Raw genomic sequence first — 57,532 nt, forward strand, 5'->3', positions numbered from 1 at the left:
ATTACCATGAAATACCATATCCTGCGGACGGTTCGGCGCGAAGTCCGACTGCTCATCACAGCACCATACCACAATATCTGAGGCCACCTCAATATCTTCTATCTTATACCTATCGGTAGCTTTTTTATAACCAGCGAAATACAATACCTCACAACCATTGTCACGCATCGCTTTTCCAATTGAGAATAACACAGCGTTACCAAGCCCGCCACCAAGCAGCATCACCTTTTTATTCTTAGGAATCTCGGTTGGTGTGCCAGTTGGTCCCATTAATATAACCTGCTCACCAGCTTTAAGTTTAGAACATAAATCAGAAGAACCACCCATCTCTAGCACTATGGTCGCAAGCAACCCTTCTTCCTTATCCACCCAAGCGCCGGTAAGAGCTAATCCTTCCATTGCTAGGGTAGTGGACAGTGTATGGTGGTCAGTGGGTGGTAGCTCCTTACCCTCTTTGCCATTCACCACACACCGCTCACTATTCACTCTAAGCGCGTTTTTCTCATAATTTTGCAGCCTATAAAATTGCCCTGGTTGGAATTGACGAGCAGCGAGCGGAGCACGCACCACTACCTCAACAATATTAGATGTCAAACGGTTAACCGCATGTACAGTGGCACGCAGTTCATTGTTCATCTTTTCTATAAATTCTTTTTCTAACAACTGACCACTGACAACTGATCGCTTCTGTAAAACCTTCGTAATCACCGGATAGCCCTGTTTGGCACTGCCCATAGCCTTTACCACATTACCGGCGAATGATGGGTGCAAGTCCCCAAAAAAGCTTACCGCCCGCCCTTTTTTATCCACCGAAAGTAACACCCGCACCTCATTCGGCTTGGATATTCTCTCTGGCGTGACTTGCTTGCCATTTTCATCTACCGCCCGAAAATATTTTCCGTCCAGTTCAAAATGCTTAGCGTCCTCACGGTTAAGAACTGTGTTTGGGCTAGTACCAGCCGCGACCAAAACCATACGTGCCGGTATTTTTACAATAACACCCTTATTATCACCCGCCGTTTGCTTAAGCGAGATATTTTGAACAGCTCCGAATTCATCAATATCCATACCCGCCGGTTCATATTGTTCAGCAAAGAAAATGCCCTCTTCAAAAGCTTTTTCTACCTCTTCATGGTTAAGGCGATAGCTTGGCGCGTCAATCATCCGCTTACGGTAAACCAGCTTCACTCCACCCCAACTATCAAGCAATCCCCAAATGTCTGGGTTTTCCTTTTCTCTCTCCTTACGGATAGCCCGAGCGTGCGCTAGGAATTCCTCCGCTACTATAGTATCCTCCTTACTCCAGCGGCTACGCACAGCCTCCTTACCGTATTTACTTGTGAGTATCTCATAGCGAGCGAGGAATTTCTCCACCTGTATTGGGTAATAAGCCAGCGACTCCGTAGCGGTATCAATAGCGGTAAGCCCACCGCCAATCACCACTATTGGCAAGCGTATTTGCAAATTAGCGATAGAATCTTTCTTACCAGCACCCGTAAGCTGCAACGCCATTAGAAAATCAGAAGCGGTACGTACACCACGTGCTAGGGCGTTCGGTATATCAAGGACCGTGGGTTTACCAGCCCCCATACACAAGGCAATGTGATCAAAACCCATCTCAAAAGCGTTATCATAGGTAAGAGATGAACCAAAACGCACCCCACCAAACATGGCGAATTGCTGTCTGCGCTCAAGTAACAGACGGATAATTTTTAGATAATTCTTATCCCAGCGCACAGTTATTCCATATTCAGCGACTCCGCCAAAACCAGCAAGTGTACGCTCATCCAACTTCTCATAAATAGTTTTTACGTATTTTATTGGAGTAAATTCACAGCGACTACCATCAGCTCTCACACCAGAAATTTTCTCATCAACCGGCTCTATCTTCAGCCCATCAATACCAACTACCGTATGCCCATCATTCATAAGATGGTGAGCAAGGGTATAACCAGCAGGTCCAAGACCAGCGACCAAAACTTTATACCCACTTTCCGGCTTTGGCACAGGACGCTCTAAATTAAGCGGATTCCAGCGGGTAAGCAGTGAATATATCTCAAACCCATATGGCAAGCTCAAAACATCTCTTAAAGTAAAGGTTTCCACATGCGGAATGTTTACTGGCTCCTGTTTTTGATAGATACATGACTTCATACAGTCATTACAAATACGATAACCAGTTCCCGCGCACATTGGATTATCAATCGTTATCGCCGCAAGCGCGCCAATCGGCACAGCTTGCGATTTTAACATATTCATTTCAGATATTTTTTCCTCCAGCGGACATCCAGCTTGAGTAATCCCGAGTGGGTTTACTTTTACCTCACCACTTTTTTCTTTAAGCCCTTTAGAACAGCTATCTTTGCCCTGATTATGACAGAATATACAATAATTGGCACTGTCAAGAGCGGCAACACGTGTTCCTCCATCATCAGTAAGGGCGAATCCCTCACGTTCACGTAAATGCTCCTCGCTGAACCTAAGCACCTGCACACCATCACGCCGCTCAGTCTCTGCCGCCACCAGATTCTCATAGTCAGTTTTAACTGGTTGTTTGAACAATACTCCTGATTTGTGTTTTTTCTTTCCAGCCTCACTAAATAAAGCCCACGCCGCGTAACGGGCGGCTATCTCTAAGAGTGATTTATTTTCCGACTCATTTTCTAGCCAACCATTTACCGTCTTCGCGAAAGCAAGCTCAAAAGCCTCTCCTGAGACATCAGGTAAGGGGAGCATACCAAGTAAAGCCCTACCATCCACCCTTTGCGCCTCATCAAAAGATAAGGATTTTGCCGCTTTTCTCTGCACGAACAATCTCTTACAGGAATATATCGGCGCAAGAGCGTGATGGGCTTCAGCGAGTTGTTCTATCTCCTTTTTAATACCAAATAATTCACCAATAAAATCCTCAACATAAGGAGCGACATCAACTATGAGCTGAGAATATTCTTTTTCCGAGATAGCTCCCTCTCCCACCTGTGATGGAATGTTGGAGAGGGAGGAGGCACGTGCCGCCATCAACCTATTAAACAGCTCTAAATTGACTGTCTTTAAGAAACCAACAAAAGCGTCATCAACCTTTACCAACCCATCACGCTGATAAAGCTCCGCGAATTTTATATTATATCCAAATTGTGTCATTTTTTACTTCTTTTCAATGCGTATAATCAATATCCTATAGGAAAATTAGACAGTTCCAAACTCATATTTTTATGCAAAACCCTAACAACAACAATGCCATACTCCTGCCGCTCATAGCAAATTACGTGACTTATATAAGGAAAAATCAAAATATTTTTTCTGATACCGTCCCGTTTAATTCCAATATCCGGATTAACAGCTAATCGCTGAACTATTTTCTCCAGACCATCAATATACTCAAGAGCCTTACCGCTGCCCCACCTGTTGCGAGTATAATCAACGATCTGACTCAAATCATGTTCTGCTATCTCTGTGAATTTATACAGTTTCATGTAATAGCACGATGCCTCAATCTCGCCAGAACATCTTCACTATTTTCCAGCTTACCAAGTCGTAAATCTTGTAATCCCTTATCTATTTCCTTATTCAGCCAATCTGTTTTTAATAATTCTATAGCTTCATATTCCTGCATTGACATAACCACCGCGACAGCTTTCCCGTTCTTATTAATTTTTATAGGCTCATACTGAACTTTAAGCAGCATTTCACCAAATTCCCTCTTAGCGTCACTTGCGTTTAATATTTCCATAATTAACTCCAATATTAATTGATTTAATCATTTTGATTAATTATATAAAACTATAACCCGTAAGTAAATATATATATTTCTTAAACATTACAGCCAAATTACTTAATTATATTCTTATACCTTTGTTATTTTTACTTATCTTTTTCAGTTTCTCTTTTTCCGTCGCCATAAAGTTATCAATGGTGAATTCTTTAATATCTAAATCCAGCAATGCTCCCTCATTAACACTGTTAATAAAAAATTCTGGATGTCCCTGCCTTAGACTATAAAACAAGTTCTCCGCTTTATCTCTATGAAACTCTATTTCCTCATCACTGATAAAATCATTTATATTTATATCCGCTTTGAATTTTCTAACGTTAGAAGATGAATTTACTTTTCCACGATACTCATTATATGATTCATATAACTTATTAACAAATTTATTATCATGGTAATCTATTTTATATGACTGCTTGTAATTAAGTTCAGAATCTTTCATTTGTAAATCAATAGACGATTTTGCTATATCAAATTGCTCCTTGATAAAGTCGCTGTTTTTTAATCGCTGAAATGATCTATTTTGATCTACCATAATATCTTCAAACACCTTCAAATAAATCGCGGACAATATCTCAGCTTTGACTCCCATTGCCCTATCTACAAGATCAGAGTTTTCTAATTTTCTAATACCACTAACCACCTCATGATTATCTGAAATTTTTAACGCTCCAGAAGCTATCAGATGATACATGTCATGTATCTGATAATCCTCAACTTTTATGCCACTATTGCTGGCTATTTCCCCTCCCTTTCCATCATAGTAGCGCTTCTCATAAGCGGCAACAGCCTCCCGCATCGTAACCATTCTATATCCCTCCCGCATAGTCGCCCTCACCAGCAATAGTCATATTGCGAGCTGGTTCAACCAATTGTGCATCGACATATTTAAGCAGCTGTTCCACGCAGGCCTCAACACTTAAATTTTCTGTATCCAGAACAAGATCGGGGCTGCTTGGTTCTTCATACGGTGCGGAAATGCCTGTAAATTCTGCTATTTCACCCGCGCGCGCTTTAGCATATAGCCCTTTCACATCCCGTTTTTCGCAGGTTTCCAGCGATGCTTTGATGTGGATATTATGAAAATAATTCGGCGCGATAGAGCGAGCGGCAGTTCTGCTTTCACGTGTTGGTGAAATAAATGCACTGATTACTATAACTCCAGATTTAGCGAATAATGCTGCCACTTCTGCGACACGACGTAAATTCTCTGCCCTGTCCTGCACCGAGAATCCAAGATCACGATTTAGGCCCTTACGTATATTATCGCCATCCAGCACAAAAACTTGATACCCCTTATCAAACAGGCGCTTTTGCAACATTTTTGCTATAGTAGACTTACCAGAACCAGAAAGACCAGAAAACCATAATATTCCGCCCATATGACCATTGGTTAGCGAACGCTGCTCAGCTGTTATGCCAAAATCCACATCAAAAATATTCTCTGATTTTACCGACTTCGGCACGCCAGAACGTTGATCAAAGAAACCATCCATATTGATAATACCACCGCCCGCCGCGTCATAACCATCAAATACCACGAATCTTCCCATACGCTGGTTATGGTTGAAATCATCAAGGCCGACCAATCCTTTAATCCGCCAAATAACCTCCGCCACATTGCCACGTTCAACATTTTCCGCAGGTTTTTGCTCCAGAGTATTGGAGTCTATCACGTGCTCTATGGTTTTAAGTTCCGCCATTATCTCTGACGTACCAAGCTTTATTTTATAACGTTTTCCAGTCGTAAGAGCTTCTCTTCCCAGCCAAAACATCCGCGCGCGGAATAAATTGGTAAGCATCGGCGCGTTTTCCCTATGACTCGCTATATGCCCACGCTCAATAAATATTTGATCGCTAAGGGTTATCCCCACACTTTGTCCTGCCATCACTTTTTCCAGTTTTTTATCAGTTTCTGGCCAAACCTCAATACTCGCCACTTTTGCCAGCGTGTTTGATGGTGAAAACAGCAGCTCATCACCGACCTTAAGTGTTCCGCTCTCTATCCGCCCCGCTATAATCCTACGTTCGTCAAATTTATAAATATCCTGAATTGGAAAACGCAACGGCATATTTTCATCAGAACTCGCCACCTCAAATTTCTCTAAAATCTCAGTGACACTCTCTCCTTCATACCAAGACATATTTTTCCATGTACCACTCTGTTTAGAGCTACTCCGCTTTGATTCTATACTAGGAAGGTTAGGCGAAGTGTACGAACCTGTACATGAGCCGACACCTGACGAAGTATGGGAGCAAATGGGGGTAGCTATGCCGTCACCATCTCTTGCGGAGATTGGAATAAAACAAGTAGGCTCAACACCAAGACCACTTAAATAAGCACGATAATCTTTTTCTATCTGCCGGAATATTTCCTGACTATAGCCCACCATATCCATTTTATTAACCAGCACCGCTATTTGACGTACACCAAGTAAATGTAACAAATAACCGTGACGCCTACTTTGTTCACGAATTCCCTCTTTAGCGTCAATAAGGACTAACGCCGCGTCCGCCTGCGCTGCGCCGCTTATCATATTTTTTAAGAATTCCTTATGCCCAGGCGCGTCAATAATCACTATGTCACGGCTAGGGGTTTTAAGCCATATCTGGGTGGTATCAACGGTAATTCCCTGATCCCGCTCAATTTGCAGAGCGTCCATTAAGAACGACCACTCAAACGGCATTCCGCGCTTTTTGCAACTTGCGGTAATCGCCTCAAACTTACCATCCGGCAGAGAATTTGTGTCATAAAGCAACCGCCCGACTAGCGTGGACTTACCATGATCCACATGCCCGACAATTACGATCTTCAGTTGTTGTTTTGTCTGAGTATTTAGTGCCATATTTTTCTCTTCTATTTTTCATCTACCAGATCCCGCAGCAAGTGCGGGATGACGGGAATCTAAGTGGCTTTGCTGCTAAGACTTACCGTCACATATACCCATCTGCCCGTAACCTCTCAAAACTGCTTTCATCCTCATCCGCTCCCATTGGTCTACCTGAACGCTCGGAAGTTTTCGTTACCCTAAGCTCAGCGATAATTTTTTCTATCGTGTCAGCTTTGCTTTCCACCGGCCAAGTTATACCTTTTTCGCCAAGACTTCTAAAACGCATCATCTTTCCGCCAAAATCACGTCCTTCAAATTCATTATATTTCTTAGCGTAATAAAGCGGTACAATCGGAATATTTTCCCGCTGAATGTACAGCCAGATGTCAAGCTCCGTCCAATGCAATAACGGGTGAATACGAATACTCGTACCTGGCGCGAAATCAGTTTTATATTGATCCCAGAACTCCGGAGGCTGTTCTTTTACGTCCCATCCACCCTCAACACCACGCGGCGAGAATACCCGCTCCTTCGCCCGTGTCGCCTCCTCATCACGGCGAATTCCAGCGATTATCCCAACAAACCCATGCTCATCAATTACTTGTTTTAACCCTAAAGTCTTACGAGAAGCGACCCGCGCGGCGTGTGGCAAAGTAATATCAGTAGCCTCAATCGGTGGACATACCGGCGATAGCAAATTAACTCCCCATTCTTTAGCATATTTATCACGGAAAGCATATACCTCACCCATCTCAATCTCAGTATCACAATGGATAAGCGGAAACGGAACTTGTCCAAAAAAAGCCTTACGAGCCAGATGAATCATAACGTTGGAATCTTTCCCGAACGACCACAGCATGGCAAGCTTATCAATGGCGTGAAAAGCCTCACGGAAAATATAGATGCTTTGTGCTTCAAGCCTATCTAGATGGTTCATCATTATTGTACCTTGTAATTTGTAAATAGTAATTTGTATCAATTTTTTAATGAACGTAGCAAACCAAACAACATTTTATTGATCTCTTCAATTATAATCACTACTTCATCATGGCAAGATTTCATTACATATTTTCTATCATGTGAAATTATCATCTGAGTCTCAAGTTCAGCAAGTGAACCGCGAGCAATATTTATAAACCGTGAAAATTCAGGCTTTGACCCACGAATACTTCCTTCCGCTATATTAGATGGAATTGAAACAACAGCTCTACGCATTTGACACGAAAGACCAAACTGCTCTTCCTTTGGAAACTGTTGCGTACAGTCATAAACTAAATTTGTTAACAACATTGATTTCTTCCAGACATCCAAATCTTTATAACTTTTCACTGACATATAAAACCTTCTTACAATCTACTAACTACTAACTACAATTTACTATCCATCGAGACATGTAACCCACACTCCGTTTTCTGCTCACCATCTTTCGCCGTATGTCGCCAGCGTCCCGCCCGCTCATCTTCCCCCGCCTTTACGACAGAGGTGCAGGGTGCACAACCAATAGAAGGGTAGCCCCTAGAAACCAGCGGATGCTCTGGCAAATTACGGGCGGCGAATTCTTGTTTTTGTCTTTCCTTGTTCCAATTCGCCAGTGGGTTGATACGGAAGATATTTTTATCATCAAGTTCAATAGTTTGCAGAGTGGAGCGATTACTATTTTGATATTGCTTACGTCCAGTAATAAGAGCTTTAATACCCATTTCCTCTACCGCTCGTTCAAGTGGCTCAACCTTGCGTAACCAACAGCAGCGATCAGGGTTTACGTTCCATAACTCACCTTTAGGATCTATACGATTCAACATTTCAGGAGCAGGAGTCAAAAAGCGCAAATTTTGTAAGCCTAGCTTACTTTTTAATGTTTCTACATATTCCAGCGTTTCCGGAAAATGCTTTCCGGTCTCTAAAAATAAAACCGGAATTTTACTATCAATTTCCGCGACCATAGCAAGCAGCAAAGCCGCGTCCGCGCCAAAAGAGGAAATTAGGGCGACACTGCCCACAAACTCTTCTTTTATCATCACTTTCAGCAATTCTTCCGCTTCCAAACCGCCATATTTTTGTTGAAGCTCTGATAGTTTTTGTTCACTCATTTTTCTAACTCCATACTGTCATCCCGAACATATGTGAGGGATCTTTGAGAAGATTCTTCGCTACGCTCAGAATGACAAGCAGAATCATTTAAGCCAGCCCTTCCGCTCAAGAAACTCATCACTAGCTTCTAATATTTCAGAAATCGTTTTATTCTGTAATTTAAGACCGCCTCTAAACTCCGCCATCTCCTTAGTACGTTCTTGCCAATTCGTACCAAATAATGATGATATATAATCACGCACCCGCCGCGCGAGGGTAGGGGAGGCACCACTGGTAGAAACCGAGATAACAAGGTCCCCACGCTTTACGTTAGCGGTAAAATAAAAATCACAAAGCTCGTTTACATCCTCAACATTAACCAGCTTACCAGCTTCCCTAGCCGCGTCCGCTATTTGTTTTGATATTTCATCCGAAAGTCCAGCAATCATAACAATAGTCGTAGAGTCAAAAATTCCCTCTCCCTCTGGGAGAGGGCCAGGGTGAGGGGAAGAGACAAACTCCGTTCGCGCAAAATAGCACCCCCCACCCCAACCCTCCCCCGCAAGGAGGGAGGGAGAAGAGAGCGCAGCGCCGTAGTCAAGCAATTGCTTATGACGACGTTCAAAAGCCTCACCGGTTCCGATTAAAACTACCGGCAATTTCCTCAAATCAAGCATAATAGGAAACATTGTTAGCTTTCTCCTGATTTTCTATAAAATTACGATTGTTGCCCTTTTTATCAAAACAATAAATCTCACTTCCATCAAAAACCCATATTTTTTGGAAAAACCCTGTGCCGCTGTTAGATATAAAGTGTTCTATTTGAGAGATTATTACATCTGTTGGTAAAATTTCCATTCCGCCAATATAGCATAACAACTCTATGGGATATTCAGAGACATACTGCTTAGACAATTTACTAAAAACTTGTTTATGCGGTTCGTGCCCAGAACGAATAAAACAAACATCGTCATTTGACTTTAATAACTTTGATACTTCACTTTTAACTTCCTCAGCACAGATTTCAACCAGCTCAAAAGCTATACTTCCCAATTCTGGATGTTCATAAAAAATATCTGGATCAGGTGGTTGTCTGCTTTCAAATTTTCCGTCTAATCCGCGGGTTGCCAGAAAACTTTGAAAAACCTTTTTTTCCCTAGCCTCTTTTATTGTGTTTTTATTACTCATGCCTGCCCTACCTCATACGTCATTCCCGCATAGGCGGGAATCTTATCTAACAACGGATCAGGAAATAAAGATTTATACAAATCTTCCCACAATGGATTTTGCCGTTCAATTAAGTCTATCTTCATTGAACGATTCCATTTTTTAATGCGTTTCTCACGCAATATAGCCGATTCCGTACTTTCATGTGTTTCATAATATATAAGGTTTTTAATCTGGTATTTTTTGGTAAAACCATCAACCGCCCCTTCTTTATGTTGCCACACACGCTTTATTAAATCTGACGTTATACCAACATATAAAACGCCATAAGGTTTACTTGCCATTATATATACAAAAAAATTCTTCATAATTATTTACACATAAGATTCCCGCCTGCGCGGGAATGACGTTATTTTATTATGTCTTCGAACGCATCTACTACCACCTGCTTCACTTTCTCAATACCATAACGATTACAAAAATCGCCAAAATACTCTTTATCCTCCCTATTTTCCTTCCACAAAGCGAACATTGGCGAGAGAGTCTTAACAATGGAGTCATAATGAACTTTATCAAATATCTTTTCATTAAGACGAGTTCCGGCGAAATCACCACCTATATACAAAGAATAATGATCCGGCATTCTGCCGATTATGCCAATATCACCAATAGTAGCTCGTGAACAACCGTTAGGACAACCGGCGATTCGGATAGAAATCTTCTCATTTTCCATCCCATATTTTGCCAGCTCTTTTTCAATATCAGCAACTAACGGTAATTTAATCCGCTCCGCCTCAGCAAGCGACTTGCCACAAGTTGGAAGCGCTACACAAGCCAGCGTATTACGGTATGCTGGAGTAATATCACCACCAAGCTTTACCCCATATTCACGGAGTATTTCCTCTATTCTTGGCTTTTCACCCGCTTCTATATCACACAATAAAATATTCTGATCCGCTGTTAAAGCTATATTCATTTTATATTCGGATATAACCGCCCTAAGTCCAGAGCGTATTTTCTCCTCTTCTCTATCTATTATTCGCCCGCTAGAAACTGGAACACCTAAAAACCACTTACCATCAAGTTGATCATGCCAACCAATATGATCTTCCACAGCGAATTTTGGCATATCTCTTGGCATATCCATTTTCTTACCAATATATTTTTCTAACTCCGCCTTTGCCCAAGCGATACCATTTTCCGCTATCAGATATTTAAGACGGGCATGCTGTCTATCACCTCTATCACCATGATCACGCTGGAGCTTTATTACCGCCTCAGTCGCCACTACCAACATATCAGAAGGCACATACATAATCGGTTTAGCGAGGTAAGGATATGTTTTCGCGTTGTTATGCTTCATACCCAAACCACCACCAAGAGCGAAGTTATAACCAGCGTGTTCCTTACCGTTAAATAAGGAGAGTATAGCCAAATCATTTGCTAGTGCGTCCATGCAGTTATCTTCTGGTGTCGCTATCGCCACTTTGAACTTACGCGGCATATAAGTATCACCGTAAAGAGGTTCCGCCAAATCACTATTGTTTGGGGTTGGATTAAAAGGATAATCAGCCACTCGTTTACCATCCAGCCACACCTCATAATAACTGTTACTTTTAGGGGCTAAATGTGAGGCAAGTAAAAAACAATCCGCCTCAAGGCTAGCATGTATATTATCCCTAATAGGAGCAGGGCAGGTTATAATATTACGGACAATATCACCACACCCGCCAAGAGTAGATAGTAACATACGATTAATATCACCAATTAGCGGCTTCATACCGGCCTTTTTTATACAATGAAATTGGAATGTCTCACGGGTGGTAATGCGCAAAGTTCCATTCGCGTATTTCTCCGCCAAACTATCCAGAGCAAGATATTGCTCCGCCGTCATCTTCCCGCCCGGACATTTCACCCGCACCATAAATTCATATTCTTTATCAAGTCCAGCTTTCTTACGCTCGGTTGCGCTATCCCTGTCATAACCAAAATAGCTGCCATGAAATTTAAGCAGCTCGTAAGACTCATTACTCACTTGTTCGCTAGAAGAGTCATCCAGCTCAGCGGATATATTTCCTTTTAAGTGATCGCTGGCAAGTTTAATCCCCTCAACACCAGAAAGCTTTTTTATCGGTTCACTCATATATCACTTTTCCTAAAAAATTCTCAGACACTTATACTCATTTTGGATAATTTTTATTTATAATAAATCTAGTCTATACTAGAGACACACTTATTTTCAATATTTATTTGTATAATATATAATTATACATTTTATTTATGTGTAAACAGCAAATTATCTCATAAAATACATAATATTAAAAATATTTGGATATACTATACACATAAACAAAGCAACAGCAAGTGCTGGCCCAAAAGGAAAAATCTCACCTTTTTTTAGCAACCGCCATAACAAGCCAAGCATAACACCAAATATACCCACTAAAAATAAAAACACGGGAAGGGCTGCAACACTAAGCCAAAGACCAGCTACCATAAAAAATTTCACATCACCAAAACCAAGCATAATCCGACCACGTAAATAGCTATACCCATAATGTAAAGCAAGGGCGAGGGCGGTCATAGTCCCGAAACTCCATAAAATATCAATGGACAAACTATCATTCACATAATGGTAAGCTAAGGCGAGGGGCGTTAGTATCAAGTGAACACTATCAGGAATAATAAAATGCTCAAGATCAACGATAATCATTATCGTAAGCATAACCGCCATCAGAGCAAGAAGCGTAAATTCCACACTCAGACCATAACGTGAATATAAAAACACAAAAATTAAAGCGGTGCTAAGCTCAATTAATGGATAACGTATTGAGATTTTAGTAGCGCAGTACTGACATTTTCCACCACTAAGCAGCCACGAGAATAGTGGGAACAAATCCTTAAATCCCAATTTGTTATTACAGTTCGGACAATAAGATGGCTTCCTCACCACCCCAACTCCAAGCGGCAGGCGATAGCTGGCGCAACTTATGAAACTGCCAAACACCAACCCTAAAAAAACAACTATGATAAATTCATATAACAATGAGTTAACCCTTTAGATAAATTATTAGTTATAATATAAACTTATATATAGACTATAAAGATATTTAGATATGGTTACTACTTGCCATTTGTGATAAATCAGTTATAACCGTACCTATTATTAATTTTTATAAAATGTATTGGGAACTCATAATATGCCAATGCCAGCGAGTGAGATAGAATCACTGATAAAATCAGCTTTCCCTGACGCCGATATTACCCTTGTTGACACAGCGGGAGATAATGATCATTACAGCCTGACTATAGCGTCAGAAAAATTCACTGGCAAAAGCAGAGTGGCTCAACATAAAATGGTTATGGCGGCAATGGGCGATAATATGGGAACGAAATTACACGCCATGTCAATAACCACTAAAGTAAAAAATAGTTAAATCAGATAGAACAGACAAATAAATAGAGGAAAATATGACTAACCCAGTATTTGATGAAATCAAAAAAGACATAAGCGAAAATGACATAGTGCTGTATATGAAAGGCAGCAAAATGATTCCACAATGTGGCTTTTCAGCTACCGTAGTACAAGTATTGGAAAGACTCGGAGTTGAGAATTATAAAGATATAAATGTACTGGAAAATCCAGAAATCCGTGAGGGAATTAAAGAGTTCAGCGACTGGCCAACCATTCCACAGCTTTATGTAAAAGGTGAGTTCATCGGCGGATGCGACATCGTCCGTGAGATGTATCAAAGTGGTGAATTACAGGATGTTCTAAAAGAAAAAGGTATTAACGCTGCGGCTTAGGATGACCTAGTTTGTAATTCTAACACTACCAGATTTACCTGTATGCGAAATAACACTGCCAACTTTAGTACCAACAGCTGCGGTAGCGTTTTTAATCATTCTAGCCGTTCCTCCATCGGCTTTAGTCAAAGCTCTTTGTAGCTCTTCGTCATTCGCAAGTAATTTTTTACCATTATCCGTCTCAACTAAAGAATAAGCTAAAGTATTAGCGGTTCTAGGGTTATTAGCAATAAACGATTTTACAAGTTCAGAATTCCTCGCCAATAAATCTTTACCCCCACTATTGGCTCTTAAATTCATCGCAAGAATAATAGCGGCATCTCCTGTTAACTGTTCTATAAATTCAGGAGTAAGTTGCCCACGATTTTGTTTATTGTTGGCAATCTCTCTTGCCACTTCAGCAGCTGTGTTTGGGTTATTCAATCCTTCAAGAAAATTCTCCAATGACATAAAACTTCTCCACACTTCATATATTATAATTAAAATATATTAACTTAAAACAGAGTAACGCTTAGCAATATTAAATTCAAGTAAAATAAAATACTAAGGATAATACGGATAAAACTAAGAAAAAGAAACTCAGTAAGTCAGACCGAGTCAGCTTTGAGCATCATCTTTTCCATATATCTCATATGCCGCCAGTAGGCGGCACGAGCCATCAGCCAGCGAAGCTGTATCCCATGCAAAAGACAGTAGGCTTTCACGGAGATGAATAAAAATTCTACTCATCACCCATTTTAAGAGCTGATAAAAAGGCACTTTGTGGGATAGTTACATTTCCGATTTCCCGCATCCGTTTTTTACCCTTTTTCTGTTTTTCCAGCAACTTACGCTTACGCGATACATCACCACCATAACATTTAGCGAGCACGTCCTTACGCATCGCGGAAATTGTCTCACGGGCGATTATCTTACCACCAATCGCCGCTTGAATCGGCACCGCGAACATATGTTTAGGAATAAGCTCCTTAAGTCTTTTACAAAGCTGACGGCCACGAAAATCCGCCTGAGTTTTATGGACAATACACGCCATAGCGTCAACCGGCTCGGAATTCACTAAAATACTCATCTTAACCAGATCGCTTTCCTCATAACCATCTATCTCATAGTCAAAGCTGGCATAACCCTTAGAGCATGATTTAAGCCGATCATAAAAATCAAACACCACCTCATTGAGTGGCAGACGATACACCACCATCGCCCGATTACCAACATAGGTCAGAGTTTCCTGTCTTCCTCGCTTTTCGGTACATAATGCCAGAATATTACCCAAATAATCATCCGGCGTCATGATGGTAGCTTTAATCCACGGCTCCTCAATATAATCTATCTTGGTTACTTCCGGCATATCAGACGGGTTGTGCAGTTCCATGCTCCCACCACTCGTAAGCTTAATATTATAAACCACACTCGGAGCGGTGGTAATCAAATCTAAATCAAACTCTCGTTCCAGCCTTTCCTGTACTATCTCCAAATGCAGCAAACCAAGAAAACCACAACGGAATCCAAAACCAAGAGCGGAAGAGCTTTCAGTCTCAAACTCAAAACTCGCGTCATTAAGTCGAAGCTTCGCCAAAGAATCCTTCAGATGTTCAAATTCAGAAGCGTCTGTTGGATACAATCCACAAAAAACCACCGGCTGGCTTGGCTTAAACCCAGCAAGAGGAGAGGTACATGGCTTCCTATCATCGGTCACCGTATCACCGACATTACAATCGGACACTTGTTTTATTCCGGTAATAATATAGCCAACTTCACCTATTGTTAGTTTTTCAACCGGTGTCTTCTTAGGTGTGAATATACCAACCTGATCAACATCATGAACCGCACCGGTTGACATCATCCGTATTTTCATACCCTTTGTCAGTGTGCCATCTATAACTCTTACTAGAATTATTACCCCAAGATAAGAGTCATACCAACTATCAACCAGCATCGCTTTAAGCGGATTTTTAATCTCACCAACCGGAGATGGCAGACGGCTTACTATCGCCTCCAAAACATCTTTTATCCCGATACCAGTTTTTGCCGAGATCATAAGAGAGTCAGAAGCGTCTATCCCAATTACTTCTTCTATCTGAGCGCATATTCTGTCCGGATCGGCGGCGGGCAAATCTATCTTATTAAGCACCGGTATTAGCTCATGATTAGCGTCTATCGCCTTATAAACATTAGCGAGTGTCTGTGCTTCCACACCCTGCGAAGCGTCCACTACCAAAAGCGAGCCCTCACAAGCGGCAAGTGAACGACTTACCTCATAAGCGAAATCCACATGACCCGGAGTGTCCATAAGGTTTAATATATAATTCTCACCATCATCCGCCTTATATTCAAGGCGAACTGTTTGTGCTTTAATAGTAATTCCCCGTTCTTTCTCAATATCCATTGAGTCTAGTACTTGCGCTGACATTTCACGCTGCTGCAACCCACCACAATACTCAATTAACCGATCGGCAAGCGTTGACTTACCGTGATCAATATGAGCGATAATAGAGAAATTACGAATTTTTGCTAAGTCTGTCATAAAATCACTTTATAGAGCTTGTTATTTCTTTATTTTATTATTAGTTAGTAATTGCCAATAATAGATAGTATTTTATTAGCCAATTCTCCAAACTCTTTTTTAGATCTCTCCAGATTTTCTTTTGTACCCTGAGCGTTATCAGTTAACTCGGACAGCTCAATGTTAAATATCGCCTTCAACTTACTCTGCCCCAAAGATGTAAGCTGTCCGTAATCCTGTATTTGAGCCAGATACTCTTTCCAACTCTGCTCAACAAGACCATTTCGCGAGTGCTTAAGAGAAAGATTCTCTTTAACTTTTCCAGGGATTTCATCTATCCATTTCCTATGCGCCTTTATCGGCTGTTGTCCATAAATATTATATGAATTTATTATATATCCAATAAAAGTTGGATCTCCCGGTAAAACTGACTTTGCGGGAGTATCCCCCTGAACCGCCTTTGCTGTGTTACGCCAATCAGTCTTCCACTTTTCCAATACTCCACCAAGATTCTCAATTCCCTGCACGCTAAAACTATCAGGCATCATCGGCACGACAAAAAAATCTGTGCCTAAAACAATCGCTCTATTTAACGCGCCAAGACTTGGAGAACTATCTATCACGAATATATCTATCTGCTCCTGCATACCCTTTTCAATCATAAAACGGTATATAGCACTTGTGATAAAATAACCGATTTTATTACCACTCATAGCCTGAGTAAATGCCCCTCCCAATGTATCCTCTATGGCGGAAAGCCTTAAACTACCAGGCATTATAAATAAATTCTGATTATTAGGAGCCGGTAAAAAATTAATTCTGAGATCTATATCAGAGCCCCCCTCAAATACACCACGAATTACAGAATATATATTTTGCTCGGCAAATAGATCATCATAAAAATCTCTGCCCAATGATAATATAGTAGAGTTACACTGTGGATCCAAATCCATTAATACCGTTTTATACCCTTTATCGGCAAAAGCAGCGGCACAATTAAAAGCTAGCGTAGTTTTACCTACACCACCTTTGTTATTGCAAAACAATAGCTTTTTCGTTCTAGTGAATTTCATAGTCGCGAATATAACGTTTTAACATATCGTAAGCAAGCCATCTATGGTAATTTGAAAGAAGAATTTCTTATTTCAAATAGCAAATTCATCATAGTAGTTCCTAATTTCAATAATTGGAAAGTACCATCAAAACTATCACTGAAAACAGTGATTTTGCGCTACGTATTAAGCACGGAAGCTAACAAAACAATTCTATATCACCTTATAAAAGCTGCCGCTATCTCAATATGTGGACTCCAGACGAATTGATCAACCGCTAGCGCTTCTTTAAGCTTAAATCCGGCTCGGCTAAGACACAGAGCATCCCGTGCAAAACTCGCCGGATTACAGGAAATCATTACCACATTATTTACGTCAGAAATCGCTATTTGTTGACACTGCTCTTTCGCTCCAGCGCGAGGAGGATTTATTATAACACCATCAAAAACAGAAAGTTCTTTCCTATTAAGCGGATTAGTAAATAAATTACGTTTCTTTCCCACAATATTAAGTTTGTTATCCTCAGCGACACGCAATATATTAACAATAACATCATTATTAATATCTATAGACGTAATCATAGTTAATTTCTTAACCAAAGCTAAGCTATAACAACCAACACCACAAAACAAATCTACTATGCTTTTCTTGTTATCCACCTTACCATCAATACATGCCAAATGCTTCACTACAAAATTGGTAAGTAGCTTCTGCCCAGCCTCACTTGCTTGCAAAAATGTGTTATGAGATAACGGAATGTTAAATCCACCCACCTCCATCCTAAAAGGGATCTTTTCTAGCTCAAATAAAATTTCCTGCCGCTTATTACTGATCGCTACTCTACTGACACAGCCAATATCAGTCAAAAGCTGCAAATCTTTTTTTATTTGCTCCTTATAATCAGCATATTTTTCTATCCTATCAATAGAAGCTGAGCTTTCCTGCAATGATATAACTATCTCTACGTTAGGCCCTACAGAGGTCACGCTTATCGTTGATATATCATCCACAAATGACTGCCTGTTAATAGCATCACACAATAACGGCATAAATTGCTGCGAATTTTCTTCTAAGATCAAACAATTATCAATAGCGATTTTCTTATGACTACGACTAGCCATAAGCGCTAGAGAATAACCTTCATCAACTTTCAGTAAGCGGAATTGTACCCGCCTCCTTGAGGCTGGAGGAAGAAAGACAAATTCTGGAGAGGCTGAAGCAAATCCACTCTTTCTTAGAGCGTTTTCTACGACACGCTTCTTAAAATCACGATAATAATCCGCCCGCAAATGCTGTAAACCACAACCACCACAATCATTAAAATATGGACATGGTGGAGCTACACGGTTATTTCCAGCCTCTATTACCTCAAGCAATTCAGCTTTCATAAAATTGGCTGTTCTATTAGTGATAATCGCTTTTACCAAGTCACCTTCCACCGTTTTTTCTATAAAAACTGGCGAACCACTATAGCTAGCGATACCATCACCAAGACCACCGAACGACTCTATCTTTACTTCTATAATATCGGAAATAACAACTACGCTATGATATCAGGATACAATATATTTTCCAAAGTGGTTATCCTGTCACGCAACGATAACTTCATTTGCTTGAAACGACGTAGGGTAAACTCATCTAACCCACCCTTATTTATCTGTTTATCTAAATTACGATGCTGCATCCTAAGCATCTCCAACTCTTTAATCTGAGCAAGATCCTCATCCATAATTAAAACACCTGAAAAATCAAATAAGTAAAACCACTGGCACCTCGGGCAGTGGCGATTGTACCATTATTTTACCATAAAAACCACTAAATTTATACTATTTTAGCTATAATATTCACTGATTTTCGCTCATATGCTTCATCCCAGTCTTAAGATAAGCATATCCAGTAACCACAGTAAGAGCAGCCGCAAGCCATAATAATATATTGCCTAAAAAATCAGCATATAACCAACTTGGCGCGCCCGCCCCAAGTAATAGCAAAAAAATAGCTAACATTTGCGCCGCTGTCTTGAATTTAGAGAGTTTTGACACTGGCACCCCGATTCTTATCTCCGCCAAATACTCGCGCAACCCTGAAACCAAAATCTCACGACAAACAATAGCTATGGCGGGAATCACACTCACCCTGTTCTCGGCGACCATAAGTAGTAAAACTGTGGCGACCAACAGCTTATCAGCGATCGGGTCAAGAAAACGTCCAATGTTGGACTGCGCCTGCCAAAGACGAGCGGCATAACCATCAAGCCAATCTGTAAAACTAGCAAGAGCGAATAAAAACGCCGAAATATAATAACCAGAACGACCTATATAATCAGTTAGAAAAAATACCACTATAAGTACTGGTATTATAACAATACGAAAATATGTAAGATAGTTAGGTATATTTTTTCTGTTAAACCCCATAAAAAATCATACATCGCTTATAGTATTTTATAGTCGTTTCAGTTTATTTTTATACAAGACAATCAAACTGGACAAACCAACCAAATGGTAGAGCCTATATGAGGAGAAGTTTAACGTTGTATAAAAGTAAAATCAAATGACTATAGTTTATCTTTTTACTTCCCTTTTGAAATAATCAAACATTTTATTAACCAAGTCCAGCTCTTTATTGGACAGTTTAGGAGATAATCTTTCAGAGTTTGATGAAAAAAGCTCCTTAAAAGCCGGTTCAAATATAAATTTACTAGTATTCTCACCAAGCTCAACATAACCAAGATCCAAAAATTTTTGTAAAGTATTAGCTGTCGCCCCCTTATCAGCATGGATGCTTCTTAAAACTTGTAACCGAACTACACGTCTTAAAATCCAAAAAAATACGGATATCAAAATAATAAACCCACTCACCCTCGCTGTATAATATAACACGAAAAAATTATCCTGAGAAAAAGCGTTAAATCCCTTAATATCAGGCATATTCTTTACAAAAAAATTGGGGTAGTAAAGATAGAATAAAACTATAATAATAAAAAATAAAAAAGCTATAACCAGCCAACAACGCAGCACAAAAGTTAAACTTTTTACCCTCTCAAGATGATATTCTCCCAACTGCTCAAACGCCTCATGCTGCGCCTGCCTCTCAACTAGAGACTCCTGCTTTTTTACTCTGTCAACGGAGCTACTCTTACCAGGAAATTTAATTTTACCGAACAAAGACATAATAAATTCTACTTATTTTTAAGCGGCAAGTATATCGTCATTCTTAATATCAACATGCCTTAGATTGCTATTTTCAGCGGATTGTCTTCCTTTAGTCCATGGCTTGCTATAATTCTCATTATGAATCTCATCAAACAACTCCCTATCAGAATAATCCACATATTTATCCCATACTTCTTTACTTAAAAACCGGTCAACATTGCGGTCTTTTATAAATTTACTGAAAAAAACGAACCGTTCTTTTTTCTCATCATATGTGGAATCCTCAAAAAATATGTATTTATTGTAAGGCAGTGGCGTGTTACCAAATTTCCTATATTCATAATACACTGATGGAAAAATAGGGCTATATTCCCACGCTTCAGGCAGTTCATCAAATAATATGGTAGATTGTTTACGCAAAAAATTATAGTAAGCTAGATATAACAGCCTTTGTAATCTTAAATGGGTAAGAGTCTTTTTGTGTTTTATTGATTTTTCTATAAACCAGTTGACTATCTCTCCAATACTGCATATAGCTGGCTTTAATTCTATAGAAGAAACGTTATTTCTATATTCTTCAACCCCACCAATAGACATTATAAATACTCCATCTATAAATATTAAATATAATTAAACAATATCTGAGCTTTTACAACACCGCAATAGCTTAAACCTAGTAAAAGCACAAATATTTAATATTTACTTAGCAAGTATTCCCTTAATTGATTTTATTTTTGTAAGAAAAACAAAGTCATCTCACTCGCTTCGCGGTGCAAAACCAACTCTTTCTAAGTTGGTTTTGATAGCAATTTATGGCAAAAACCATAAATTACTATAAGATGCCTACTATTCTAAAAACGCTGATTTTATCAAAATTTTTGTATAATCATGGTTAGGATTAGCAAAAACATCCGCCGTTTTTCCTTCCTCAACTATTTTTCCGTCTTTCATTACAATAAGATTTTGCGCTATAGCGCGTACCACTCTAAGGTCATGACTAATGAAGATATAGCTTATTTTACGCTTTTCCTGAAAGGATTTCAGCAAATCAATTATTTGCGATTGTACGGAAAGATCAAGAGCGGAGGTTGGTTCATCAAGAACCACGAAATCAGGCTTGAGTATCATAGCTCTCGCTATACTGATACGCTGTCTCTGCCCACCAGAAAACTCATGCGGATAACGCTCTTTTATATCAGGACTAAGACCTACCTCACCTAGTATCTTATCCAACTCCTTCTCCCTTTCAGCGGCAGTTATTTTTGGATGATGTATCAGCAATCCTTCCTCTATAATTTGTCGTATTCGCATACGTGGGTTAAGGCTAGAATAAGGATCTTGAAAAACCAACTGCATTTTAGAGCGTAATGTCCGAATTTCCTTGCTTTTAAGATTATCTATAGAGTTTCCTAAAAAAACTATCTTCCCATTACTCTTAATCAAGCGCAGAAGAGCAAAACCAAGCGTCGTCTTGCCAGAACCTGATTCACCTACAATTCCAAGTGTTGACGATCTGACGATATTGAGCGATATATCATCTACCGCTTTTACATAGCCGGAAGTTCGTTTGAGCAGACCGGTTTTTATCGGAAAATAAACCTTTAAATTCTCACAGCTAATAACCGAAGGCGAGTCACTAGCGACCGAAACAGGCTCTCCCTTAGGCGCGGAAGCGAGTAATCTTTTAGTATATTCATGTTTAGGGTTCGCGAATATATCAGCGGTTTTTCCCTGCTCCACCACCTGACCTTTATACATAACCACGACTCTGTCCGAAAGCCTACGTACTAATGTTAAATCGTGAGTAATGAACATCATCGCCATATTAAGAGACTTCTGTAGCTCTTTAAGTAGCTTCAATATCTTCGCCTGAATGGTAACATCAACCGCTGTTGTCGGCTCATCAGCAATCAATAATTCGGGATTATTGGCGATCGCCATAGCGATCATCACTCGCTGCCGCTGTCCACCAGATAACTCATGTGGATAGGCAGCAAACCTATCCTTAAATTCCTCAAGCCCAACCTGTTCTAACAACTTTATAATACGCTCTTTATCATACTTATTACAGGCGAACATCTCTCCTATTTGCTTACCAATGCTGTGCAGTGGATTTAGAGCTGTCATTGGCTCCTGAAAAATCATGCTAATTTTTTTTCCTCTTATTGTTCTAAAATCAGTAGAAGCGCGTAACTCCTCACCGTTAAAGGAAACACTACCGCTAATTTCAGCCTCCGGTGGCTGCAATCCCATCGCTGAAAGAGCGGTGAGTGACTTGCCAGAGCCCGACTCACCAACCACCGCCAACATCTCCCCTTTTTCTATAGAAAATGACACATCCCGCAAAATGCGAGTATCACCAAAAGAAAGACCGAGATTATTTATGTTAAGCAAGGTCACTTACCTCCTCCAATCACTTTCCTCGGATCAAAAGCGTCACGCACCGCCTCACTGATAAAAACTATTAGTACGAGCAACAGACCTATAGTGATAAATCCGGTAAAACCAAGCCATGGCGCTTGTGGATTATTTTTCCCCTGTAACAATAATTCACCAAGCGAGGGTGAACCAACTGGCAGTCCGAATCCAAGAAAATCAAGGGTGGTAAGGGCGGTTACCGCACCACTCATAATGAACGGCATCATGGTAAGAGCGGCTACCATAGCGTTTGGCAGCACATGGCGAATCATTATTCTATACTCACCAACACCAAGCGCGCGCGCCGCTTTCACATAATCAAAATTCCTTGCTCTTAAAAACTCGGCACGTACCACACCAGTAAGTGACATCCATTTGAATAATAATAATATGAGTAGCAACCACCAAAAACTGGGAGTAATAAAACTCGCTAAAATTATCAGCAGGAATAATTCCGGCAAACCACTCCATATCTCAATAAAACGCTGGAATAATAAATCAGTCCATCCACCAAAATAACCTTGCACCGCACCGGCGAAAATCCCAATTATTGAACTGGCAACTGTAAGTATCAAACCAAATAATACCGAAATACGAAACCCATATATAAGTCTCGCTAACACGTCACGCCCCTGATCATCAGTACCCAATAAATTTACGGAGGAAGGGGGTGAGGGGGCAGGCACGCCAAGATCGTAATTAATTGTACTATAAGAAAAACGCACAGGTGGCCAGACCATCCAGCCATTATCCTCTATCTCACCAGCGGTGAAAGGATCACGATAAACCGCCTCTGTTACGAAATCACCACCAAATACCTTATCTGAATATGTCTTAAATACCGGAAAATAAAACTCTCCCTTATATTTTACTATTATCGGCTTATCATTGGCGACAAGCTCCGCGCATAAGGTAATTACAAACAAAAACAGAAATATCCAAAAACTGATAAAACCACGCTTATTAGCCTTAAATAATTCCAAACGACGGCGAGATAAAGCGGATATACTCATATCCTATACCTCGCAAACCACGCCAAGCTTTTGTCCAGAACATCATCCCAATGACGTATCAAAGCATGGTTGCCACCCTCATAAATTATCAAATCATGCTCCTTACCGAGAGCTGAAAGTTTTTCTGCCATGTCCTGTGACTGAATCATCGGTACGGCTTCATCTTTGGTACCATGCATTAACAATACCGGAGCCGAAACATTTTCTAAATGACAAATCGCTGAGCGTTCTTCTAGTAATTTTTTTGGATTTTCTAGGTAATTAGGAATAATTTTTTTATAAACCTGTTCTTCTAAAATAGGACGGTTATCCGCAGCCTGCCGTAAATCACTTACTCCAGCGATAGAAACTACCGCGTTTACCGACAAACCATCACGCATGGAAAGAATATTCATCATCCCACCACGTGAATGACCAAGCATAAAGATATTCCTGCCGTCCCATGCCGGATTTTTTTTAGCGATTTCAACAAGGTTTAATACATCATTTACATCCGCTCCTCCAAACTCTTCTTTTCCTTCACCACCATCATTTCCCCGATAATTGGAAGCGTAAACAAGATAGCCAGCCCTTGCGAACGGAAGCATAGAGCGCATAACAGAAAGCACCGTAAGCTTACCAAACTCCCTGTTACCGCCACGATTATAAATAAGAATCGGATGGGAACCATTGTTTATTTCCGCAGGAAAAGCGGTAATACCACTTACCTTAAAACCATCACTTTCATAAAAAAACCTTGAGCTTATAACATCGCTAATTTCAAAATATTCTCTACATATCTTATCGTAAAAACTCTCAGGAAGCGGTGAGGGAAACACTCTATTTTCTGTGAGATGCTCCAAACTATGGGGAATAAATTTTTCTGAAGATACAATCAAACCTAAACCTCCCGCCGTTCAAAATCAATTCTTGGATCAATCAGTGTATATACAATATCGCCAATCAGATTAAAAATCAGACCAAGCAGAGTGAAAATAAACAACGTGCCGAATATTACCGGATAATCCCGCCCGACTATCGCCTCATAACCAAGTAAGCCAAGCCCATTAAGCGAAAATATAATCTCTATAAGCAGCGAGCTGGTAAATAATATCCCTAGAAAGGCACTTGGAAAACCAGCGACAATAACCAACATAGCATTGCGGAATACATGACCATATAAAACCTGCTTTTCTGAAAGCCCTTTAGCGCGGGCGGTAAGCACATATTGTTTTTTTATCTCCTCCAAAAAATAATTTTTGGTAAGCATGGTAAGGCTGGCAAAACCACTTATCACCATGGCGATTGTTGGCAACGTTATATGCCAGAAATAGTCCGTTATCTTAGCGAAAAAAGAAAGCTCCCGCCAATTATCAGAGACCAAGCCACGCAGCGGAAACCAACTGAAATAATTACCGCCAGCGAATAATATCACCAATAATATAGCGAATAAAAAACTGGGAATAGCATATCCGGTTATAATCACCCAGCTTGTCCATGTATCAAAGGCTGAACCATCTTTTACCGCCTTGCGGATGCCCAGCGGAATAGAAATAAGATAAACCAGAATGGTCGTCCATAAACCAAGCGATATAGTAACCGGCAAAGTTTCAGCTATTAAATCCGTAACCTTCTCACTGCGAAAAAAACTCTCACCAAAATCAAACTGCAAATAATTACCCATCATCTGCAGAAAACGCTCGGCAGGCGGCTTATCAAAGCCATACATCTTCTCAATCCGTTTTATTATCTCTGGATCTAACCCCTGACCACCACGATATAACGACTCGGAAGCAGACGATACCATGCCGCTTTTCGCCGCGACATCAGAGCCATTACCGCTTATCCGGCTGGTCATATGACCGGAAGTAATGTCAGTAAGTTGAGCAACCATCCGCTCGACCGGTCCACCGGGGGCAATTTGTACAATAATAAAGTTAATTACCATAATCCCAAACAAAGTCGGAATCATCATAAGCAAACGGCGGATTATATAGTTGGTCATAGGATAGTGATCAGTAGGTTATGAATTACTTATTAGGGAATTTTATATACTCAATTCCTCTATTCTTCAATTCCCCAATTCCTAACCTTAGATCTCGCTTATATTTCCTACTGAAATCACTTACTTCTTGTCCAAAATTGTGGGGCGTACCATTTATTTTCTTTGTTTTTTCGTGCCAGAACATTTATCTCATCACCAATATCTCCTGGCAAATTATGACACCCACCATATTCAACAGTTATCTCACCACCACTCAGGCTGCCTACCTGGGTAATTTTAGTAATTTTTAGTAACAGACTAAAACCATCATGAGGTTTCGCGTTTGTTTGTGGTTTATCTGGAATTATTTTTTCTATAACTGCCTTGAAAGCTATCATACCAGATGGTGGATTATTAATATCGCTGTCTTTAACAGAAGGAACATCCATAGGACATGCCAATACGTTGAGTGGAAATAGTACGACAGTGAAAATAATTAATAATAAAAAACGCATAATGTTCTCCTTATATTTCTTACATACAGTAATATCGGTCATATAAAACGTTATCAAACCTCAGCATCTACATACCAAGCTCACTTTTCCGATACCAGATTTGCGGAGCTATCCATCCCACATATTTTTTTTGAAATGTTAGAACATTTATCTCATCTCCAACCTTACCAGGCAAATCATGGCAACCACCATAAAAAATAGTTAGCACATCACCTGACTTCACATTTCCTTGCATAACTTTGCTGATCTTTAACTGTAAATGAAAACCTTTGTGTGGCTTTGTTTTTATACTAAAATTATCAGGAATTATTTTCTCTATAACTGCCTTAAATGTCGCAACGTATGGTACTGGATCCTCAATATCAGCGTCGGTTAACGGACGAACACTACACTCCGCCCACGAACCGGTTGGAAATAGAAACATAAAAACGACTAAAAATAAAAGAAAGCGCATATCAGCCTCCAGCCAGAAAAATTATTTTTCTTCCTTAATCCACCATGTAAAAAACCCCATATCATATTTCGGAGTTATCTTTGGCATAGCGAATTTATCCCAGTAAGCCACCCGATAAGAATTAGAATGCCAGTGCGGAATCACCACATGTTCCCACAATAATACCCTATCTAAAGCCCGTCCATAAGCGACAAAAGACTCCTTATCCTTTGCTGAGATAAGATTATCTAGCAAACTATCAACTACCTTATTCTTAAGACCAGCAAGATTATTACTACCTTTAATATCAGCTTGCGTCGAGTGCCACAAAGAGACCTGCTCATTGCCAGGGAAAAATATTCCACGATTAATCCAGATAGAAACTATATCAAAATCACTTTCATCCAGTCTCTTCTGATATTGCGCGTCATCCACCATCCGAATCTTAGTATCTATACCAAGACGTTCCAGATTTTTCTTCATCGGGGCAATCACCCGCTCCATAGTCGGCTGGCGAAGCATTACCTCAATAGTAAGCAGCTCCCCCTTGCTATTTACTCTTTTACCATCCTTTACTGTCCAACCAGCTTGTTCCAAAAGTTCTTTAGCTTTAACCAAATTCTTTCTGGCGTTCCCTGAACCATCAGTTGCCGGATTAGCAAAAGGCTTGGTAAATAAATCTGGCGGCAATTTATTCTTAAACGGCTCAAGTAATTCTAACTCTTTTTCTTTTGGAACACCTTGTGACTCAAACTCAGTATTTTCAAAAAAACTTTTATTACGAACATAAGCTCCGTAAAAAATAGTCTTATTTACCCATTCATAATCTAAGGAAAGACCTATAGCCTCACGCACTCTTCTATCAGAAAATTTATCATGACGAGTATTAAAAACAAAAGCCTGCATACCTTGCGGCGTATTATCAGGAATTTCTTTTTTTATTATCCTACCATCTTTTATCGCCGGAGCATCATAAGCGGTCGCCCAGTTACGCGCTATATATTCTCTACGAAAATCATACGCGCCAGCCTTTAACGCTTCCAGTGACACATTCTCATCACGATACATATCATAACGGATTATATCAAAATTATACTGCCCTTTATTTACCGGCAAATCCTTTGCCCAATAATCTTCAACCCGCTCATAAGTTATACTTTTGCCCTGCTCCACATTTTTAACTTTATAAGCTCCACTACCAAGCGGTGAGTCAAGCGTAGTCTTCTCAAAATCTACCTTTTGATAATATTTCTTGGAAAGAATCGGAAGAGATGCGACTAAAACCGGAAGTTCTTTATTTTGTGTATCACTGAAAACAAACCTAACTTTGTCATCAGCTATTTTTTTTACCTCTTTCACACCGGCAAACATTATTTTATAAACCGGACTGCCTTTTTCCACTAAGCTATTAAAGGAAAAAACTACGTCATCCGCTACTATCTGACTACCATCACGAAATCGTGCCTTGTTATTAAGTACGAACTCAGCGTAAGAATTATCATCAGCAACATCAACTGTTTGCGCGATCAAACCATACATAGTCTGTGGCTCATCTTTAGACGCTACCATAAGAGTATCAAAAATTATATCAATCGCCGGAGCTTTTACTCCTTTAAGCAAAAAAGGATTAAGATTATCAAAAGTACCCGTCTCAACCAACCTTACCTCACCCCTCTTAGGAGCGGCGGGATTTACATACTCAAAATGAGTAAAACCCTCCTTATATTTACATTCATCATAAAGCGAGATACAGTAAGAAGGAGCCGATATAGCTGAATTAGATAATAAAAAACAGGAAGCAAATAAACCAAAGCCAAAAATTCTTAAACCATCCCTAGCTTTAGCCATTATTATTCCCACCCCATGGACCTTTTGTACTAGCTCCAGATGAAGATTTATCTTTTATAGAGTTAAATACAGCAAGTGCTTGTGCTACCATAGAGCCAGCGTCACCAGCATTAGCCGGAAGTAATACGGTAGTACCCTCTTTAGCGAGATTGCCAAAAGCCTTCACGTATTGTTCCGCCACTTTCAGAGATACCGCCTCACTACCACCGGTTTTAACAATAGACTGGGCGATAAGGTCAATTCCCTTAGCCGTAGCCTCCGCAACCGCTAAAATAGCTTCTGCCTCACCCTTAGCTCTATTAACCTGATCTATCATCGCCGCCTCTGACTCAAGAACAACCTCCTGCTTTTCCCCTTCAGCACGGTTAATTTGTGACTGCCTATAACCTTCTGATTCTAAAATAGTCGCTCTTTTCTGCCTATCCGCTGCCATTTGCAGTTCCATAGCCTTAAGCACTGAATTCGGAGGAGTAATATTTTTAATCTCATAGCGCATACACTGAACACCCCAGCTTTGTGCCGCCTGATTAATAGCGGTTACGATGTTAGCGTTAAGACTCTCGCGTTCCTCAAATGTCTTATCCAGCGATAATTTACCAATTTCTGAGCGCATTGTTGTCTGCGCAAGTAGCTGTACCGCCTGTATCGGATTCGCCACACCATAAGAAGCCTCAACCGGATCTACAATCCTTATATAAAGCACCCCATCAAGATTAAGAGTCACATTATCACTGGTAATACCCGCCTGCTCAGGAACATCAACTGCCATCTCTTTAAGCGAATGCTTATAAGCTATCCTTTGTACGAAAGGGATAATAAAATTAAGACCAGGTTCTAATTTACGGTTGAATTTACCAAGATTCTCAACAATCCATGCCTGCTGCTGAGGAACCGCTTTTACAACATTGAATAAAACGATTATAGCAATAACACCAATCGCGATTATAGTTCCCATAATGTTTTCTCCTTTTAATTTTTAGGTATTTTATTTTGAGGTAACGATAAATTTATTACCTTGTATCTCCTTAATAATAACGGAATCACCTTCCTTAAGATTATCACCATCAGAAGAACGTACAAGTTCAGCTTCTATAATGGCACCCGACCAAACGATCTCGCCACCTTTTTCCTTATTCAAGCCATTCTTCGCCACCAGAGCGGTTTTACCTACTATATTATCATATGTTTTATTCTTACCTCTTAAATCAAGATTTTTTATAGGCTTCCAAAGAGCAAAAACCCAACCTATGGTAGCGACTGAAAAAACTACCAGTTGCAGAGTATAGTCTTCATTAGGAATTAGAGAAAAATTAAGAAGCAAACCAACCGTAATTGCCGCAAGACCCGGGAAAATAAAGTTTATGCCAGTAAATGTAAGCTCGGCGGCAACCAAAAAAACACCTATAGCGAACCAAAGAACCATAATATAATTTATATCAAAATCCATGCGTGGATTACTCCTCTTTCCTTAATATGACGATAAAAGTATCACTTACTACCTCTTGAACCAAGACTTTAGTACCAGCATCAAGAGTCCCACCATCAACATCACCGCCAAGACGTGCCGGATAAAGCTTATCTTTCCACTTAACCTCACCACCACTTATAGAGTTAAGACCATCATCAGCCACCTCAACAACCTGACCAATAACCTCTTTATACACCTCTTTATCCTCTTTATTTACCTTGCTTGGATCCTCGCGGAATAAATACCAAAAAACAACCGCTGTTATAAAAAACATCAGTACTTGAGAAATTATATTGGGCAAGGCGTTACCTGGGCTCATAATCCCAAGCAAAACACAAGCTGCTATAAAAAACGCTGAATAAGAAGCATATATAAATCCGTATTTACCGGAAAGCTTATCGCCTATTAAAAATAATATACCAAGAACTAGCCAGACGAATATCGGATCAAGCAACATAAACACCTCTTAATATTAATATTTTAAGTAATCCAGCCAGATATAAGGCTTAACTACCGATATATTACTTCAAAGTGTTCAAATATGCTATTAAATTCGCCCTATCCTGAGGCTTTTTTATACCAGCGAAGGACATTTTATTACCAGGAATATATTTTTTAGGGTTAGTTAAGAAATCTGACACAGCCTGCTCTGTCCATTTTCTATCCTTTAGACCTTCTAGAGCCGCTGAATAGTTATAGTCTTCCTTATGAGCAAAATGACTACCCATCAATCCCCATTGATTAGGACCAACACCATTTTTACCACCTTTGTCAAAACTGTGACAGGACGTACATTTCTTAACTAGCTTCTTACCAGCCTCAATGTCAGCTTTTGCCATAAACTGAGCTATATCAACCGGCTTTTCTTCTTTCTTAGCGACTCCAGAGCTACTATCACCCGCTGATTCCGCACCAGCTACCACATATCCACGCTTTTCTTTGCCGTCATGACCAGCTTCATGACCACTACCAGCGTACAGACCCTCACTTACTATACCAGAAACCATGGCTATAATCCCAGCGAGTAATACAGACGCCGCAATCTTATTAAACTCTAAATTACCACCAGACATAACAGACTTCTCCAAAATTTCATAAATATAGCAGTCTACTCAGTTTTAATAATCTACAATCAAAACCATCACCAAAGCTCCCTACAAACAGTGATTTACCGTAGCAAACAAGCTATAAATTGTAACGTGAATACATTTACTGACTATAATAATCAGTTGCCTTTATAGTATAGCAAAGTTATCTATTCAATAGGAAGATTTAGAATATTTAATTAAAATATAACCGCACTGAATTAACACAACCATGAATCCAATAATAATAATACCAGCCAGAATGGCATCGACTCGTCTGCCAAATAAACCATTAGCGCTAATTGGTAATCTACCAATGATAGTGCATGTAGCAAAGCGCGCGAGTCAGGCAAATATAGGTAGAGTAGTAATCGCTTGTGATGGAGATAAAATAGCGGAAGTAGTAAGAAATTCTGGTTTTGAAGCTATAATAACCGATAAAGACCTACCTTCTGGTTCAGACAGAATACATCAAGCACTTATTAATATAGACCCAGAAGCGAAGCATGAAATAATAATCAATGTTCAGGGCGACATGCCTTGTATTGACCCAAACATAATAAACAATGTTTTTGAAGTGCTAAAAAACCCAGATACTGATATAGCGACCCTCGCCGCTATAATAACTGATGAGAGCGAAAAAACCGACCCAGCTGTGGTAAAAATCGCTATGAGTAAAAATGGGCGTTGCCTGTACTTCTCACGCGCTGCCATACCACATGGGCAAGGAGAGCTTTATCACCATATCGGAATTTACGCTTATCGTAGAAAAGCTCTGGAAAAATTTGTCTTGCTACCACCAAGCCCGCTAGAAAGGAGTGAGAAATTAGAACAATTAAGAGCCCTAGAAGCCGGAATGAACATATACGCCTCAATTGTTGACACCGTACCTCTAGGAGTAGATACTGTCGAAGGATTAGAAAAAGCGAGGAAATTTTATGAGCAATAATCAAAACACTAACAACAAATTTGACGTACTAGGAATTGGTAACGCTATCGTTGATGTATTAAGTTTTACCGACGATAAATTTCTTGAGGAAAATAATCTTACCAAAGGCAGTATGACTCTAGTTGATGAACAACGTGCTAGGGAAATTTATAGAAATCTCGGTCAAACCACCGAATGTTCCGGTGGCTCGGTCGCCAACTCACTAGCCGGACTTGCCTCACTTGGCGCGAAAACCGCTTTTATCGGCAAAGTAAAAAATGACCAGCTTGGCGCGATATTCACCCATGATTTACACGCTATTGGTGTTTATTTTGAAAGCACTCCGGCAACTGACGGCGCGGCGACCGCTCACTGTATGATCTGCGTAACACCAGACGCACAGCGTACTATGATGACTTATCTTGGCGCTTGTAGCTTGGTATCAGAACTTGATAATGATGAGGCGCTTATAGCGAACTCTAAAATTCTTTATATAGAGGGTTATCTATGGGATACAGAGGACGCGAAATCCGCTATCCGCTCGTCCATAACTCTTGCTAAGCAATATAATAAAAAAGTAGCTTTCACCTTATCTGATACTTTCTGTGTACAACGTCATCGGGATGAGTTTTTGGGACTTGTAAATAATGATATAGATATTTTATTTGCCAATGAGGATGAAATAAAAGCTCTCTACGAAACTGATGACTTTGATAACGCCGTAATGAAAATAAAAGGCAAAATAGAAATAGCCGCTATAACTCGCAGCGAAAAGGGCAGTATCGTAGTAACCGAAGATACCATAGAGACCGCTCCTGCCGAAAAAATACATAATGTTGTTGATACAACCGGAGCTGGAGATTTATATGCTAGTGGATTCTTGTTTGGTGTCTCCAGAGGTTGGGATTTGCTCAACTGCGCCGAACTAGGCAATAAATGCGCCGGTAGAATTATAACTCAGCTCGGCGCGAGAAGCCAAAAGCCGCTCGATGCCCTTGTCGCTTAAATCATATATAACATCGTTTGGAATATACCTAAAGCCAAAGCTTTTAGTAATACTTGTTCTTGGCTTTGTAAGTGGATTACCACTAGCTCTTAGTGGCTCAACTCTTTCCATCTGGCTTACCGAAACTGAAATAGATCTATCAACTATCGGACTGTTCGCCATAGCCGGAACTCCGTACACACTGAAATTTTTATGGTCACCACTAATTGATGGAATAAAAATACCAATACTCCACCAATTGCTAGGCAGAAGACGTAGTTGGCTTATCCTAACCCAATTATTACTAATAACAATATTAATTACTATCGGTATGTGTAATCCCACAGAGCAACTATTCACTATAGCTATTCTCGCTCTGCTTATGGCTCTATCCTCAGCCACCCAAGACATTGTAATTGACGCTTACCGTATAGAGATACTAGACCAGAAAGAGCAAGGGGCAGGGGCAGCGATGATTGTTCTTGGCTATCGACTTGGAATGATAATATCAGGAGCCGGAGCTCTTTACCTAGCGAAATATTACGGCTGGGAAATGACTTACCTGATAATGGCTCTGCTTATACCAATATCATGGTTTGCCTTACTAGTGGGCGGTGAGCCAAAAATCGTAAACGAGGAAGAAAATAATCAGCCTAAAAAAGAAAGCTGGTTTACAGAGCATGTCATACAACCATTTGTTGATTTCACACAACGCAAAGCATGGCTAGTCATCTTATCATTCATATTACTATACAAGCTTGGCGATGCTTTTATGGGAGTAATGACAGGACCATTTTTAATAAAAATCGGTTTTGATAAAGAGCAACTAGCGACTATAGCCAAACTCTATGGCGTTATCGCTACCATCGTAGGCAGCTTTATCGGTGGCGCGCTAATAAACCGTATCGGTATAATGAGATCTCTGTGGATATGTGGAATATTACAAGCTATAACCAACCTGATATTCGTAGCGCAGGCGAAGGTGGGGGCTGACGAACTCTTCCTCACTTTCTCAATATCAATGGAGAATATAAGCGGCGGAATGGGAACAGCCGCTTTTGTCGCCTTTATGAGTAGTCTCGTAAATCTACATTTTACCGCCACCCAATACGCGCTACTTAGCTCATTTTCCGCTTTTGGACGCACTTGGCTATCCAGCCCATCAGGAAGAGTAGTTGAAACAATTGGCTGGCAATGGTTTTTTATCTTCTCAACGATTCTTTGCTTACCCGGACTTATAACTCTCTATCTTCTCGGCAAAAAGAAGATATTGCGATAGTAAAATATATTCACCTCTGAGATTTTCTACTGAAAATCTCATAAGGCATTGCTGAGAGCTCGTGTTGCCTACTGTGGCACATGAGACATACGAGAAAGCTATAGTAACTTGTGGTAAGAATTACACAAGTTGGTTTTACGCCGTATAGCAAGCGAGATGCCTTTATTTTTGTGGAGAAAAATAAAGGCAATTTACTATAATGCTCAAGGCTCACACGATCTGCCGGTCGTGCTTCTTGTTCCCAATTCCTTCAAAGATTCCCCCATTCGCTTACGTTCAGTCGGAATGACAATGTCATCCCAAGCATAACCAAAGGATCTTTTATATGCCCATAGCTTCGCTGGCTGACAGCTCACTTGGTCTGACTTAACGAGTTTCTTGTTCCCTAATCACGAACCTCTATTTCCTAACCCCTCAATAAGCTCTTCCTTCGTGAGTTGATAATCACTATCTTCCCACATTTTTTCTAGATTATTCAATATTATGCCTATTTCTTTACCTTCTACCATACCAAGTTCTTTCAAATCATCGCCTCCAACCGGAAATACCGGTATCTGCCAGCTTCTGACAAAATCAATCATATCGTCATATCTTTTGGCGTAAGCATCCTTATCAAGTGCCTTTCTTAAACGTACCAGCAGGAAAAATATTTCTTTTGAGAATTTTCTTATAAGCTTCCTCTGTTCTGCTGTGTCAACGTCTGGTTTTATATCATAGACGTGAGTAATAAGAGTAAAAATCTCCTGACTCGTAGAATTCGATAATCGCCAACGTCGTGATAAAATCCCGAATGCTTTTTCCAACCCAACGTCTGCTGACATTATTAACAAAGCAACCCTCAACCGAAAGTCAGAATTTACTCTTTCAATATTATCCTCTATCCGTACATTAAACCCTAAAACCTTATACAACACACCGCTGCCCTGCATCAGTTCAAGCGTCCGAAAAACCTTATCAGAGGAAAGTATCTTTATCATTTCATCCCTTATTCTTTCACCGGAAACACTATCAATCTTTTCAGCATATTCAGCACAGGCTTTTAGTGCTTCTGCATCCACCTTATTACTTCCATAATAAGTATAAAAACGGAAAAACCTTAATATCCTAAGATAATCCTCAACAATACGCGCGCGCGCGTCTCCTATGAATTTTATCTGTCCTTTTTGTAAATCACCAGCGCCGTCAAAATAATCAAATAAATCCCCATCAACCGACAGATAAAGAGCATTTATGGTAAAATCACGCCGCTTCGCGTCTTCCTGCCAACTATCCGAAAACTCAACCTCAGCATGACGACCATCACAAGACACATCTTTTCGCAAAGTGGTAATCTCAAAATGCTTATCATCTATTACCGCTGTCACCGTCCCATGCTTAATTCCTGTAGGAATTACTTTTATTTCTGATTCTCCCAATAGCTTTATAACCTCATCAGGAAGCAAACTCGTCGCGACGTCAATATCCGTAACCTTCTTTCCTATGATACAATCACGAACACAGCCTCCAACAAATCTAAATGAATTTGACTTATCAGAAAACGCCTCTATTAGCTTAGCAGTCTGCGGCATTAACAACCAATAGTTCTTAATTTTCATGGTACAATCTGACCTGGAATCAAGCTATCTCCTTCCATATGTGGTGGTATATAATTACCTTTCTTACCCTCAGTGGAAAAAGCTATAAACAGAAAACATAATATAGCGATAACAAGACTAGAGATTAATAATAAAAATACGGGACCGTCACGAAACTGGGGTATTTTATCACCATTTTTTCTGGCTTTTCGGCGCATAAAATAAAGCCAGATATAATATATCAAAAGCGGTAGTAAAACCGGATAAAAACGAAATAAAAAAAGTGCCATTTTTTCTCTTACAACCTATAATATTTTTATAACCCTAACAAATACCTACAACGGCAAACGAATTAATACTCTAAGCCCACCAAGCGGTGAGTCAAGCAATTCTATACTCCCACCATGAGTAAGAACTATGTCACGAGCGATGGTAAGACCAAGCCCCACACCACCTGTCTTACTATTACGTGAAGGTTCAAGCCGCTTAAATGGTCTGAATACCTCATCCCTTTTTTCTTTAGGTATACCACTACCTTCATCATCTACGGTTATTTCAGCGTAACTACCAGATTTACGTAACCCTACTTTACAACTTTTTCCATAACGTAACGCGTTATCAATTAGATTATGCAACATACGACGGCATGGGCTTATTCGCAATTCTATATTGATTACATTCTCCGACCTATTCTCAAAATTCACTTCCTGCTTCATACGTCTATAATCATTTATAATATCTTCTAAGAACTGCCCTAAATCTAGGCTTAACACCTCCTCTTTACCTTCATAACTCACAAAATCTAAATATTCCTGTATCATATGCTGCATTTGTTGTACGTCATCATTTAGCTCAAAAATAACCTCCCGCATATCGGAGCGGTTTACTACCTCTTTCGGCAACATGGCAAGTTGAAGCTTCATACGTGTAAGCGGTGTTCTAAGGTCATGCGAAATTCCCGAAAGCATATCAGTCCTCGTTTTTAGCTGCCTTCTTATCCGTTCCCGCATGACAATAAAAGCCCTTGCCGCTTTACGCACTTCCATAGCCCCATGTGGACGGAAATTAGGAGTATCAAGCCCTCTACCAAAATTATCAGCGGCAAGCGCTAGTCTAGTTATTGGCTTTATCTGATTCCTTAAAAATAAAATGGCAACTAATAAAAATAGTAAGGAAGCTCCCATTGTCCAAGCGATGAATATAGTAGTTGTACGGCTTTCTAAACGCTTGATACTAGTTACTAATTTTAATGATTCATCGGTAAATAAGATATGTATCTCAATATCATCAGCGTCATTAATCCTTTTTACGGTGAATTTATTATCAATTTTTGAGGCGAGCAAATTCTGAAATTTTATAAAATCATCCGAAGCCTCCTGACTAACAAAACTTTCCTTAGGCTCAAAGAAAGCGTTAATACCGGTTGTTTTCCTAAATTCTTTGATTAATAGCTGTCTATTAGAAACGACATCCGCATCCAGCCTATTCACCAAAAAAGCGATCTCCCCAGCTAGATAGTTTGACATATGACGCGCGACATTATCCCAGTGCCGATTAAAAAATATATAAGCGGTAATTATCTGAATAAATAAAGTAGGTAGTACCAGTATAAGCAAAGCTCTAGTAAATAAATTTTTAGGTATATAAGCCTTGCTCATCTGTAAAATTCCCAAACTAAAATTCCTATCAAATATTACTTCTAAGCTGCGCGTACAAAACATACCCAGCTCCTCGTACTGTTTGTAAATATAGCGGCTTACTATCATTTTCCTCTATTTTTTTGCGCAATCTTGACATTTGGACATCTATACTACGCTCACCACCACTACCGGTATTAATCCCAGAAAGCTCATCACGTGACACCGGATTTCCCGCCTGCTCAGCCAGCGCCTTAAGCATTAATGACTCGTTAGAGGTAAGGTAAACAATCTCATCATCTTTTGTAAGTCGTAAATTAGTGAGATCAAAAGAGAAATTTCCAAATATCGCCATTTGCGTTTTTTCCTGATTGCTTAAAGTACGGCGTAAAATCGCTCGTATCCTAAGCACTAGCTCTTTAGGCTCAAAAGGTTTGGTTAAATAATCCTCCGCTCCCATCTCTAAGCCATTGATACGATCCTCAGCTTCTGACATGGCGGAAAGCATTAAAACTGGCGGTCGTTCCTTATCCAATGACATTATAAACTCAGATCCAGTTTCCTCAGGCATCATTATATCAAGTACTAAAATATCAAAAGTAAAAGCGACCATTTTTTTACGAGCCTCATATGCGCTTGCTGCTGATGTTACCATAAATCCTTGGTCTGTCAGATATTTACTAAGCAATAAACGCAAACGATCATCATCATCTATTACTAATATATGTGATTTCTCATAATCCATAGTGATTTCACTCAGTATTTTCTTTGCCTTCTCAGCAATATATAATAAGCGCCATGTCCACCATGTTTAGGCTGCGCCTTATCGATAGCCAGTATATTATCACCCAAATCTATATTTTCCAACCAATCTGGCATCACTCCACTTAATATGCCTTTTCCTTTACCGGTTATTATTAATAAAAAACGACTTCTTTTTTCAATTTGCTCATTTATAAAAAGAGATAATCTATTATAAGCTAACTCTCCAGTTAAACCATGTAAATCTATTCTAGCGTCAATTATCATATTGCCTTTACGAAAACGCTGTAGAGTATTTTTATCTATCCCACTATAATCATTTAGTTTTTTTACATTTTTTATTTGTTGTTTATTACTAACTAAATTAACCAATTCATACATATTTGAGTTAAAAATATTATCATCTTTAACAATTATACTACTAGCATGAATTTTATTACAAGGCGGATTTTTCTTATCAGGAATATGGGTGAATATCTTTTTCTTAATTTTGCCAAGCGGCTTAGTGTTACTTACAATTTGTTTCCATAATTCCCGCTCTTCCTTATCCAAATCTCTTCTATTCATGACGCTACTGCTTAACGATAGAAGCATCAACAGAAACTCTCTTTGGCAGTAGCAAACTATAACTACCATAATTTTTCATATTCCCAGCCATATATTCGGCTCTACTGACAGCTCCAAAGAATATATCCGCGCGTATCGGCGATTTTATAGCTCCTCCCGTATCCTGCGCTATAGTTAGTTGGTTAAAAGAAATATTATCTACCTTATCTATACTATCCGTATTATCACCAACTAACGGAATTTTTGTCTGTATATAAACAGGTAAGCCATATGGCATATATCTATTATCCACCGCTATTGAGTAAAAAGGCGTAAGAACAACCCCGATAGACCCTACAGCTCCTTTTCCTTCAATAATCCTGAAAAACACATAGGAAGGATTACTCCGCATTAACTCCGAAGCTTCTTCGGGATTTTTATATAACCAGTCACGTATTGAAAATAGACTAACTTCCTCTTTAGTAAGCAAGCCTTTTTCTATCATCACCTTACCCAAAGAAACGTAAGGCTGCCAATTTTTTCCGGCGTAACCAATTTGTAGTTCCTCGCCATTTCGTAACTTTACTCTGCCACTACCTTGTATTTGCATAAAAAACAGCATCACAGGATCATCTGTCCATAATATTTCCAGCTTTCTGCCTTTCAAAGCCCCTTCTTCTATTTCCTGTCTTGAGTAATAAGGGTTACTCTTATCATATTTTCCTGTCTCAAGCTCTGATGGAAGAGCATAAACAGGATACTTAAATCTCGCTGTTTTCCTCAAAGAAGCAGACAAAATAGGCTCATAGTAACCTGTGAACATTCCCTCATAACTGTCATTATTAAACACTCTATAAGGAATAAAATTTTCCTCAAAAAAACTTTGAGCTTCCTGAGCATTTTGAGCTTTTTCAGCTTTCGTGCATAAATCTTGCCATATTTCCGCGTCTATACGAATGTTACTTATCACTGTAGCGGGATGGGCTTTCTTACTTAAAGCAACACATGATTTCCTAAAGCTGTGCAAAGCGGCTAAATGATTTTGCCAATCCCAACCGTTAAGCTGTTGAAAATCTTGCTTTTTAATTATAAATCTATCTTCACTTGGAATAGAACATCCAGATATAAAAGCGAATAATCCTAAAACCAGTAAAAAACGCATTATCACTATCACATTCAAGTTTCTATTATTTTCCAATTAGGATTTTTAGAGGTTATATCCTTCTCAAAAACCCACTCATCACGTATATTCTGAACGTCTGATGGATCTCCTCCAACTATTTCACCTTTATCATCTCTTTCAACACTCACCTGCTCACTTTCAAAATACACTTTAATAGAAGCCACATTCTTGCTATCAATTTTTAATTCCATAATCTCCTTAGCGGCGACGGATAATAAAGTAGTCTCTAATTTATTTTCGGATTTAGCACGACTATCCATATCCTCAACAAAATCATCATATAATTCTTTAGAAAGAAGCATAGAAAGAGTCTTTTTATCTCCCTTATTAAAAGCATCAAACACCATCTCAAACGCCATCTTAGCACCATCAAGGAAAATTGTGGTATTAAACGAAGCGTCTTTTTCCTTTATTTTTTTAATTTTTTCTGAAATATCGCCACCAGCAAGACTGCTAGCGTAAGAATCTTCCTGCTGCGTAACTGGTTTATTTTTAGCTATTTTCTCACCCAACTGTATTATCGGCTCAGAATCCTCTATTTTCTCTCTAGTCTTTTTAAGAAAATTACTATCACCATTATCCTGCCCCAATATACTGCGCAAGCGCAGCAATATAAAACCCGCTACTAAGGCGATTATTATAATATCAGCGTAAGGCATACCTTCAGACATAAAAACCCTTAATATTTGAATAATATTTTACGATAGTCATTTCAGTTTATTTTTACACAAGGCAAACGAGCCAAAATGCGGAATAATACACTAGGCAAAGCTTAGCGCTATATAAAAACAAAATCAAATGACTATATCACCCTAAACTACCATATATTTTCTATGGCAATCCAATCATATATGCTCTATTACCAAACATCTTCAGTATAAACCATATATTTTTATATACAAATTTAATCCTACTAGGGGAGAATAGCCATGAACGAAAAAAACAATCAAAACAATTCCGCGACATTTGGCATAAAAGGTCAGTACATAAAAGACCTATCATTTGAAAGCCCAAATTCACCGGAAAGCCTTATAGCTTCCAACAACCAGCCCAGAATAGAGGTTAATGTTGAGCTAAAAGCTAGAAACCTGCAGGAAAGCCTATACGAGACAACTATTTTTCTTACAGCGCGAGCCATTATTGAGGATAAAACCGTTTTCCTTATAGAACTTTCTTACGCCGGAATATTTGAAATATCTAACATAGATGAAAAATACATAGAACCAGTTCTAATGATTGACTGTCCGTTTATTCTCTTCCCATTTGCTCGCCGAATAATAGCTGACGTAACACGAGACGGCGGGTTTCCTCCATTAATGCTTGATCCTATTGATTTTAGAGTACTATACGAACAAAATAGAACTAAATCCTCCGCTAGTTCCAACTAAACTATGTGACAATCTAGCATCAGTTAAATAAAAACATGTAATAATATATGTTAGTTTTTCATATTTTACCTGACAATCGGCTGATTTTTATCTAGTAACCTATACCTAATAGTGCCTGCGATTATAGTAAATATATGTTGCGTTTAGTGGGTTGTTCAGGTTATTTTCCTATATGTCTGGATATTAATCCTAATTAAAGGTAATTATAATAAACTTAAGCAGGTTACATTATAACAGATTATAACTTCTAAGAATAAAGGATACCGCTCATGATCAACCTAAAAAAATCTTGTATTATAGCTGCCATAAGCCTAGCGCTTACCCCTTCCACAGTCTTCGCTGGTAGCATTAATGATGTTGTAGTTGATTACAACAGAAATATCGTAAAAAACACTTTTAACAACTGTGTTGTGAGCAAATGGGACGCGGCGAGCGATGCGTGCTCTGGTAAACAAGAAGTGGTTGTAGATAAAATAAGCAGAGAAATGCTAAATGTTTATTTTGATTTTAACAGATCTACTTTGAATTCTCGTGAGAGATCAAAATTAAATACTGTGTCAAGACTAATTAAAGAGTCAAAAGAAGTTCAAGCTATTGATATAGCTGGTTATGCTGACAGTATCGGTAATAACGGATACAATAGAAGCCTTTCAGCTAAGCGTGCTAAAACCGTTAAGAACTACCTAGCTAGAAAAGGTCTAAAAACTCGTAAACTTACCGTAGAAGCTTTCGGTGAAAGCAGACCAGTTACTAATTGTGACGCAAAAGCTCTTAGCAAAAAAGACCTTATTTCTTGCCTAGCTGAAGATCGTCGCGTAGAAATTAGACTTGTTAGAACTAACTAATTCTCTCTTCCATAGGGTAAAAATAAAAGCCTCCCTTCTTCGGGGAGGCTTTTTTGTATTTGAGCTATTTTATAGACGTGACACAACAAAAACCGCTAACATAACTTTATAATCATATTTTTCCTCATTTCTTCAATTCAAATTTCTCCAGTTCCTTCCAAAAAATATTAGGATTAAGTGTAATGACGAAACCAGCGATACCTACGCTTCCTCCAACCATATCGGGTTTTTGATTTTTTCAAGCATCGCGCTATGAGCGAATATTTCCTCGTCACTTATAGAAAAATTTCTCGGTTCTAACTCCTCTTTTTTATCGGATATTTTCGCCTGATGCTCATAATTTTCCTCTTCATTCCTACTGCCATCAAGAATAAAGGTCGCTTGCCTACCCCCCATAAGCTCAAGATAAACATCAGCAAGCAATTCGGAGTCTAACAGCGCCCCATGCTTTGTTCTTCCTGAAAGATCTATATTAAAGCGTTTACAAAGAGCATCCAAATTAGCCGGACTTCCCGGAAATTTCTTACGAGCGATAAGTAAAGTATCAACCACTCTATCCATATTTAACGAAGCGAATCCAAGACGTTCCAACTCAAAGTTAAGAAACTTCATATCAAAAGCGGCATTATGGATAACCAGCTTTGAATCGGCGATAAACTCCAGAAAATCATCAACTTTCTCCGCGAATACCGGCTTACTTATCAGAAACTCGGTAGAAAGCCCATGCACCCGAAATGCCTCAGGCGGCATATCTCGCTCAGGATTAAGATATATATGAAAAAACTCGCCACTTCTGATACCATCAATAAGCTCAACACAACCAATCTCAACTAGCCTATGCCCATCTTTTGGCTCAAGACCTGTTGTCTCGGTATCTAGTACGATTTCTCTTTTCATTATATTTCAAGCCTCATAACTATCTCTTTTACTCTCTTAAAACTATACGCCCTACCAAGAGAAGTGGGAATAATAAAATCTGCTCGCCCGCGTTTTTCACCATCATCCATCTGGCTTGCCATAATCCGCTCAAACTTCTCTTCTGTCATATTCTCACGCCCAAGAACTCTTTGTCTTTGAATAAAATAAGGAGCGGTTACAACTACCGTAAAATCAACTCTCTCATCTCCGCCTGTTTCAAATAAAAGCGGTATATCTAGAACTATAATTTTTGTTCCAAGCCTCTTTTGCCTATAAATAAATTTATTTTCCATATCTATCACCGAAGGATGTAATATATCCTCAAGTAAAATAAGTTTTTTCTTATCAGAAAATACTATTTCTCCAAGAATCTGCCTATCAATATAATTATCTGTAACCGCCTCAGGAAAATATTTTTTTATTTCTCCTATCGCCTTTCCACCCACTCCCATTAATTTGTGAACAAACCGATCAGCACTACATGTTTTAGCTCCAAATATAGAAAATTGATCGGCAACGGTACTCTTTCCCATTCCTATGCTTCCTGTAAGACCAATAACAATCATATCTATCTCTGACTTAATAAATACTGTCTTAATTCATCATCAACTTCCGGTCTTATTCCAAACCATGCCTCAAAAGCTGGAACAGCTTGATATAGTAACATACCTAACCCATCAATCACCTGATTACCTCGCTTACTCGCTTTCTCAAGAAATGGTGTTATAAGAGGTGTGTAAACAATATCAGTAACCAACGCTTCTTTTGGTAGTGACGATAAATCTATTTCTAACGGTGGGTTTCCCACAAGCCCCAGACTGGTGGTATTTACCAGTAAATCTACATCTTTTAATACTTCGCCGCGCTCTTCCCAATCTTCCACTTTAACCTTAAAACCGCTTTCTTCCGCTAGCTCCTCAGCTTTTTTTCTAGTTCTATTTACTATTATTATCTCATCAAACTCCAAATTTCCTATAACATATAAAACAGCTTTCGCCGCGCCTCCAGCGCCAATTATTACCGCTTTCTTATTATCCGGAAATTCCAGCCCTATATTATTCGCAAAACCATAAGCATCTGTATTTATACCAATAAGTTTTCCATTTTCTGAGATAACAGTATTTACCGCTCCTATTTTCCTTGATATATCGTCAACCTCATCAAGAAACTCTATAACCGCTTGTTTATGCGGAATAGTCAAATTTACTCCGGCAAAATCTTTATCAATACGCAATTTTCCAATAAACTTACCTAAATTCTCCGATTCCACCGGATAAGCTTTGTACTCACCTTTAATATTGTATTTTTTAAGCCAATAATTATGTAGTCGTGGCGATAGGCTGTGCGCTACCGGAAAGCCAATAACTCCAGCTTTTTTTATACTATTCATTATTTTCTTCCAGCTTTTCCTGATGTTTTTTCAGATACTGAACAATAGTCGCCGCCGTTTCCTCAACCGAACGCCTGGTCACATCTATTACTGGCCATCTATGCTTAGAAAATAACCTGCGTGATTCAGTGATCTCCCGCTGCATATACTCCATATCAACATAGTTAGTTTCCTGTTCCTGACTTAGTGATTGCAGCCTAGAGCGGCGAATTTGCTGAAGCCTATCTGGATTTATGGTAAGACCAATAATAAGTGGCTTTTTAAGCTCCGCTAAACCCACCGGTAGCGGACAGTCCAGTACCAGCGGTATATTCGCCGCCTTATACCCTTTATAGGCTAAATACATACAAGTAGGTGATTTAGATGTACGGGAAACCCCAAGTATAACAACATCAGCTTTATCAAGTTCCCAGTGCGCCTGCCCATCATCATGCGCCAAAGCGTAATTTATCGCGTCAACTTTAGAAAAATACTCCTCGTTAAGCTCATATTGCTTACCGGTTTGCGCATGACTTTCCATCCCAAGATATGATGAAAGCTCCGATACGACGCTAGAAAGAACCTCTATACAAGGAACTCCTATATTCTTACATTCTCTGATTAACATTGAACGCAACTCGCTATCAACCAGAGTATACATTACAACTCCGCTACTCTCCTTTATCTCTGATATAACTTTTTCTAAATTTGTTTTAGAGCGAACTAGAGTCCAAACAAACTCTTCCGCTTCTACTTCCTCAAATTGAACAAGGGCGGCTCTTGCCACACTACCTACCGTCTCACCGGTGGAATCAGATACTAGATGTAAATTAATTTTTTTCATTATAGCATATTTTTATAAAACTGTGGATAAACCATGTATCAACAATAAATTAAACTGTTAACTATGTTTTATCCAGAAAATAAAACATCATATATATTAAGTTATACACATATGGATAAATATATTACCAGTATATTAAAAAAATGGATAACTAAATATATTCACATACTTACCAACATGTAACAAAAATAAATATCATTGATAAACAATATATTTATGGCAAAATATTATCTCTTACGATAAAAAGTCCAAATATAATTTCCTCATATTTTTTGTGGATAAATATGTGAACAAAAAATAATCCCCGTAAAAACCATCACCAACAACTAATACAATCTATTATATATATTTTTTTATTTATTATGACTTATAAAAATACCTTCCTATCAAACTTTGAGAATAGTAAAAATATACCAAGTAAAATACCTTTCTGGTTTATGCGCCAAGCAGGAAGATACCTTCCTGAATATAAAAAAATTCGTGGTAACTTCTCTAATTTTTTAGAATTCTGTTATAATCCAGAAGCGGCGTGTGAGGTAACAATCCAACCAATTTCCAGATATGGAATGAGCGCGGCTATTATATTTTCAGACATTTTGGTTATTCCTGACGCACTTGGCATGGACGTAAGATTTGTTGAAGGACAAGGTCCAGTTCTAACTCCTCTAAAAAACATATCTGAACTTTCATACGAAAATTTCTCAAAAATACTAGAACCTGTCTATCAGGCAATAAATATGGTCAGAAAAGAGCTTAATAAAGAAACCTCTCTTATTGGTTTTTGTGGTCTGCCTTGGACTCTTTCCTGCTATATGTTAAATGGAAAATCCAGCCGTGATTTTCAAGAGGTTAGGCAAATAGCGTTACAAAAAAAAGAGTTTTTCACTAATCTTACCGACCTTCTCATATCAGCTATATCTGAGCATAGCTTAAAACAAATTGAGGCGGGAGCTGAGGTTATTCAACTATTTGACTCATGGGCGGGAGTTCTTAGCGAGCGGGAATTTTATGATTATTCAATAATTCCCACTAAAAAAATAACAAAAAAAATAAAAGAAAAATACCCTAATATACCAGTGATAGGGTTTCCTCGCCTTGCCGGTAGCAAAATAATTGATTACGCCAAAGAAACAGGGGTAGACGCTGTAAGTTTTGATGGTTCTATCTCACTTGATATCGCTCATGAGGAATTAGCGGATTACGTAGTAGCTCAAGGAAATCTTGATCCAGTAACGCTTGCCTGTGATAAAGAACAAGCCATAAGGCAGACAAAAAAAATAATTGAAAAAATGTCAGATAAAAGGTTTATTTTTAATCTATCTCACGGTATCTTGCCTCATACACCTGTTGATAATGTAGCTGCTATTTGTGATGTGATTAAGAGTTATGACCGAAAATAATGAGAATAATATTGAGAAACTTGTGGAAAAAAATAGTGAAAAAACCGCTGTGATATTATTTAATCTCGGTGGACCTGATGAGATAAGGTCTATAAAGCCTTTTCTTTTCAATCTATTTTATGATCCGGCGATAATTTCTCTTAATAATCCAATGCGTTGGTTGCTCGCTAAGTTTATCTCCTCAAATAGAACGCCAAAAGCTAAAAAAATATATAATAAAATAGGTGGAAAATCACCGATACTTGAGCAAACTAACGCGCAAGCACAGGCTTTAGAGGAAGAACTTTCTTATAAAAATGAACAAGAAGGGCGGGAATATAGAGTATTTACTTGTATGCGCTATTGGCACCCTATGAGTGATACTGTGGCTAAAAATGTAAAGAAATATAACCCTGATAATATAATACTTCTTCCTCTTTACCCGCAATTCTCAACCACTACCACCGCTTCATCTTTTGATGATTGGGAAAGAGCGGCAAGCAAGGTTGAACTGGACGCACCAACCAGTAAAATTTGTTGTTACCCAACAGATCTTGGCTTTATCGCCTCACATGCTAGACTTATAAAAGACGCTTACTGGCGAGCTTCTGAAACTGGAAAACCAAGAGTTCTTTTCTCAGCGCATGGTCTTCCAGAAAAAGTGATAGAGAAGGGAGATCCTTATCAGTTTCAGGTAGAAAAAACTGTGGAGATGATAACACAAGTTCTTGCCATTGAGGAGCTGGATTATAGTATTTGCTATCAAAGTAAGGTAGGAAGACTTAAATGGCTGTCACCATCAACAGAAGATGAAATAAAAAAAGCCGGAACAGAGGAGATACCTTTACTTATAGTTCCAGTATCGTTCGTCTCAGAACATTCAGAGACTCTGGTTGAGCTTGACATTGAGTATAGAGAGCTTGCCGATAAGTGGGGAGTTACTGGATATGTTCGTGTTCCAACACTTGGTGTTGACTCAATGTTTATTGAAACACTCGCTGATCTTTGCCTTAATATAAAAGAAAAGGGCGTTACTCAGTCATTTGAGGCAAAGAGATTATGTAAGGAAAATTTAGGAGCTTGTCCATGTTCGTTAAGTGAGAAATCAGATGATGTAAATTTGGATAAGGAAGCAGCCTAAATGATGGATGGGGATTTATATCATTGGATAAAAGCACTGCATGTAATAGCGGTAATATCATGGATGGCTGGTATGCTTTATCTGCCAAGACTTTTCGTTTATCACAGTCAAGTAAAAATAGGCAGTCCAGAATCAGAGTTATTCAAAACAATGGAGCGTAGGTTGCTGCGTATTATCATAAACCCAGCGATGATCGTAGCTTGGGGAGCGGGAACTTGGTTAATTTTCTATACTAACGCTCTTGATCCAGCAAATGGGTCGTGGATGCATTATAAGCTTACATTTCTTATTATAATGCAGATAGTACACGCTATGATGGCACGTTTCCGCCGGAATTTCGCTAATGATATAAATACCAAATCAACCAAATTCTATCGTATTTTCAATGAGGTGCCAGCTATTCTAATGATCGGTATAGTAATTATGGTCATTGTAAGACCAGTTTGATTTTTTATTAAAAAATTTTTACTTTTATTGCCACCTATAATATAATAATACTCATTAATTATTGATTTTATGGATGGGCGTAATTATGAAAAGTTTGAGTAAACGTTTAGATGATATATTGCATCAAAAATTGGTTGATTACTATAAAATAAAAATAGGTAAAGCAAACATGAGTAATCTTGCTGCTTCAAAAGTTGGAGAGTTAAGAGGTGTAATTGCTGAAGGTTTGGCTGATAGAAGTGATAGAATAATGCCCAAAACAGGAAAAATAATAGAAACAGTCTTGAGTTTATCCGATGACGAATTAAATGGATATATAGAGCAGGTCGCTGGAACTGGTACTAAGAATACTAGTCATGCTATCAGTAGAAAAGGTAATAATGGAAGCAGAAGAACTGGAACCGGTATTTACCATACGTTATAAATAAATATGAACAAAAATTCCAAAAGGAAAAAAGCATATAGGTTAGGAATAGCGGCGGAGAAAAAGGCCGCTATTTTTTTATGGCTTAAAGGATACAGTATAATAGAAACCAATTATTCATGTCCGCAAGGTGAGATAGACATAATAGCGAAAAAAGGAAAAACCATAATAATCGCTGAGGTAAAGGCAAGAAAAAATTTTGACGATTGCGCGTATAGTATCACACCTAGCAAAAGACAAAAAATATCAAAAGCGACTAACTGGTTTATGACTTATGGCAAAAAAAAATCCATATTTATAAAAAATAATGATTACATACTGCGTTTTGACGCTATATTAATAACGCCGAAGAGATTACCCAAACATATAAAAGACGCTTGGAGGGAATAATGCGTATTATCAAACTTGCTGTATGTTCACTTGCTTCTGTTTATATCTCAGCTTGTGTGCCATTAATGATTGGTGGGGCTACTGAGGGAGCGATGGTGGTAGCCCAAGAACGCTCAGTTGGAAACGCTATTGATGATACCGCTATAACTTTCCAGATAAAAAATCTTTACGCTAACAAAGACTACGCTGATCTTCTCGCCAATGTAGAAATAAAAACCATAGAGGGTAGGGTGCTACTTACTGGAAATGTGGATAAACCTAACTCACAGATAGAGGCGGTCAATCTCGCTTGGCGGGTGGAAGGAGTAAAAGAGGTAATAAATGAAATCCAGATAAACGACCAGTCAGGATTTATTAATTACGCTAAGGATGTATGGATAAGCACACAGGTAAGAACCAGACTATTATTTGGTAAAAATATCCGTGACGTGAATTATTCGGTAATTACCGTAAATCAGGTAGTATATTTAATGGGGATCGCTCAAAATCAAGAGGAACTTAACAGAGTTACTAATTTAGTAAGTACCACTGATTCAGTAAAAAAAGTTGTAAGCTATGTCCGTTTCAAGGATGATCCACGTAGAGGTTATCCAGTTAATTAGACACTATGACCTTGAACATAGCCATACAGATGGATGATATTAGCTCCATCAACTATAACAGCGACTCAACACTTCCACTCGGTATGGAAGCGCAAAATCGTGGTTATAATATATTCTATTATACACCAGATAAGCTTAGTTATAAAAATGGTGAGATTATCGCTTTCGTCCATAAAATAAAATTTTTCGCTGATCAAAACCATTATTACGAAATTAGGGAAGGTGGTTCAGTTAATTTAAGGAAAATGGATGTGATATTTTTGCGTCAAGATCCACCATTTAACATGACTTATCTAAGCACTACCTATCTGCTTGAGCAACTCCAACCAGATGTTCTGGTGGTAAATGATCCAGTAAGCGTACGTAATAATCCAGAGAAAATATTTCCTACCATATTAAAGGAATTCATGCCGGAAACCCTAATCAGCGCTGATATAAATGAGATAAGAGATTTTTACACCGAGTATAAGGATATAGTAATAAAACCGCTTTACGGACATGGTGGTAGGGGGATTTTGCGCTTAAAAAAGGATGATGATAATTTTGATTCTTTGATAGAAATGTTATTTACCAATAGCAAAGAGCCGATAATAAGCCAGCGTTTCCTGCCAGAAGTAAAGGGTGAGGATAAAAGGGTGATAATGATAGATGGAGTAGCGGAAGGAGTTTTTGGCAGAATTCCTTCTGATGGAAATATCAGAGCGAATATGCGGGTTGGCGGACAGGTAATAAAGTCAGAACTAAATAAGAAACAAGCTGAAATATGCGAAGCGCTGAACAAACCTCTTCAAGATAAGGGAATTATTTTTGCCGGACTTGATTTTATCGGGAATTTTCTTACCGAGATAAATATAACCTCACCAACCGGAATCAAAGCAGTAGAAAAGCTAGAAAATAAGAGGTTAGAGAAAAATATCTGGGATGCTATTGAAAAAAGATTCTATATAAAAAATAGGGTCTAGACACTTTTAGAGGGGATTTTTTCTAAATTCCTTTAATAACAGATTATATATGCTATCACACCTGTGATTAAAACGCCACTCTGATTCTTTAAGATGTAGATAGAATTTTTCATCTGTTAATCCATTAAATTTAGCCATTCTTCTCTTTGCAAAAGACCAGAAAGACTCCATTCCATTTACATGACATTTTCCTCTTGCAAACTCGTCATGAGAGTGAAAAACGCGGTAGTGGTCATAACCATTTACAACTAATGAATCATAAGCCTTCCATCCATCTGTATTGATACTCGATCCCTCAAGAATCTTTCCTTGAATAATAGGCATAAGCCCTTGTTTTGAGCAGTTTTCTACGATTTGGGCATATACCTTTCCTTCGCGTTTTAAAAGCCCGAAAACAGGTGTTTTACCAGCTGCTTCGCGACCTCTTTTTCCACGCACTAGCTTGGCTCCAAAATATGATTCATCGCACTCAAATACGCCAGAAGTTTTTTGTTCTCCAGCTTCTTTTTGAGCGAGAACAAAAATTCTTTGGCGTATTTGGTTGAATAATTTGTTGATCGCATTACGACTCAAGCCACAAATCTCAGCAGTGTCTGACGCTGTTAAATCAAGAGAAAAACACTTGATTATTTGCCTAAATTTACTTTCAGAAAAATGCGCAACTTTCTTATATCTATTTCTCATAATCTAAACAATAACTTAAGTGATAAATTAATCACCTAAAAGGGTCTAGACCCAAAAAATATTTATTGAATAGTATCAGTATTAATACTATAATAGCCCTATGGATAAGATAGAAAAACTTATTGATGAAATAATAAAATCACCAAAAAATGTACGTTTTTCTGACTTATCTAAGGTATGTACTTACTATTTTGGTAAACCACGTAATAGTGGAACGAGCCACTATGTGTATAAAATGCCATGGCAAGGTGATCCACGTGTAAATATTCAAAATACTAGGGATGGAAAAGCTAAAATTTATCAAGTTAAACAAGTATTGTTCGCAATTAAAAAGCTAAAGGAAGAAGAGAATGACTAATCATGAACACTATACATACAGAGTTACATGGTCAGAAGATGATATGGAACATGTCGCTTTATGCGTAGAATTTCCCAGCTTGTCATATTTGGCGGAAAGCCCAGCTAAGGCTTTGCGGGGTATGGTTAAATTAGTTGGAGAGGTTGTATCCGATATGGAAAAAAATGGTGAACAGATACCAGAACCACTCGCGAGTAGAACGTATAGTGGAAAATTTCAGGTGCGTATTCCCCCTGAACAACACAGAATTATAGCCATTCAGGCAGCAGAACAAGGGGTAAGCTTAAACCGGTATATATCAGCGAAGCTTACTTAATCTTCCCAAAAGCGATAAATTCAGGATTCTCAAAGCCTTTTTTACCATAAAGAAATTCACTGCCACTTGCCGTTTTTATATCACCTCCGGCGGCTTTTAATATAGCGTGTCCAGCGGCTATATCCCATTCCATAGTCCTACCGAAACGTGGATATATATCAGCTTTTCCTTCGGCTATCAGACATAATTTTACTGAGCTAGAGCTTTTGATTATTTCATGAACATTTAATGTATCAAGATAGGCGGTAGTTTTTTCTGAAAAACTCGAACGGCTGCGTACCACCGTAACCCCTTCCGCTGGTACTTCCCTTGTCTTAATTTCCATCGGACTGTTTTCACCAATTTGCTTATAAGACCCATACCCATCCATACCATAATACAAAACCCGCTGAGCTGGGCAGTAAATCACTCCAAAAACCAGCATTTTATTCTCAATAAGAGCGATATTTACTGTAAATTCATCCTCACCACGCACAAAACTTTTAGTACCGTCCAAAGGGTCTATTAAAAAGAATATATCATGGTTATGGTCTCTTGATGACTCATCTTCTTCGGTTATTAACGGTATATCAGATATATTTTCTGATAATTTTTTGATTATGTAGTCGTTAGCGGCAATATCAGCTTCGGTTACTGGGCTGCTATCCGCTTTACTCATGGTAGAAAAACCATCACCGACATAACCCATTATTATTTGCCCAGCCTCTCTTGCTATTTCACAAGCGTTTTCTATATATTTTTTATATGTATCGTTCATTTTTCCCTATATAAACAATCACAAAATCAATGCCTAAAGTGGCGGATTCCAGTAAATACCATAGAGATATTATTTTTATTTGCTTCTTCTATAACTTCACTGTCACGTATTGAGCCACCCGGTTGGATTATAGCTGTTATACCGGCTTTTGCCGCCATCTCCACATTGTCAGGGAAGGGAAAGAAAGCATCAGAGGCAAGCACTGCTCCTCTAGTATCGAGACCAGCGTCAGCGGCTTTTAAGCAGGCGATGCGAGTCGCGTCAATCCTACTCATTTGTCCAGCGCCAATACCAATGGTCGCCTCATCACGCGCTAAAACTATAGTGTTGGATTTTACATGTTTAGCGATAGTAAAAGCGAACATAAGGTCGCCTAACTTACTATCGTCAGCTTTTGTAGAAGTAACAGTTTTTAGCTCGTTACTCGTTACTATAGTATCATCCTCCTGATATAAAAACCCACCGGATATGGTTTTAACTGTCATTTTACCAGCTGGTTTTTTCATTTCACCTGACAGTAATAATTTAAGTTTTTTACGACTTTCTAAAATCTCCAAAGATTTTTTGTCAGCGTCAGGAGCTATCATCACTTCCAAGAATAATTTACCAAGAGCGGCGCAAAATTTCTCATTAAGAGGGCGGTTTACCGCTATGATCCCACCATATGCCGATACCGGATCGCAAGCTAGCGCTTTATGAAAAGCATCCACTATATTGTCAGACACCGCGACACCACACGGATTAGCGTGTTTTACTATAACTACCGCCGGTTTTTCAAACTCACGAACTAACTCAAAAGCGGCGCTAGCGTCATTGAGATTATTATAGCTAAGCTCAGCGCCTTGTACTTGCTTTGCCGCCGCTAAAGTTCCCACTATATCAGATATTGTATAAAATGCCGCTTTCTGATGTGGATTTTCACCATAATGTAACGATTGTTTGAGTTTTCCAGCAATCGTCAAATTTTCTGGAAAATCTGTTTCGTTTTTCGCGTTTAGCCAACTACTTATCGCCGCGTCATAAGAAGCGGTTTTTGAGTATGCTTTGGCGGCTAGTAATTTACGAGTTTTTAGAGTTGTAGATCCATTATTTTCTTTCATTTCAGTTGTTACGGAAGCGTAATCATTTGGGCTCGTTACAATAGTAATATATTCGTGATTTTTCGCCGCGCTACGAACCATGCTCGGACCACCAATATCAATATTTTCAACACAGCTATTAAAATTAGCGCCTTTTGCCACAGTTTCCTCAAATGGATAAAGATTTATCACCACTAGATCTATGGTAGTTATATCATGCTCATTAAGCGCGTTTTTATGTTCTTCGTTATCACGCACAGCAAGTATCCCGCCATGTATTTTAGGATGCAAGGTTTTTACCCGCCCATCCATTATCTCAGGAAATCCAGTATGGTCAGAAACTTCTTTTACCTCTATACCAGCGTCACGCAGGGTTTTTGCTGTGCCTCCGGTTGATAATATAGTTACGTTATTGTCACGTAAGAATTTGGCGAAATCAATTAATCCAGTTTTATTGGAAACGGAAATAAGAGCGGTTTTTATAGGCATTTTTATTTTCTTCTTAGTTAAAGTTAATTAATTAACGGATGAGTATCTGGTTGCTTTAAATACAACTATATTTATTTTTTACTAGTAAAATCGTCAATAATTGGCACAGATGCTAAAATAGCAAGGATAAATGATAGTGGGAGTACAGTTATAAAACCAAAATACTTAAATGAAAAAGCTCCACATATACCACCACCAAGAAAGGATATTAACAGTGATATATAAAGCATAAAATTTTCTGAATTGAAAGTAGAGTCTTTTTTTTCAGAAAATATACAATAGATATAGCGTCCACTTTCTATACCTATATCAGTGGCTATACCAGTTACGTGTGTAGTGCGAATACGAGCATTTGATACTCTTGTTATTATGGCGTTTTGTAGTCCCATTATAAAGCAAAGAAGTGATATGGTTAAATTTACGGACAGAGATACAAAATTGAAGTAATTGCTGACGATTGACCCAAAAAGCATGAGAAGAAACGCCTCAAGCATCAGAGGAAGAGCAAATTTACTGGTGAGATTCCTTTCTTTAGCGAAACTCATAATAATGCTAGAAGTTGTGGCTCCAAGTATAAATGACAGCAGAAATAATAATGCTGATCCTGCTAAGTTAAATCGTTCAATCGCAATAAAATCGGCTATAGAGGAAACTATTCCACTCATGTGTGAAGTATAGTAGCCAACAGCAAGAAAACCTCCAGCGTTTACCGTTCCGGCTATAAAGGCAAGAATTATCCCGAGATATAAATCGTATTTTTTATCCCGATTTTTGCCAGTAAGATTCCTAATAATTTTTTTTGGCATATAGAATTCACCATAAATTATATAGAGGATTTCGTTGTGAATTCAGGAACAAGCTGTTTAAGCAACTCCAAAGACTCTTTGGAGTTACGATTTCTACATTCATCATATAAAACTAAAAAAGCTTTCCGTAGATGCTTTATATCAGCCTCTCTGGGTGAGGCAAGAAAAATACCTTTATTTGTGGTCTCAACTATATTTTCTGATAGATGGAAAAGTTCCTCATATAATTTCTCACCGGGGCGCAAACCGGTAAATATAATATCAATATCCGCATATGGTTTAAGTCCGGCGAGCTTTATCATTTGCAATGCGAGATCAAGTATTTTTACCGGTTGCCCCATATCAAGCACAAATATATATTCTCGCTTCTCCTGCATTTCATTACCAAGAACCGCTGCTTGCAATACCAGCTCTACCGCTTCTCTTACGGTCATAAAATAACGGGTCATTTCAGGATCGGTAACAGTAAGTGGACCACCATTTGCTAGTTGTTCGTTAAATAGCGGTACTACTGATCCAGTTGAGCCAAGAACATTACCAAAGCGCACAGTAATAAATTTTGTTCCTTTTTCCCTATTCTTACTTTCCTGCTCACCACGACCAAGCGCCTGACAATAGCTCTCCGCTAGTCTTTTGCTTGCTCCCATAACATTAGTCGGATTAACCGCCTTGTCGGTGGAAATCAAAACCATGCTTTCAATATTGTATTTAAGGCATGCCTCAGCTATATTCTGTGATCCAAAAACATTGGTAAGTATGGCTTCCTCAATATTATATTCAGCTATTGGCACATGTTTTATAGCGGCGGCGTGGAAAACTAGTTCTGGACTATATTTAGAAAAAACATTTGCCACATGTTCTTTATTCCTTACATCGCCAAGCACACAGTTAAGAGAAAGATAAGGAAATTTACCACGTAATTCCCGCTCAATCTGGTATATATTAAATTCATTCATCTCCATTATGATCAGTTCACTCGGATTATATGAGGATATTTGCCTTGCTAGCTCACCACCGATAGTCCCTCCGGCTCCGGTCACCAGAACTTTTTTACTTTCTATAAGCTCACGCATCGCCTTACGATCCAGAACATTTTGTGGTCTTCCCAGCAAATCTTCTACCGCTATCGGGCGAATAGTATTTTTCTCGACTATTCCTTGTTTGAACTCACTTATTTTTGGAAGTCTGGCAAAGGCTATTCCTAAACTATCAGCAATATCAAGCAGGCGACCCATAGCGGCAGCGTCAGTATTTTCATTACTGACTACTAACTTTTGTGGTCTTCTACCTTTACGCTCTAGTTTCCTTACTATAGTAGGTATAACATCGCTGTCACCATAGACACTGACCCTGTGGATGGTACGCCCTCTTTTTACTGGATCATCATCAACTAAACCAACGACCTCATATGGAATTTCAGGATCTCGTTGTGAGTTACGAATAAACTGCTCAGCGCTATCATCAGCGCCAATAAGTAAAACCGGGATTTTGGTTACAGAATTAAAGGAAAAATTAAAAGCTTGATCTTTAACTATACGATATAACGAGCGTGATCCGCCAAGTAGAACCAATAATAACATCCAATTTATAAACAAAACAGAACGTGGCATACCTTCCAGACGGTTAAATATAAACATAAATACCGCGAAAATAAGCACGGAAAGAGTAACTGCTTTTACTATCGCTATTAGGTCTTTTATGGATACATAACGCCAAGATCCACGATAAAGTCGCATATACACGAACACGGTTATACAAATCAGAGTAAAAGAGGAAGTTCCAATGAACAAATAATGATAGGCTTTCTCTATCTGCTCATCACCAAGCCTTATATAAACCGCGAGCAGAAAGCTTAAAGCCGCCATTAGTGTATCATGCGCTATCGCTACTATATCCCTAGTTGAACGGTTGAATTTATAAAGTTTCATGATGTTAGCGTGCTTTTTTTCGTAAAAAGAACCAAATAATAGTAAAAACCATTATATAAGCTATTATCAAATTAAAGATAGCCATATAGTCATGAAGCATACTTTGGACAGCTATAAAAATAAGCAATATATTAATACCAGTGATAACTCTAACTATCCATTGTGGTTTACGACTATTCATAATAGCTCTTAGGGCGCAGCAAGGAATATCAATAGATTGTTTTGAGAATTTCTCAGAAAATGGTCGGTTAAAAAACGTGACAAAACTATCAGTGAGAAAATACGCCGCTATTATAAATATGGCTATTATATGTCCTTCACTAGCCGCCGAAAGAAGCAAATATCCAGCGACAAAACCAACAGGTATGCTTGCTATCTCACCGGCGAGTATTTTTGCTGGATGATGATTCCACCATAA

66 protein-coding genes (1 of these 66 cut by a window edge) are annotated in these 57,532 nt (G+C 38.8%); 16 read left to right on the forward strand and 50 right to left on the reverse strand.

The window, feature by feature from the left end; all coding sequences use genetic code 11:
* The 13 genes from R3D71_00005 to R3D71_00065 form a co-directional block, all read right to left on the reverse strand.
* Positions 1–3,141, reverse strand: a 3,141-nt coding sequence (locus R3D71_00005; GenBank protein MEZ5690031.1) for an FAD-dependent oxidoreductase, incomplete at its 3' end; no start/stop codon positions are given.
* A 26-nt stretch (positions 3,142–3,167) separates the two neighbouring features.
* Positions 3,168–3,473 (reverse strand): type II toxin-antitoxin system RelE/ParE family toxin, encoded by a 306-nt coding sequence (locus R3D71_00010; GenBank protein MEZ5690032.1) that lies wholly within the window; start codon positions 3,471–3,473, stop codon positions 3,168–3,170.
* Positions 3,470–3,730, reverse strand: a complete 261-nt coding sequence (locus R3D71_00015) for a type II toxin-antitoxin system prevent-host-death family antitoxin (protein ID MEZ5690033.1) — start codon at positions 3,728–3,730, stop codon at positions 3,470–3,472. Before R3D71_00015 ends, R3D71_00010 begins: the two co-directional genes overlap by 4 nt.
* 106 nt (positions 3,731–3,836) lie before the next feature.
* Positions 3,837–4,595: a hypothetical protein gene (locus R3D71_00020; protein MEZ5690034.1), complete on the reverse strand. Its 759-nt coding sequence runs from the start codon at positions 4,593–4,595 to the stop codon at positions 3,837–3,839.
* Positions 4,579–6,615, reverse strand: coding sequence for an adenylyl-sulfate kinase (cysC, locus tag R3D71_00025; GenBank protein ID MEZ5690035.1), 2,037 nt, complete (start codon positions 6,613–6,615; stop codon positions 4,579–4,581). The genes R3D71_00020 and cysC overlap by 17 nt, the downstream gene beginning before the upstream one ends.
* 88 nt (positions 6,616–6,703) lie before the next feature.
* Positions 6,704–7,540: a sulfate adenylyltransferase subunit CysD gene (cysD, locus tag R3D71_00030; protein ID MEZ5690036.1), complete on the reverse strand. Its 837-nt coding sequence runs from the start codon at positions 7,538–7,540 to the stop codon at positions 6,704–6,706.
* Positions 7,541–7,575: 35 nt separating this feature from the next.
* A complete protein-coding gene (locus R3D71_00035) occupies positions 7,576–7,935 on the reverse strand; it encodes a four helix bundle protein (GenBank protein ID MEZ5690037.1) in 360 nt (119 codons plus the stop codon).
* A gap of 32 nt (positions 7,936–7,967) precedes the next feature.
* Positions 7,968–8,690: a phosphoadenylyl-sulfate reductase gene (locus R3D71_00040; protein ID MEZ5690038.1), complete on the reverse strand. Its 723-nt coding sequence runs from the start codon at positions 8,688–8,690 to the stop codon at positions 7,968–7,970.
* Positions 8,691–8,774: 84 nt separating this feature from the next.
* Positions 8,775–9,359, reverse strand: a complete 585-nt coding sequence (locus tag R3D71_00045; protein ID MEZ5690039.1) for a bifunctional precorrin-2 dehydrogenase/sirohydrochlorin ferrochelatase — start codon at positions 9,357–9,359, stop codon at positions 8,775–8,777.
* Complete coding sequence (locus R3D71_00050; GenBank protein MEZ5690040.1) at positions 9,340–9,858, reverse strand: hypothetical protein; 519 nt, start codon at positions 9,856–9,858, stop codon at positions 9,340–9,342. Before R3D71_00050 ends, R3D71_00045 begins: the two co-directional genes overlap by 20 nt.
* Complete coding sequence (locus R3D71_00055) at positions 9,855–10,205, reverse strand: GIY-YIG nuclease family protein (GenBank protein MEZ5690041.1); 351 nt, start codon at positions 10,203–10,205, stop codon at positions 9,855–9,857. Before R3D71_00055 ends, R3D71_00050 begins: the two co-directional genes overlap by 4 nt.
* A 41-nt stretch (positions 10,206–10,246) precedes the next feature.
* Positions 10,247–11,980: an NADPH-dependent assimilatory sulfite reductase hemoprotein subunit gene (locus R3D71_00060; protein ID MEZ5690042.1), complete on the reverse strand. Its 1,734-nt coding sequence runs from the start codon at positions 11,978–11,980 to the stop codon at positions 10,247–10,249.
* Positions 11,981–12,133: 153 nt separating this feature from the next.
* Positions 12,134–12,883, reverse strand: coding sequence for a prepilin peptidase (locus R3D71_00065; protein ID MEZ5690043.1), 750 nt, complete (start codon positions 12,881–12,883; stop codon positions 12,134–12,136).
* 154 nt (positions 12,884–13,037) lie between these two features.
* On the opposite strand from R3D71_00065, the gene R3D71_00070 reads away from it, so the two are divergent.
* Positions 13,038–13,274 (forward strand): BolA/IbaG family iron-sulfur metabolism protein, encoded by a 237-nt coding sequence (locus R3D71_00070; GenBank protein ID MEZ5690044.1) that lies wholly within the window; start codon positions 13,038–13,040, stop codon positions 13,272–13,274.
* A gap of 34 nt (positions 13,275–13,308) precedes the next feature.
* Positions 13,309–13,644, forward strand: coding sequence for a Grx4 family monothiol glutaredoxin (gene grxD / locus R3D71_00075; protein ID MEZ5690045.1), 336 nt, complete (start codon positions 13,309–13,311; stop codon positions 13,642–13,644).
* A 6-nt stretch (positions 13,645–13,650) separates the two neighbouring features.
* On the opposite strand, the gene R3D71_00080 is transcribed toward grxD, so the two are convergent.
* From R3D71_00080 to R3D71_00175, 20 genes are all read right to left on the reverse strand, one after another.
* On the reverse strand, positions 13,651–14,094 hold the full coding sequence (locus tag R3D71_00080) for a hypothetical protein (GenBank protein ID MEZ5690046.1): 444 nt from the start codon (positions 14,092–14,094) through the stop codon (positions 13,651–13,653).
* 147 nt (positions 14,095–14,241) lie between these two features.
* The gene (locus R3D71_00085) at positions 14,242–14,373 is read right to left on the reverse strand and encodes a hypothetical protein (GenBank protein ID MEZ5690047.1); all 132 of its coding nucleotides are present in this window, start codon (positions 14,371–14,373) and stop codon (positions 14,242–14,244) included.
* Complete coding sequence (gene lepA / locus R3D71_00090; protein MEZ5690048.1) at positions 14,366–16,168, reverse strand: translation elongation factor 4; 1,803 nt, start codon at positions 16,166–16,168, stop codon at positions 14,366–14,368. The genes R3D71_00085 and lepA overlap by 8 nt, the downstream gene beginning before the upstream one ends.
* Before the next feature lie 44 nt (positions 16,169–16,212).
* Complete coding sequence (locus R3D71_00095; GenBank protein ID MEZ5690049.1) at positions 16,213–17,193, reverse strand: ParA family protein; 981 nt, start codon at positions 17,191–17,193, stop codon at positions 16,213–16,215.
* Positions 17,194–17,417: 224 nt separating this feature from the next.
* The gene (locus tag R3D71_00100; GenBank protein MEZ5690050.1) at positions 17,418–18,638 is read right to left on the reverse strand and encodes a hypothetical protein; all 1,221 of its coding nucleotides are present in this window, start codon (positions 18,636–18,638) and stop codon (positions 17,418–17,420) included.
* A 101-nt stretch (positions 18,639–18,739) separates the two neighbouring features.
* On the reverse strand, positions 18,740–18,928 hold the full coding sequence (locus R3D71_00105; GenBank protein MEZ5690051.1) for a DUF465 domain-containing protein: 189 nt from the start codon (positions 18,926–18,928) through the stop codon (positions 18,740–18,742).
* 115 nt (positions 18,929–19,043) lie between these two features.
* Complete coding sequence (gene pgsA / locus R3D71_00110) at positions 19,044–19,613, reverse strand: CDP-diacylglycerol--glycerol-3-phosphate 3-phosphatidyltransferase (protein MEZ5690052.1); 570 nt, start codon at positions 19,611–19,613, stop codon at positions 19,044–19,046.
* Between the two features lie 147 nt (positions 19,614–19,760).
* Complete coding sequence (locus R3D71_00115) at positions 19,761–20,369, reverse strand: hypothetical protein (protein MEZ5690053.1); 609 nt, start codon at positions 20,367–20,369, stop codon at positions 19,761–19,763.
* A gap of 18 nt (positions 20,370–20,387) precedes the next feature.
* Positions 20,388–20,948 (reverse strand): DUF4065 domain-containing protein, encoded by a 561-nt coding sequence (locus tag R3D71_00120; GenBank protein MEZ5690054.1) that lies wholly within the window; start codon positions 20,946–20,948, stop codon positions 20,388–20,390.
* 249 nt (positions 20,949–21,197) lie between these two features.
* The gene (locus R3D71_00125; protein ID MEZ5690055.1) at positions 21,198–22,751 is read right to left on the reverse strand and encodes an ABC transporter ATP-binding protein; all 1,554 of its coding nucleotides are present in this window, start codon (positions 22,749–22,751) and stop codon (positions 21,198–21,200) included.
* Positions 22,748–23,782: an ABC transporter permease gene (locus R3D71_00130; protein MEZ5690056.1), complete on the reverse strand. Its 1,035-nt coding sequence runs from the start codon at positions 23,780–23,782 to the stop codon at positions 22,748–22,750. Before R3D71_00130 ends, R3D71_00125 begins: the two co-directional genes overlap by 4 nt.
* Entirely contained in the window at positions 23,779–24,660 is an 882-nt protein-coding gene (locus tag R3D71_00135; protein ID MEZ5690057.1) for a prolyl oligopeptidase family serine peptidase, read from the reverse strand. Before R3D71_00135 ends, R3D71_00130 begins: the two co-directional genes overlap by 4 nt.
* Before the next feature lie 2 nt (positions 24,661–24,662).
* Positions 24,663–25,766 (reverse strand): microcin C ABC transporter permease YejB, encoded by a 1,104-nt coding sequence (locus tag R3D71_00140; GenBank protein ID MEZ5690058.1) that lies wholly within the window; start codon positions 25,764–25,766, stop codon positions 24,663–24,665.
* A 116-nt stretch (positions 25,767–25,882) separates the two neighbouring features.
* A complete protein-coding gene (locus R3D71_00145; GenBank protein MEZ5690059.1) occupies positions 25,883–26,260 on the reverse strand; it encodes a hypothetical protein in 378 nt (125 codons plus the stop codon).
* Between the two features lie 67 nt (positions 26,261–26,327).
* A complete protein-coding gene (locus tag R3D71_00150) occupies positions 26,328–26,714 on the reverse strand; it encodes a hypothetical protein (GenBank protein ID MEZ5690060.1) in 387 nt (128 codons plus the stop codon).
* Positions 26,715–26,735: 21 nt separating this feature from the next.
* Positions 26,736–28,541, reverse strand: coding sequence for an extracellular solute-binding protein (locus tag R3D71_00155; GenBank protein MEZ5690061.1), 1,806 nt, complete (start codon positions 28,539–28,541; stop codon positions 26,736–26,738).
* Positions 28,534–29,496 (reverse strand): stomatin-like protein, encoded by a 963-nt coding sequence (locus R3D71_00160; GenBank protein MEZ5690062.1) that lies wholly within the window; start codon positions 29,494–29,496, stop codon positions 28,534–28,536. Before R3D71_00160 ends, R3D71_00155 begins: the two co-directional genes overlap by 8 nt.
* 30 nt (positions 29,497–29,526) lie before the next feature.
* Positions 29,527–29,988: an NfeD family protein gene (locus R3D71_00165; protein MEZ5690063.1), complete on the reverse strand. Its 462-nt coding sequence runs from the start codon at positions 29,986–29,988 to the stop codon at positions 29,527–29,529.
* Positions 29,989–29,995: 7 nt separating this feature from the next.
* Positions 29,996–30,466, reverse strand: a complete 471-nt coding sequence (locus tag R3D71_00170; protein MEZ5690064.1) for a hypothetical protein — start codon at positions 30,464–30,466, stop codon at positions 29,996–29,998.
* A 64-nt stretch (positions 30,467–30,530) separates the two neighbouring features.
* A complete protein-coding gene (locus tag R3D71_00175) occupies positions 30,531–31,082 on the reverse strand; it encodes a cytochrome c family protein (protein MEZ5690065.1) in 552 nt (183 codons plus the stop codon).
* 244 nt (positions 31,083–31,326) lie between these two features.
* Here R3D71_00175 and R3D71_00180 point away from each other — a divergent pair, with 244 nt between their 5' ends.
* Genes R3D71_00180 through R3D71_00190 form a run of 3 tightly spaced genes read left to right on the forward strand, consistent with a single transcriptional unit; the run spans position 31,327 to position 34,286 of the window.
* A complete protein-coding gene (locus tag R3D71_00180) occupies positions 31,327–32,043 on the forward strand; it encodes a 3-deoxy-manno-octulosonate cytidylyltransferase (protein MEZ5690066.1) in 717 nt (238 codons plus the stop codon).
* A complete protein-coding gene (locus R3D71_00185) occupies positions 32,033–33,028 on the forward strand; it encodes an adenosine kinase (GenBank protein ID MEZ5690067.1) in 996 nt (331 codons plus the stop codon). The genes R3D71_00180 and R3D71_00185 overlap by 11 nt, the downstream gene beginning before the upstream one ends.
* Positions 33,012–34,286, forward strand: coding sequence for an AmpG family muropeptide MFS transporter (locus R3D71_00190; protein ID MEZ5690068.1), 1,275 nt, complete (start codon positions 33,012–33,014; stop codon positions 34,284–34,286). The genes R3D71_00185 and R3D71_00190 overlap by 17 nt, the downstream gene beginning before the upstream one ends.
* 389 nt (positions 34,287–34,675) lie before the next feature.
* On the opposite strand, the gene R3D71_00195 is transcribed toward R3D71_00190, so the two are convergent.
* Genes R3D71_00195 through R3D71_00225 form a run of 7 tightly spaced genes read right to left on the reverse strand, consistent with a single transcriptional unit; the run spans position 34,676 to position 40,659 of the window.
* Positions 34,676–35,881, reverse strand: coding sequence for a CCA tRNA nucleotidyltransferase (locus R3D71_00195; GenBank protein MEZ5690069.1), 1,206 nt, complete (start codon positions 35,879–35,881; stop codon positions 34,676–34,678).
* The gene (locus R3D71_00200) at positions 35,878–36,150 is read right to left on the reverse strand and encodes a hypothetical protein (GenBank protein ID MEZ5690070.1); all 273 of its coding nucleotides are present in this window, start codon (positions 36,148–36,150) and stop codon (positions 35,878–35,880) included. Before R3D71_00200 ends, R3D71_00195 begins: the two co-directional genes overlap by 4 nt.
* 45 nt (positions 36,151–36,195) lie before the next feature.
* Positions 36,196–37,518: an ATP-binding protein gene (locus R3D71_00205; GenBank protein MEZ5690071.1), complete on the reverse strand. Its 1,323-nt coding sequence runs from the start codon at positions 37,516–37,518 to the stop codon at positions 36,196–36,198.
* A 28-nt stretch (positions 37,519–37,546) separates the two neighbouring features.
* Positions 37,547–38,242 carry a response regulator gene (locus R3D71_00210; protein ID MEZ5690072.1) on the reverse strand — a complete coding sequence of 232 codons (696 nt, stop codon included), beginning with the start codon at positions 38,240–38,242 and terminating at the stop codon, positions 37,547–37,549.
* A gap of 11 nt (positions 38,243–38,253) precedes the next feature.
* Entirely contained in the window at positions 38,254–38,826 is a 573-nt protein-coding gene (locus R3D71_00215) for a Smr/MutS family protein (GenBank protein MEZ5690073.1), read from the reverse strand.
* A gap of 4 nt (positions 38,827–38,830) precedes the next feature.
* Positions 38,831–39,967: an MltA domain-containing protein gene (locus R3D71_00220; protein MEZ5690074.1), complete on the reverse strand. Its 1,137-nt coding sequence runs from the start codon at positions 39,965–39,967 to the stop codon at positions 38,831–38,833.
* Positions 39,968–39,981: 14 nt separating this feature from the next.
* Positions 39,982–40,659, reverse strand: coding sequence for a Tim44/TimA family putative adaptor protein (locus R3D71_00225; GenBank protein MEZ5690075.1), 678 nt, complete (start codon positions 40,657–40,659; stop codon positions 39,982–39,984).
* 258 nt (positions 40,660–40,917) lie between these two features.
* Here R3D71_00225 and secB point away from each other — a divergent pair, with 258 nt between their 5' ends.
* A complete protein-coding gene (gene secB, locus R3D71_00230; protein ID MEZ5690076.1) occupies positions 40,918–41,376 on the forward strand; it encodes a protein-export chaperone SecB in 459 nt (152 codons plus the stop codon).
* A 269-nt stretch (positions 41,377–41,645) separates the two neighbouring features.
* Positions 41,646–42,221 carry an OmpA family protein gene (locus R3D71_00235; protein MEZ5690077.1) on the forward strand — a complete coding sequence of 192 codons (576 nt, stop codon included), beginning with the start codon at positions 41,646–41,648 and terminating at the stop codon, positions 42,219–42,221.
* 201 nt (positions 42,222–42,422) lie between these two features.
* Here the strand turns inward: R3D71_00235 and dnaQ are convergent, their stop codons facing one another.
* The 4 genes from dnaQ to R3D71_00255 are packed head-to-tail and all read right to left on the reverse strand — an operon-like array spanning position 42,423 to position 45,352.
* Positions 42,423–43,118, reverse strand: coding sequence for a DNA polymerase III subunit epsilon (dnaQ, locus tag R3D71_00240; protein MEZ5690078.1), 696 nt, complete (start codon positions 43,116–43,118; stop codon positions 42,423–42,425).
* A complete protein-coding gene (gene coaE / locus R3D71_00245; GenBank protein MEZ5690079.1) occupies positions 43,118–43,705 on the reverse strand; it encodes a dephospho-CoA kinase in 588 nt (195 codons plus the stop codon). Before coaE ends, dnaQ begins: the two co-directional genes overlap by 1 nt.
* Positions 43,706–43,707: 2 nt before the next feature.
* On the reverse strand, positions 43,708–44,529 hold the full coding sequence (locus R3D71_00250; protein ID MEZ5690080.1) for a shikimate dehydrogenase: 822 nt from the start codon (positions 44,527–44,529) through the stop codon (positions 43,708–43,710).
* The gene (locus R3D71_00255; protein MEZ5690081.1) at positions 44,522–45,352 is read right to left on the reverse strand and encodes a pyruvate, water dikinase regulatory protein; all 831 of its coding nucleotides are present in this window, start codon (positions 45,350–45,352) and stop codon (positions 44,522–44,524) included. The genes R3D71_00250 and R3D71_00255 overlap by 8 nt, the downstream gene beginning before the upstream one ends.
* Before the next feature lie 362 nt (positions 45,353–45,714).
* Between R3D71_00255 and hemE the strand changes: the two genes are divergently transcribed.
* From hemE to gshB, 7 genes are all read left to right on the forward strand, one after another.
* Entirely contained in the window at positions 45,715–46,752 is a 1,038-nt protein-coding gene (hemE, locus tag R3D71_00260) for a uroporphyrinogen decarboxylase (protein ID MEZ5690082.1), read from the forward strand.
* Positions 46,739–47,872: a ferrochelatase gene (hemH, locus tag R3D71_00265; GenBank protein ID MEZ5690083.1), complete on the forward strand. Its 1,134-nt coding sequence runs from the start codon at positions 46,739–46,741 to the stop codon at positions 47,870–47,872. Before hemE ends, hemH begins: the two co-directional genes overlap by 14 nt.
* Positions 47,873–48,319 (forward strand): protoporphyrinogen oxidase HemJ, encoded by a 447-nt coding sequence (gene hemJ, locus R3D71_00270; GenBank protein MEZ5690084.1) that lies wholly within the window; start codon positions 47,873–47,875, stop codon positions 48,317–48,319.
* A 94-nt stretch (positions 48,320–48,413) separates the two neighbouring features.
* Entirely contained in the window at positions 48,414–48,743 is a 330-nt protein-coding gene (locus R3D71_00275) for a hypothetical protein (protein ID MEZ5690085.1), read from the forward strand.
* A 6-nt stretch (positions 48,744–48,749) separates the two neighbouring features.
* Positions 48,750–49,133 carry a YraN family protein gene (locus R3D71_00280; GenBank protein MEZ5690086.1) on the forward strand — a complete coding sequence of 128 codons (384 nt, stop codon included), beginning with the start codon at positions 48,750–48,752 and terminating at the stop codon, positions 49,131–49,133.
* A complete protein-coding gene (locus R3D71_00285; GenBank protein ID MEZ5690087.1) occupies positions 49,133–49,735 on the forward strand; it encodes a BON domain-containing protein in 603 nt (200 codons plus the stop codon). The genes R3D71_00280 and R3D71_00285 overlap by 1 nt, the downstream gene beginning before the upstream one ends.
* Positions 49,736–49,740: 5 nt before the next feature.
* Positions 49,741–50,697: a glutathione synthase gene (gene gshB, locus R3D71_00290; GenBank protein MEZ5690088.1), complete on the forward strand. Its 957-nt coding sequence runs from the start codon at positions 49,741–49,743 to the stop codon at positions 50,695–50,697.
* A gap of 6 nt (positions 50,698–50,703) precedes the next feature.
* Here gshB and R3D71_00295 read toward each other — a convergent pair whose 3' ends face one another.
* Positions 50,704–51,381, reverse strand: a complete 678-nt coding sequence (locus tag R3D71_00295) for an IS1595 family transposase (GenBank protein ID MEZ5690089.1) — start codon at positions 51,379–51,381, stop codon at positions 50,704–50,706.
* 100 nt (positions 51,382–51,481) lie between these two features.
* Here R3D71_00295 and R3D71_00300 point away from each other — a divergent pair, with 100 nt between their 5' ends.
* Together R3D71_00300 and R3D71_00305 are read left to right on the forward strand one after the other, a co-directional pair.
* Positions 51,482–51,739 (forward strand): hypothetical protein, encoded by a 258-nt coding sequence (locus R3D71_00300; GenBank protein ID MEZ5690090.1) that lies wholly within the window; start codon positions 51,482–51,484, stop codon positions 51,737–51,739.
* The gene (locus R3D71_00305) at positions 51,732–52,055 is read left to right on the forward strand and encodes a type II toxin-antitoxin system HicB family antitoxin (protein MEZ5690091.1); all 324 of its coding nucleotides are present in this window, start codon (positions 51,732–51,734) and stop codon (positions 52,053–52,055) included. Before R3D71_00300 ends, R3D71_00305 begins: the two co-directional genes overlap by 8 nt.
* On the opposite strand, the gene cysQ is transcribed toward R3D71_00305, so the two are convergent.
* The 5 genes from cysQ to R3D71_00330 all read right to left on the reverse strand — a co-directional run.
* Positions 52,048–52,812, reverse strand: a complete 765-nt coding sequence (gene cysQ, locus R3D71_00310) for a 3'(2'),5'-bisphosphate nucleotidase CysQ (protein MEZ5690092.1) — start codon at positions 52,810–52,812, stop codon at positions 52,048–52,050. The genes R3D71_00305 and cysQ overlap by 8 nt on opposite strands.
* A 26-nt stretch (positions 52,813–52,838) precedes the next feature.
* Positions 52,839–54,380 (reverse strand): bifunctional phosphoribosylaminoimidazolecarboxamide formyltransferase/IMP cyclohydrolase, encoded by a 1,542-nt coding sequence (purH, locus tag R3D71_00315; GenBank protein MEZ5690093.1) that lies wholly within the window; start codon positions 54,378–54,380, stop codon positions 52,839–52,841.
* Positions 54,381–54,451: 71 nt separating this feature from the next.
* A complete protein-coding gene (locus R3D71_00320) occupies positions 54,452–55,186 on the reverse strand; it encodes a YoaK family protein (protein ID MEZ5690094.1) in 735 nt (244 codons plus the stop codon).
* A 17-nt stretch (positions 55,187–55,203) separates the two neighbouring features.
* Complete coding sequence (locus tag R3D71_00325; GenBank protein ID MEZ5690095.1) at positions 55,204–57,114, reverse strand: nucleoside-diphosphate sugar epimerase/dehydratase; 1,911 nt, start codon at positions 57,112–57,114, stop codon at positions 55,204–55,206.
* Between the two features lie 4 nt (positions 57,115–57,118).
* On the reverse strand, positions 57,119–57,532 hold the 3' end of the coding sequence (locus R3D71_00330) for a hypothetical protein (protein ID MEZ5690096.1). 579 nt of this gene lie beyond the right edge of the window; the window shows 414 of its 993 coding nt (coding positions 580–993); its start codon lies beyond the right edge, outside the window; the stop codon is at positions 57,119–57,121.

Source organism: Rickettsiales bacterium (assembly GCA_041396965.1).
In the GTDB taxonomy this organism is placed as follows: Bacteria; Pseudomonadota; Alphaproteobacteria; order Rickettsiales; family SXRF01; genus SXRF01.

Excerpts from the sequence above, each read along its gene's own strand:
- R3D71_00010 (MEZ5690032.1), bottom strand. The coding sequence starts at position 3,473 with ATGAAACTGTATAAATTCACAGAGATAGCAGAACATGATTTGAGTCAG.
- R3D71_00015 (MEZ5690033.1), bottom strand. The coding sequence starts at position 3,730 with ATGGAAATATTAAACGCAAGTGACGCTAAGAGGGAATTTGGTGAAATG.
- R3D71_00020 (MEZ5690034.1), bottom strand. The coding sequence starts at position 4,595 with ATGCGGGAGGGATATAGAATGGTTACGATGCGGGAGGCTGTTGCCGCT.
- cysC (MEZ5690035.1), bottom strand. The coding sequence starts at position 6,615 with ATGGCACTAAATACTCAGACAAAACAACAACTGAAGATCGTAATTGTC.
- cysD (MEZ5690036.1), bottom strand. The coding sequence starts at position 7,540 with ATGATGAACCATCTAGATAGGCTTGAAGCACAAAGCATCTATATTTTC.
- R3D71_00035 (MEZ5690037.1), bottom strand. The coding sequence starts at position 7,935 with ATGTCAGTGAAAAGTTATAAAGATTTGGATGTCTGGAAGAAATCAATG.
- R3D71_00040 (MEZ5690038.1), bottom strand. The coding sequence starts at position 8,690 with ATGAGTGAACAAAAACTATCAGAGCTTCAACAAAAATATGGCGGTTTG.
- R3D71_00045 (MEZ5690039.1), bottom strand. The coding sequence starts at position 9,359 with ATGTTTCCTATTATGCTTGATTTGAGGAAATTGCCGGTAGTTTTAATC.
- R3D71_00050 (MEZ5690040.1), bottom strand. The coding sequence starts at position 9,858 with ATGAGTAATAAAAACACAATAAAAGAGGCTAGGGAAAAAAAGGTTTTT.
- R3D71_00055 (MEZ5690041.1), bottom strand. The coding sequence starts at position 10,205 with ATGAAGAATTTTTTTGTATATATAATGGCAAGTAAACCTTATGGCGTT.
- R3D71_00060 (MEZ5690042.1), bottom strand. The coding sequence starts at position 11,980 with ATGAGTGAACCGATAAAAAAGCTTTCTGGTGTTGAGGGGATTAAACTT.
- R3D71_00070 (MEZ5690044.1), top strand. The coding sequence starts at position 13,038 with ATGCCAATGCCAGCGAGTGAGATAGAATCACTGATAAAATCAGCTTTC.
- grxD (MEZ5690045.1), top strand. The coding sequence starts at position 13,309 with ATGACTAACCCAGTATTTGATGAAATCAAAAAAGACATAAGCGAAAAT.
- R3D71_00080 (MEZ5690046.1), bottom strand. The coding sequence starts at position 14,094 with ATGTCATTGGAGAATTTTCTTGAAGGATTGAATAACCCAAACACAGCT.
- R3D71_00085 (MEZ5690047.1), bottom strand. The coding sequence starts at position 14,373 with ATGAGTAGAATTTTTATTCATCTCCGTGAAAGCCTACTGTCTTTTGCA.
- lepA (MEZ5690048.1), bottom strand. The coding sequence starts at position 16,168 with ATGACAGACTTAGCAAAAATTCGTAATTTCTCTATTATCGCTCATATT.
- R3D71_00105 (MEZ5690051.1), bottom strand. The coding sequence starts at position 18,928 with ATGGATGAGGATCTTGCTCAGATTAAAGAGTTGGAGATGCTTAGGATG.
- pgsA (MEZ5690052.1), bottom strand. The coding sequence starts at position 19,613 with ATGGGGTTTAACAGAAAAAATATACCTAACTATCTTACATATTTTCGT.
- R3D71_00115 (MEZ5690053.1), bottom strand. The coding sequence starts at position 20,369 with ATGTCTTTGTTCGGTAAAATTAAATTTCCTGGTAAGAGTAGCTCCGTT.
- R3D71_00120 (MEZ5690054.1), bottom strand. The coding sequence starts at position 20,948 with ATGTCTATTGGTGGGGTTGAAGAATATAGAAATAACGTTTCTTCTATA.
- R3D71_00130 (MEZ5690056.1), bottom strand. The coding sequence starts at position 23,782 with ATGAGTATATCCGCTTTATCTCGCCGTCGTTTGGAATTATTTAAGGCT.
- R3D71_00140 (MEZ5690058.1), bottom strand. The coding sequence starts at position 25,766 with ATGACCAACTATATAATCCGCCGTTTGCTTATGATGATTCCGACTTTG.
- R3D71_00145 (MEZ5690059.1), bottom strand. The coding sequence starts at position 26,260 with ATGCGTTTTTTATTATTAATTATTTTCACTGTCGTACTATTTCCACTC.
- R3D71_00150 (MEZ5690060.1), bottom strand. The coding sequence starts at position 26,714 with ATGCGCTTTCTTTTATTTTTAGTCGTTTTTATGTTTCTATTTCCAACC.
- R3D71_00155 (MEZ5690061.1), bottom strand. The coding sequence starts at position 28,541 with ATGGCTAAAGCTAGGGATGGTTTAAGAATTTTTGGCTTTGGTTTATTT.
- R3D71_00160 (MEZ5690062.1), bottom strand. The coding sequence starts at position 29,496 with ATGGGAACTATAATCGCGATTGGTGTTATTGCTATAATCGTTTTATTC.
- R3D71_00165 (MEZ5690063.1), bottom strand. The coding sequence starts at position 29,988 with ATGGATTTTGATATAAATTATATTATGGTTCTTTGGTTCGCTATAGGT.
- R3D71_00170 (MEZ5690064.1), bottom strand. The coding sequence starts at position 30,466 with ATGTTGCTTGATCCGATATTCGTCTGGCTAGTTCTTGGTATATTATTT.
- R3D71_00175 (MEZ5690065.1), bottom strand. The coding sequence starts at position 31,082 with ATGTCTGGTGGTAATTTAGAGTTTAATAAGATTGCGGCGTCTGTATTA.
- R3D71_00180 (MEZ5690066.1), top strand. The coding sequence starts at position 31,327 with ATGAATCCAATAATAATAATACCAGCCAGAATGGCATCGACTCGTCTG.
- R3D71_00185 (MEZ5690067.1), top strand. The coding sequence starts at position 32,033 with ATGAGCAATAATCAAAACACTAACAACAAATTTGACGTACTAGGAATT.
- R3D71_00190 (MEZ5690068.1), top strand. The coding sequence starts at position 33,012 with ATGCCCTTGTCGCTTAAATCATATATAACATCGTTTGGAATATACCTA.
- R3D71_00195 (MEZ5690069.1), bottom strand. The coding sequence starts at position 35,881 with ATGAAAATTAAGAACTATTGGTTGTTAATGCCGCAGACTGCTAAGCTA.
- R3D71_00200 (MEZ5690070.1), bottom strand. The coding sequence starts at position 36,150 with ATGGCACTTTTTTTATTTCGTTTTTATCCGGTTTTACTACCGCTTTTG.
- R3D71_00205 (MEZ5690071.1), bottom strand. The coding sequence starts at position 37,518 with ATGAGCAAGGCTTATATACCTAAAAATTTATTTACTAGAGCTTTGCTT.
- R3D71_00210 (MEZ5690072.1), bottom strand. The coding sequence starts at position 38,242 with ATGGATTATGAGAAATCACATATATTAGTAATAGATGATGATGATCGT.
- R3D71_00215 (MEZ5690073.1), bottom strand. The coding sequence starts at position 38,826 with ATGAATAGAAGAGATTTGGATAAGGAAGAGCGGGAATTATGGAAACAA.
- R3D71_00220 (MEZ5690074.1), bottom strand. The coding sequence starts at position 39,967 with ATGCGTTTTTTACTGGTTTTAGGATTATTCGCTTTTATATCTGGATGT.
- R3D71_00225 (MEZ5690075.1), bottom strand. The coding sequence starts at position 40,659 with ATGTCTGAAGGTATGCCTTACGCTGATATTATAATAATCGCCTTAGTA.
- secB (MEZ5690076.1), top strand. The coding sequence starts at position 40,918 with ATGAACGAAAAAAACAATCAAAACAATTCCGCGACATTTGGCATAAAA.
- R3D71_00235 (MEZ5690077.1), top strand. The coding sequence starts at position 41,646 with ATGATCAACCTAAAAAAATCTTGTATTATAGCTGCCATAAGCCTAGCG.
- dnaQ (MEZ5690078.1), bottom strand. The coding sequence starts at position 43,118 with ATGAAAAGAGAAATCGTACTAGATACCGAGACAACAGGTCTTGAGCCA.
- coaE (MEZ5690079.1), bottom strand. The coding sequence starts at position 43,705 with ATGATTGTTATTGGTCTTACAGGAAGCATAGGAATGGGAAAGAGTACC.
- R3D71_00250 (MEZ5690080.1), bottom strand. The coding sequence starts at position 44,529 with ATGAATAGTATAAAAAAAGCTGGAGTTATTGGCTTTCCGGTAGCGCAC.
- R3D71_00255 (MEZ5690081.1), bottom strand. The coding sequence starts at position 45,352 with ATGAAAAAAATTAATTTACATCTAGTATCTGATTCCACCGGTGAGACG.
- hemE (MEZ5690082.1), top strand. The coding sequence starts at position 45,715 with ATGACTTATAAAAATACCTTCCTATCAAACTTTGAGAATAGTAAAAAT.
- hemH (MEZ5690083.1), top strand. The coding sequence starts at position 46,739 with ATGACCGAAAATAATGAGAATAATATTGAGAAACTTGTGGAAAAAAAT.
- hemJ (MEZ5690084.1), top strand. The coding sequence starts at position 47,873 with ATGATGGATGGGGATTTATATCATTGGATAAAAGCACTGCATGTAATA.
- R3D71_00280 (MEZ5690086.1), top strand. The coding sequence starts at position 48,750 with ATGAACAAAAATTCCAAAAGGAAAAAAGCATATAGGTTAGGAATAGCG.
- R3D71_00285 (MEZ5690087.1), top strand. The coding sequence starts at position 49,133 with ATGCGTATTATCAAACTTGCTGTATGTTCACTTGCTTCTGTTTATATC.
- gshB (MEZ5690088.1), top strand. The coding sequence starts at position 49,741 with ATGACCTTGAACATAGCCATACAGATGGATGATATTAGCTCCATCAAC.
- R3D71_00295 (MEZ5690089.1), bottom strand. The coding sequence starts at position 51,381 with ATGAGAAATAGATATAAGAAAGTTGCGCATTTTTCTGAAAGTAAATTT.
- R3D71_00300 (MEZ5690090.1), top strand. The coding sequence starts at position 51,482 with ATGGATAAGATAGAAAAACTTATTGATGAAATAATAAAATCACCAAAA.
- R3D71_00305 (MEZ5690091.1), top strand. The coding sequence starts at position 51,732 with ATGACTAATCATGAACACTATACATACAGAGTTACATGGTCAGAAGAT.
- cysQ (MEZ5690092.1), bottom strand. The coding sequence starts at position 52,812 with ATGAACGATACATATAAAAAATATATAGAAAACGCTTGTGAAATAGCA.
- purH (MEZ5690093.1), bottom strand. The coding sequence starts at position 54,380 with ATGCCTATAAAAACCGCTCTTATTTCCGTTTCCAATAAAACTGGATTA.
- R3D71_00320 (MEZ5690094.1), bottom strand. The coding sequence starts at position 55,186 with ATGCCAAAAAAAATTATTAGGAATCTTACTGGCAAAAATCGGGATAAA.
- R3D71_00325 (MEZ5690095.1), bottom strand. The coding sequence starts at position 57,114 with ATGAAACTTTATAAATTCAACCGTTCAACTAGGGATATAGTAGCGATA.